The 40,822-nt window shown below is 71.5% G+C and carries 30 protein-coding genes; 18 read left to right on the top strand and 12 right to left on the bottom strand.

The window, feature by feature from the left end; genetic code table 11:
* Window positions 1-299 precede the first annotated feature (299 nt).
* Both ABZU25_RS30720 and ABZU25_RS30715 read left to right on the top strand, forming a co-directional pair.
* The gene (locus ABZU25_RS30720; protein WP_355032839.1) at window positions 300-1,184 is read left to right on the top strand and encodes an aminoglycoside phosphotransferase family protein; all 885 of its coding nucleotides are present in this window, start codon (window positions 300-302) and stop codon (window positions 1,182-1,184) included.
* 23 nt (window positions 1,185-1,207) lie between these two features.
* Window positions 1,208-1,675 carry a hypothetical protein gene (locus ABZU25_RS30715; protein ID WP_355032838.1) on the top strand — a complete coding sequence of 156 codons (468 nt, stop codon included), beginning with the start codon at window positions 1,208-1,210 and terminating at the stop codon, window positions 1,673-1,675.
* Here the strand turns inward: ABZU25_RS30715 and ABZU25_RS30710 are convergent.
* The gene (locus ABZU25_RS30710; RefSeq protein WP_355032837.1) at window positions 1,605-2,552 is read right to left on the bottom strand and encodes a DUF389 domain-containing protein; all 948 of its coding nucleotides are present in this window, start codon (window positions 2,550-2,552) and stop codon (window positions 1,605-1,607) included. The two genes, ABZU25_RS30715 and ABZU25_RS30710, sit on opposite strands and share 71 nt — an antisense overlap.
* Window positions 2,553-2,762: 210 nt before the next feature.
* Here ABZU25_RS30710 and ABZU25_RS30705 point away from each other — a divergent pair, with 210 nt between their 5' ends.
* From ABZU25_RS30705 to ABZU25_RS30690, 4 genes are read left to right on the top strand one after another with little or no spacing between them, the layout of a single operon-like run.
* Window positions 2,763-3,920 (top strand): DegT/DnrJ/EryC1/StrS family aminotransferase, encoded by a 1,158-nt coding sequence (locus ABZU25_RS30705; RefSeq protein ID WP_355032836.1) that lies wholly within the window; start codon window positions 2,763-2,765, stop codon window positions 3,918-3,920.
* A complete protein-coding gene (locus ABZU25_RS30700; protein ID WP_355032835.1) occupies window positions 3,917-4,570 on the top strand; it encodes a sugar transferase in 654 nt (217 codons plus the stop codon). Before ABZU25_RS30705 ends, ABZU25_RS30700 begins: the two co-directional genes overlap by 4 nt.
* A complete protein-coding gene (locus ABZU25_RS30695; protein WP_355032834.1) occupies window positions 4,567-5,214 on the top strand; it encodes a NeuD/PglB/VioB family sugar acetyltransferase in 648 nt (215 codons plus the stop codon). Before ABZU25_RS30700 ends, ABZU25_RS30695 begins: the two co-directional genes overlap by 4 nt.
* A complete protein-coding gene (locus ABZU25_RS30690; protein ID WP_355032833.1) occupies window positions 5,211-6,416 on the top strand; it encodes a glycosyltransferase family 4 protein in 1,206 nt (401 codons plus the stop codon). The genes ABZU25_RS30695 and ABZU25_RS30690 overlap by 4 nt, the downstream gene beginning before the upstream one ends.
* A gap of 61 nt (window positions 6,417-6,477) precedes the next feature.
* Here ABZU25_RS30690 and wecB (ABZU25_RS30685) read toward each other — a convergent pair whose 3' ends face one another.
* From wecB (ABZU25_RS30685) to ABZU25_RS30670, 4 genes are all read right to left on the bottom strand, one after another.
* Window positions 6,478-7,602, bottom strand: coding sequence for a UDP-N-acetylglucosamine 2-epimerase (non-hydrolyzing) (gene wecB, locus ABZU25_RS30685; RefSeq protein ID WP_355032832.1), 1,125 nt, complete (start codon window positions 7,600-7,602; stop codon window positions 6,478-6,480).
* Window positions 7,603-7,624: 22 nt separating this feature from the next.
* The gene (locus tag ABZU25_RS30680) at window positions 7,625-8,749 is read right to left on the bottom strand and encodes an NAD-dependent epimerase/dehydratase family protein (RefSeq protein WP_355032831.1); all 1,125 of its coding nucleotides are present in this window, start codon (window positions 8,747-8,749) and stop codon (window positions 7,625-7,627) included.
* Window positions 8,743-9,783: a polysaccharide biosynthesis protein gene (locus tag ABZU25_RS30675; RefSeq protein WP_355032830.1), complete on the bottom strand. Its 1,041-nt coding sequence runs from the start codon at window positions 9,781-9,783 to the stop codon at window positions 8,743-8,745. Before ABZU25_RS30675 ends, ABZU25_RS30680 begins: the two co-directional genes overlap by 7 nt.
* A 143-nt stretch (window positions 9,784-9,926) precedes the next feature.
* Window positions 9,927-10,892: an NAD-dependent epimerase/dehydratase family protein gene (locus ABZU25_RS30670; RefSeq protein WP_355032829.1), complete on the bottom strand. Its 966-nt coding sequence runs from the start codon at window positions 10,890-10,892 to the stop codon at window positions 9,927-9,929.
* 161 nt (window positions 10,893-11,053) lie between these two features.
* On the opposite strand from ABZU25_RS30670, the gene ABZU25_RS30665 reads away from it, so the two are divergent.
* The gene (locus ABZU25_RS30665; RefSeq protein ID WP_355032828.1) at window positions 11,054-12,289 is read left to right on the top strand and encodes a glycosyltransferase family 4 protein; all 1,236 of its coding nucleotides are present in this window, start codon (window positions 11,054-11,056) and stop codon (window positions 12,287-12,289) included.
* On the opposite strand, the gene ABZU25_RS30660 is transcribed toward ABZU25_RS30665, so the two are convergent.
* Window positions 12,205-13,503, bottom strand: coding sequence for a glycosyltransferase (locus ABZU25_RS30660; RefSeq protein WP_355032827.1), 1,299 nt, complete (start codon window positions 13,501-13,503; stop codon window positions 12,205-12,207). The genes ABZU25_RS30665 and ABZU25_RS30660 overlap by 85 nt on opposite strands.
* A gap of 2 nt (window positions 13,504-13,505) precedes the next feature.
* Entirely contained in the window at window positions 13,506-14,639 is a 1,134-nt protein-coding gene (locus ABZU25_RS30655; RefSeq protein ID WP_355032826.1) for a glycosyltransferase family 4 protein, read from the bottom strand.
* Between the two features lie 422 nt (window positions 14,640-15,061).
* On the opposite strand from ABZU25_RS30655, the gene ABZU25_RS30650 reads away from it, so the two are divergent.
* The 5 genes from ABZU25_RS30650 (at window position 15,062) to ABZU25_RS30630 (ending at window position 22,369) form a co-directional block, all read left to right on the top strand.
* Window positions 15,062-16,210: an aminotransferase class I/II-fold pyridoxal phosphate-dependent enzyme gene (locus ABZU25_RS30650; RefSeq protein ID WP_355032825.1), complete on the top strand. Its 1,149-nt coding sequence runs from the start codon at window positions 15,062-15,064 to the stop codon at window positions 16,208-16,210.
* A 147-nt stretch (window positions 16,211-16,357) separates the two neighbouring features.
* Window positions 16,358-18,232, top strand: coding sequence for a polysaccharide biosynthesis protein (locus ABZU25_RS30645; RefSeq protein WP_355032824.1), 1,875 nt, complete (start codon window positions 16,358-16,360; stop codon window positions 18,230-18,232).
* A 137-nt stretch (window positions 18,233-18,369) separates the two neighbouring features.
* Window positions 18,370-19,788 carry an oligosaccharide flippase family protein gene (locus ABZU25_RS30640; protein ID WP_355032823.1) on the top strand — a complete coding sequence of 473 codons (1,419 nt, stop codon included), beginning with the start codon at window positions 18,370-18,372 and terminating at the stop codon, window positions 19,786-19,788.
* Window positions 19,789-19,805: 17 nt separating this feature from the next.
* On the top strand, window positions 19,806-21,155 hold the full coding sequence (locus ABZU25_RS30635) for a glycosyl transferase family 1 (protein ID WP_355032822.1): 1,350 nt from the start codon (window positions 19,806-19,808) through the stop codon (window positions 21,153-21,155).
* Between the two features lie 20 nt (window positions 21,156-21,175).
* Window positions 21,176-22,369: a glycosyltransferase gene (locus ABZU25_RS30630; RefSeq protein WP_355032821.1), complete on the top strand. Its 1,194-nt coding sequence runs from the start codon at window positions 21,176-21,178 to the stop codon at window positions 22,367-22,369.
* 26 nt (window positions 22,370-22,395) lie between these two features.
* Here the strand turns inward: ABZU25_RS30630 and ABZU25_RS30625 are convergent, their stop codons facing one another.
* Together ABZU25_RS30625 and ABZU25_RS30620 are read right to left on the bottom strand one after the other, a co-directional pair.
* On the bottom strand, window positions 22,396-23,853 hold the full coding sequence (locus ABZU25_RS30625) for a hypothetical protein (protein WP_355032820.1): 1,458 nt from the start codon (window positions 23,851-23,853) through the stop codon (window positions 22,396-22,398).
* A 232-nt stretch (window positions 23,854-24,085) separates the two neighbouring features.
* Complete coding sequence (locus tag ABZU25_RS30620) at window positions 24,086-25,309, bottom strand: O-antigen ligase family protein (protein WP_355032819.1); 1,224 nt, start codon at window positions 25,307-25,309, stop codon at window positions 24,086-24,088.
* 387 nt (window positions 25,310-25,696) lie between these two features.
* Between ABZU25_RS30620 and ABZU25_RS30615 the strand changes: the two genes are divergently transcribed.
* Together ABZU25_RS30615 and ABZU25_RS30610 are read left to right on the top strand one after the other, a co-directional pair.
* A complete protein-coding gene (locus tag ABZU25_RS30615) occupies window positions 25,697-27,700 on the top strand; it encodes a heparinase II/III family protein (RefSeq protein ID WP_355032818.1) in 2,004 nt (667 codons plus the stop codon).
* A complete protein-coding gene (locus ABZU25_RS30610; protein WP_355032817.1) occupies window positions 27,697-28,878 on the top strand; it encodes a glycosyltransferase family 4 protein in 1,182 nt (393 codons plus the stop codon). The genes ABZU25_RS30615 and ABZU25_RS30610 overlap by 4 nt, the downstream gene beginning before the upstream one ends.
* Before the next feature lie 29 nt (window positions 28,879-28,907).
* On the opposite strand, the gene ABZU25_RS30605 is transcribed toward ABZU25_RS30610, so the two are convergent.
* On the bottom strand, window positions 28,908-31,073 hold the full coding sequence (locus ABZU25_RS30605; protein WP_355032816.1) for a bi-domain-containing oxidoreductase: 2,166 nt from the start codon (window positions 31,071-31,073) through the stop codon (window positions 28,908-28,910).
* Window positions 31,074-31,252: 179 nt separating this feature from the next.
* On the opposite strand from ABZU25_RS30605, the gene wecB (ABZU25_RS30600) reads away from it, so the two are divergent.
* The 3 genes from wecB (ABZU25_RS30600) to ABZU25_RS30590 all read left to right on the top strand — a co-directional run bounded on the left by wecB (ABZU25_RS30600) (window position 31,253) and on the right by ABZU25_RS30590 (window position 36,583).
* Window positions 31,253-32,335, top strand: a complete 1,083-nt coding sequence (gene wecB / locus ABZU25_RS30600; RefSeq protein WP_355032815.1) for a UDP-N-acetylglucosamine 2-epimerase (non-hydrolyzing) — start codon at window positions 31,253-31,255, stop codon at window positions 32,333-32,335.
* A 131-nt stretch (window positions 32,336-32,466) separates the two neighbouring features.
* Window positions 32,467-35,571, top strand: a complete 3,105-nt coding sequence (locus ABZU25_RS30595; protein WP_355032814.1) for a M14 family zinc carboxypeptidase — start codon at window positions 32,467-32,469, stop codon at window positions 35,569-35,571.
* A gap of 91 nt (window positions 35,572-35,662) precedes the next feature.
* On the top strand, window positions 35,663-36,583 hold the full coding sequence (locus ABZU25_RS30590; protein ID WP_355032813.1) for an NAD(+)/NADH kinase: 921 nt from the start codon (window positions 35,663-35,665) through the stop codon (window positions 36,581-36,583).
* A 9-nt stretch (window positions 36,584-36,592) separates the two neighbouring features.
* Here ABZU25_RS30590 and pgm read toward each other — a convergent pair whose 3' ends face one another.
* Window positions 36,593-38,233: a phosphoglucomutase (alpha-D-glucose-1,6-bisphosphate-dependent) gene (gene pgm, locus ABZU25_RS30585; RefSeq protein ID WP_355032812.1), complete on the bottom strand. Its 1,641-nt coding sequence runs from the start codon at window positions 38,231-38,233 to the stop codon at window positions 36,593-36,595.
* Window positions 38,234-38,264: 31 nt separating this feature from the next.
* Window positions 38,265-39,497, bottom strand: a complete 1,233-nt coding sequence (glgC, locus tag ABZU25_RS30580; protein ID WP_355032811.1) for a glucose-1-phosphate adenylyltransferase — start codon at window positions 39,495-39,497, stop codon at window positions 38,265-38,267.
* Window positions 39,498-39,569: 72 nt separating this feature from the next.
* Between glgC and glgA the strand changes: the two genes are divergently transcribed.
* On the top strand, window positions 39,570-40,822 hold a 1,253-nt coding region (gene glgA / locus ABZU25_RS30575; RefSeq protein ID WP_355032810.1), incomplete at its 3' end, for a glycogen synthase.

The following is a 40,822-nucleotide window of genomic DNA, read 5'->3' as shown; positions in this document are numbered from 1 at the left end:
ATCTCTTCACGTTCTGCCGCTGACAACCGTCCAGCCACCACAACCACCTCCATCACCATCAACGAAGGTGTTGCAACCAGCGGTTGACCCCAAGGCGCGAACGGATATTGTCCAAGATCTGGAGTTGTCGGCCGTTCCAGGCGAGCCCGCCCCAGATCTGGGGCAGCTCGACAGGGGGCGTTCGGAGGTTGGGGTTCGGAGCGCGGTCATCCGTGACTGTGTCAGCCAGCGGCGGCGGGCGGCGGGCGGGAAACGGGTCGCGTGTGCGCGGGGTTCTGGGTGATGATCTCGCGGTGCGGATGCATGCCGACCAGGTGGACGTGAGCGCGGACGTGGTTGCCGCGCTGGTGGCCGAACAGTTTCCGCGCTGGCGAGGGCTGCCGGTGCGCCCCCTCCCTTCGGCCGGCACCGTGAACGCCCTGTTCCGGCTCGGCACGGAATTCGTGCTGCGGTTTCCGCTGCGACCCTCCGCCGATCCCGCGCTGCGCGACACGCTGCGGCGGGAGCAGGAACACGCCGTGCTGCTCGCGGCACACCTGCCGGTCGCGGTGCCCGAACCGCTCGCCCTCGGTGCGCCGGGCGACGGGTACCCCGGGTCGTGGACGGCGTACCGGTTCATCCCCGGGGAGACGGCCCAGCCCGACCGGATCGACGACCCGGACGTCTTCGCCCGTGACCTGGCCGCTGTCGTGGTCGCCCTGCACGGCATCGACACCGGCGGACGGTCGTGGCCGGGGTTCGGCCGGGGCGGGCCGCTGGCGGACCAGGATGCCGACGTACGGGCCGCCCTCGCCGTCAGCGGCGAACTCACCGACACCGCCGCGCTCGCCGAGGTGTGGGACCGGTGCCGCAACGCGCGCCGGGACGACCCGGCCGACGTGTGGATCCACGCCGACCTGATGCCGGGCAACCTGCTGGTCCGCGACGGGCGGCTGGCCGCGGTCATCGACCTGGAGTCGGTCAAGGTGGGCGACCCCGCGGTGGATCTGATGCCGGCGTGGAACCTGTTGGACCCCGGGTCGCGGGAAACGTACCGGCGGGCGTTGGGCGTGGACGACGCCACCTGGGAGCGGGGGCGCGGCTGGGCCCTGGAGCAGGCGATCAACGCGCTGCCGTACTACGTCGACACCAACCCGGTGATGGCCGGCATCGCCCGGCACACCCTGCTGGCCGTACTCGACTGAGTCGGTTCGCGTACCGTCGGCTCGTGGGTGAGGGCGACGACAGCGAGTGGCGGGAGCGGCAGCGGCAGGCGGTGCGGGCACACGCCGACGCGGACGCGCGGCGACGGGCCGCCGAGCAGGCGGAGGCGGCGGAGTTGGTGGCCTGGTTCGTGGCCGAGGCGACCCTTCGAGGGCTGCCCACCACCCGGCTGGTGGCCCGGGGCTACGACGGGCGCGGACGGTACCGGACCAGGCTGACCGGCTGGTACGTCGACCGGGCCGGCACCCGGGCGGTGGACGTGGCCGGCCGGTTCCATCTGTTGACGGTGCCCGGCGGCGTGCGGGCCTGGCTGTTCGGTGTCGACCCGCAGCCCAGCCCGGCGCCGTTGGTCGTCGGAGCGGGAGGCCGCGACGGCGAGTCGATCTCGTTGCGGACGCTGCTCACCCGGCTGCTGGACGGCGGGACCGGCGGGCCAGCTGCCACCACCAGGCCTGCTGCACCACGAGGGTGAGCAGCCCGGCCAGGACGATCGCGCACAGGTTGATCACCAGTTGGAGTGCCGAGCCGCCCGCCTCGTCCCACGCCCCGTAGGCGGCGGCCACCGCCACGTTCGCCGCGGCCGGCACGGTGGTCACCGAGATCAGCACCCCGACCAGGCTGCCGGATTTCTTCGACGTCAACGACAGCATGCCGGCCACACCGGCGAGCAGGCCGACCACCCAGGACAACGCGTCCGGCCGCCAGATGAAGTCGGTGAGCGGACGCTCGGCGAGCAGCATCTCCCGGCTGACCAGGCCAGCGGCGTTCAGCGCCCACGTGCTGAGCACTGTCGCCACCATGGCTGCCAGGAAGCCGACCGAGAGCGCCTGCACCGAGCGGCCGATCACCCCGAGCCGGCGGCGCAGCAGTGCCACGCAGAGCGCGGCGAGGGGGCCGAACTCCGGACCGACCACCATCGCCCCGACGATGAGGATCGGCTGGTCCAGCAGCACACCGATGCCAGCGATCATGGTCGCCACCACGATCAGGACGAGGTAGGTGCCGGACAGTTCGGTCTGCTCGCCGGTCTTCGCGGCGACCTCGTCCCAGACCACCGCGTCCGCGCCGCTGCCGGGGGCCTGGCGGGCTGCCCGCTCGGCCGCGCGCGAGAGGGTCAGCTCCACGTCGTCGGCCGCGATGCCGCCGCTGGTGTCCACACCGATGCGCTGCAGACCCTGCAACACCTGGTCGGCGCTCTCCCGTACGACGTCGCAGAGGATGAGATCGCCTTTCGGCTGCCGGGCGGCACCGGGCAGCACGGCCAGGTGCGTCACCCCCACCGCCGCGGTGAGCAGGTCGACGACCTCGGCCGACCGGTCGGCCGGGGCAATCACCCTCAGGTGCAGCACTCGTTCTCCCTGGTGTGGACGTATGGCCAACGGCCGGCAGCACTTTACCGGCCCGGCGGACGGCCCAACGTGAAGCCCGAACGGGTTGATTCATCGCATTGTTGGCGAAACCACGCCGTCGGGCCGATACCGGCCGTTACAACAGTTGTGGTCTTCCCTACCGTCCGATCGGAGGCGCCATCCGTGGATCTGATCCACCACCGTCCGCCCGTGGCGCGCAGCGGCGGCCCAGGCGTGACCGACCCGGTCTTCCTCTCCCCACCCGACGTCGGCGAGTTGGAGGAGTCCTACCTCCTGCGAGCCATCCGGGCCGGGCGCTTCGACCCGGACGGACCGGAGCTGGACGCGTTCGAGCGGGAAATCGCGGCACGGGTCGGCGTCGGCCACGCGCTGGGGCTCTCCTCCGGCACCGCCGCCCTGCACCTGGCGCTGCTCGCCGTCGGCGCGGGGCCGGAGACGGTGGTGGTGGTGCCCACGCTCACGTTCGCCGCCACCGCCAACGCGGTCACCTACACCGGCGCCGAACCGGTCTTCGTGGACTGCGACGCGTCCACCGGCAATCTCGACGTCGACCTCCTCGCCGACCTGCTCGGCCGTCTCGTCGACGCGGGCCGACGGGTCGCCGCCGTGCTGAGCGTGGACCTCAACGGCCGGTGCGCCGACTACGACCGCTTGCTGCCGCTCTGCGCGGCCACCGGCGTCCCGGTGGTGGAGGACGCGGCGCAGGCGCTCGGCTCGACCTATCGGGGGCGGTGTGCCGGCACGTTCGGCCGGGTGGGGGTCTACTCGTTCAGCCACAACAAGGTGCTGACCACCACGGGCGGCGGGATGCTGGTCTCCGACGACCTCGCGCTGGTCACCCGAGCCCGTCACCTGGCCACCCAGGCCCGCGAGCCGGTGTCGCACTACGAGCACCGCGACGTGGGCTACAACTACCGGCTCAGCACGTTGCTGGCCGCGCTCGGCCGCGCCCAGCTCACCCGCCTGGACAGCATGATCGCCCGGCGGCGGGCTCTGCATGACCGGTACGCCCGGCTCTTCACCGGCGTGCCCGGCACCCGGATCCTCGGCGCCGGCGACCCCGGCTCGAACTGCTGGCTGACCTCCGTGGTGGTCGAACCCGAGCGGACCGGCTGGCAGCCCGGCCAACTCGCCACGCACCTGGCCCGCCACGGCGTGGAGTGCCGCTCGATGTGGAAACCGATGCACCGCCAACCGGTGTACGCCGACCGGCAGGTCGCCCACACCGGTGCCGCCGACCGTCTCTTCGCCACCAGCCTGGCCCTGCCCAGCGGCTCCGCGCTCACCGACGACCAGGTGGAGCGCGTCATCGCCGCGATCACCGAGTTCCTGGACGGAAACCGATGAAGCGGCCCTACGACACCGTCAAACGGATGCTGGACGTGGTCCTGGCCGCCACCGGCCTGCTGCTCGCGACGCCGGTGCTCGCCGCCGTGGCGCTGGCCGTGCTTGTCACAATGGGTCGGCCCGTGCTGTTCCGGCAGGCCCGCCCGGGTCGGCACGGCCGACTGTTCCACCTGGTCAAGTTCCGTTCGATGACCGTCGGCGGTGCGGACGAGGCGCTGGCCAACGACGCCGTCCGACTCACCTCGTTCGGCCGCTGGCTGCGTACGACAAGCCTCGACGAGCTGCCCCAACTGTGGAACGTGCTGCGCGGCGAGATGAGCCTGGTCGGGCCGCGCCCCCTGCTGCCGGTGTACCTGACCCGCTACAGCCCGGAGCAGCTCCGCCGACACGAGGTTCGCCCCGGCATCACCGGTCTCCAGCAGGTGTACGGGCGCAACACGCTGAGCTGGGACGAGCGTTTCGCCCTCGACGTGCACTACGTGCGGCACCGCTCGCTCGTCCTGGACCTGCGGATCCTGCTGCGCACGGTACGCACCGTCGTGCGCCGGGAGGGGATCACCGCCTCCGGCGCGGCCACCGCCCACGAGTTCCTCGGCCCGGCCGAGCTGGCCACGGCCGGCGGTCACGGGCCGGCAGAGGGCCGCCGGTGAGCCTGGACATCGTCATCGTCGGGTGCGGCGGGCACGGCCGGGAGGTGCTCGGCATCGTCCGGGCCGTCAACGCCGCCGCCCTCGGCGGCCCGGTGTGGCGGGTACGGGGCTTCGTCGACGACCAGCCCAGCGAGGTCAACCTGAAGCGGGTGCAGCGGCTGGAGGTGCCCTACCTCGGCGGCACCCCCCGCCTGGGCGAGCAGCCCGCCGGCACACACCTGGCGCTGGGCATCGGGGATCCGGCTGCCCGGCGGTCGGTGGACCAGCGGCTGAGCGCGTACCGGCTGCCGGCGGCGGTGCTCGTGCACCCGGACGCCACCGTCGGCCCGGACACCGTCTACGGCGAAGGCCTTATCGTGTTTCCCGGCGCCCGGGTCACCACGAACGTCACTGTCGGTCGGCACGTGCACCTCAACCAGAACAGCGCGGTGGCGCACGACTGCACGGTCGGTGACCACGTGTCGGTCAACCCGTTGGGGGCGGTTTCCGGCGACTGTCACCTGGGCGACGGGGTGCTGATCGGGGCCGGTGCCGTGGTGTTGCAGAGGCTGCGGGTCGGCGCGGGCGCCACCGTCGGCGCCGGGGCCTGCGTGGTCCGCGACGTACCCGCCGGCGCGGTGGTCAAGGGAGTTCCGGCCCGGTGAGCGTGGGTCCCCGCGCGAGCCGGCCGCTCGGCGTCCGCCAGCTTCGGATCGCGGTGCTGGTCAGGAGCAATGCCGGCGGGATGTGGCTGCTGCCGCAGGTCGAGGAGTTGCGGCACCGGGGGCATGAGGTGACAGTCGTGCTGCCGCGGGGCGCCGGCCGGCTCACCGACGAGTTGGAGCGCCGCGGCGTCGACGTGCTCAGCTCCCCCTACGACTTCACGATGGGCCGGTACGCGCCCATCGGGCTGCTGTTGCTGCGCGCGCTGCTCCGCCGGCTGCGCCCGGACGTGGTGCAGTACCACCTGATCGCCTCGGCGTACGCGGTGCGACTGGCCACGCTGGGCCTGCCGGTACGCCGGGTGCACATGGTGGCCAACCCGGCGTACCTGGAATCCCGGTTGGTCCGCTCGGTGGAGCGGTTGCTGTGGCGGCTGGACGACGTGCTGGTCTGCGGCTGCCGGTACGCCTCGGCCCGGTACGGCGAGTTGGGGTGTCCGCCGCAGCGTCGCCCGGTCGCGGTGTACGGGGTGGACACCGACGCGTTCAGCCCGGACGCCGCCGGCCCGGACCAGCGGGCCAAGATCCGCGCCGAGTTGGGCATCGACCAGGGCGTGTTCCTGGCGGTGATGGTCGCGCACGTCCAGGCACCGAAGTGGTTCATCCACTCGGGTCGGGGGGTCAAGGGGCACGAGGTGCTGCTGGCCGCCTGGCGGACGTTTCGCCGCCGGCACCCGGACGCGCACCTGCTGCTTGTCGGTGGCGGCCGGACGGCTGCCGGTGCGGACTACCGGCGGCAGCTCGGTGCGCGCTTCGGCGTCGCCGACGACCCCGGGATCACCTGGGTGGAGTCGGTCCCGGACGTGCGGCCCTGTTACGCCGCCGCGGATGTCAGCGTCTCCCCGTCCCTCGGCGACGGCCCCGGCGCGGCGGTACAGGCTGGCGCGATGGGTGTGCCGAGCATCGTCAGCGCGGCCGGTGGTCTGCCCGAGGCGGTGACCGAGCGCTCCGGCTGGGTCGTCCCGCCGGGTGATCCGATGGCTCTGGTGGAGGCGCTCGACTCGGCGTACCAGGGTTGGGTCGCGGGCCGGCTCAGCCTGTGCGGCCGGTTGGCCCGCCGGCACATCCTGACGTCCTTCGACGACCTGCGGGCGGCGGCCGAGGTGGCGGACATCGTCGAGGACGTGGCGGGCCGGCGGCGGTGAGCGCGCCGCCGGGCGGCCGGTGGCCGGTCCCGCCGGACCACCGACCGCCCACTGTGGCGGCTCAGTGCCGGATGCCGGCCCAGTCGTGGTGCCGGCGCACCGTGGAGAGGATGAAGTCGACCACCCGCCGGGAGGTGTCCGGCACCTGGTAGTCGGCCGGGCAGGGCACACCCTCGGCGGCGACCTGCGCCACCGTCACCTCGACCGCCTCGACCACCCCCTGCGGGTCGAGACCGGTCATGATGATCCCGCCCGCGTCGAGCGCCTCGGGGCGTTCGATGGACTCGCGCAGGGTCACCGCGGGGAAGCCGAGGATGGCGGCCTCCTCACTTATCGTCCCGCTGTCGGACAGGGTGCAGAACGCCTTCGTCTGCAGGTGCACGTAGTCGAGCAGACCGAACGGGTCGTGGAAGGCGATGCCGTCCAGCGCGGTGGCGTCCGGGGCGAGTGCCTCCAGGCGCTTGCGGGTACGCGGGTGGGTGGAGACCAGCACCGGGTGGCCCCAGCGGTCGCGGACCGCGACCAGGCAGTCAAGCAGCCGCCGCAGCCGGTCGGGCCGGTCCACGTTCTCCTCCCGGTGCGCGCTGACCAGGAAGTACCGGCCTTCGTCCAGCTCCAGTTGCCGAAGGATGGTCGAGCTGGCGATCGGGGTCCGGTAGTGCTCCAGCACCTCCCGCATCGGCGAGCCGGTGTGCAGGATCCGGCGCGGGTGCAGGCCCTCGGCGAGCAGGTTACGCCGGGCGTGTTCGGTGTAGACCAGGTTGAAGTCGGCGACGTGGTCGACAAGTCGCCGGTTCGTCTCCTCCGGCACGTTGAGGTCGAAGCAGCGGTTGCCGGCCTCCATGTGGTAGACCGGCACCCGCATCCGCCGGGCCATCAGAGCCGCGATGCAGCTGTTGGTGTCGCCGAGCACGAGCAGCGCGTCGGGCCGCAGCTCGGCGATCGCCGCCTCCATGCCGACCAGGACACCGCCGAGCACCCGGCCCAACGAGGTGGTGTCCACGCGCAGGAACCGGTCCGGCTCGCGGAGTCGCAGCTCGCTGAAGAACACGTCGGAGAGGGCGCTGTCCCAGTTCTGCCCGGTGTGCACAAGGACGTGGTCGACGGTCTCGTCCAACCGGCTGAGCACCCGGGACAGTCGGATGATCTCGGGACGGGTGCCGACGACCGTCATCACCCGGGTCATGTGGTCTCCCTCCGCAGGTCACTCACCGGGCGCCCACCGGCACCCGGTGTTCGTCGCCGACCGGCTCCGGCCACGTGTCGGGCCGTTCCGGGTCGAACAGCTCGTTGGTCCAGAAGAGGGTGAGCAGCTCGTCCGGGCCGGTGTTTGTGATGTTGTGCGCCCACATGGTCGGCATGTCGACGACCACGGGTTGGTCGCCGCTGACCGGAAACCGGACGACGTCGGTGTCGCCGACGCGGCGCAGGCTGATCTCGGCGGTGCCGCGCAGCACCACGAACCGCTCCACCTTGGCCAGGTGGAAGTGCTCACCCCTGGTGATCCCGGGCCGGGTGGTGGAGCAGAAGGTCTGCCCCGCTCCCCCGTGCGCCTTGACCGTCTCGACCAGCGCCCCCCGGGCGTCGGCCCGACTGGGCAGGGCCAACGGGTAGTGCGCCGGGAAGCAGTGCGACCGGTAGGTGTTGAACAGCCGTACGTCGTGCCGGTCGCGCAGCGGCGGGATCTCGCCGGTGCGGTAGATGCCGGCGTACGAGGCGAGCTGGTCGGCGAGGTCGCGGACCCCGATCCGCAGTGCCGGCAGCGCCGGGTCCCAGGAGCCGCCCGCGGCCACGCCGGCCAGCCGGGCGGCGGCGTCGGTGACGTGCACCAGGTCCAGCTGTCGGTCGGCGTGCACCTCCGGCTGGCCGCCCTCGGCGAGGACCCGGCAGAAGGTGGCGACAGCCGAGTTGTACCAGGGTCGGCCGTGCTCGCCGTACAGGTTGGGCAGCAACACGTCGTCCAGTGGCACACCGGTCTCGGCGAGGATGCCGGCTGCGGTGGCCTTGGCGTCGCCGTAGGGGGTGCCGTTACCGGCCTGCACCGAGTTGGCGAAGACCACCTGAGCGGGCGGGTCCGGGCAGGCCCGCAGGCCGTTGGCGAGCTGGGCGGCGAGCTGGACGTTGCCGGCGGCCACGTCGGCGGGCTCACCCCGGTTGACCCCGGCCAGGTGCAGCACCCGGTCCACCCCGGCGATCTTGCGGGCGACCACCGCCGGGTCGGCCAGGTCGGTACGGGTCAGCACGGCCGGCTCGGGCCAGCCGAGCGCGCGCAGCAGAACCCGCACGTGCCAGCCGAGGAAACCGCCGGCGCCGGTGACGGCGAGGCTCAGCACGCCAGCACCGGGTCCCGCAGCGCCAGCTCCGCCCGGATCTCCGGCAGCGACCTGAGCAGCCGCACCACATCGGGTACGCCGAGTCGGGTGGCGTTCGCCGAGTTGAAGTCCTCGCCGGGCCGTTCGCCCAGCTCGCCCTCGGAGATGTAGAGCGCGTAGTTGAGGTCCCGCCCGTCCAACGGCACCCGGTAGAAGTCACCGAAGTCCTCGGCCTGGGCCAACTCCTCCCGGCTCGCGAGGGTCTCGTGCGACTTCTCGCTGTGCCGTACGCCGATGATGTCCAGCTTGAACGGCACGTCGAACAGCTGGCAGACGGCTTCGGCGAGGTCGCCGATCGTGCAGGCGGCGGCCTTTCGGATGAACACGTCGCCGGGGCGGGCGTGGTGGAAGGCGTGCTCGACCAGGTCGACCGAGTCGGCAAGCGACATCAGGAAGCGGGTCATGGCCGGGTCGGTGACGGTGGGCGCGCGGCCGGCCTTGATCTGCTCGATGAAGAGCGGGATCACCGAGCCGCGCGAGTACATCACGTTGCCGTATCGGACGCAGGACACGGTGGTGGCGCTGTTCGGGTTGTTCCGGGCGTACGCCTGGGCGACCTTCTCCATCAGCGCCTTGCTCATGCCCATCGCGTTGACCGGGTGGACGGCCTTGTCGGTGCTGAGCACGACGACCGAGCTGACGCCGTTGTGCGCGGCGGCCTCGACCACGTTGCCGCTGCCGAGGATGTTGGTGCGCACGGCTTCCAGGGGAAAGAACTCGCAGGACGGCACCTGCTTGAGCGCCGCCGCGTGGAAGACGAAGTCGACGCCCCGCGTGGCCCGCAGCACCGTGTCGACGTCGCGCACGTCGCCGACGTGGTAGCGCATCCGCTCGTCACCGATGGAACGCCGCATGGCGTCCTGCTTGGCCTCGTCCCGGCTGAGGATCCGCACCTCGGCGACGTCCCGGTCGAGCAGTCGTCGCGCCATGGTCTGTCCAAAGGATCCGGTCCCACCGGTGATCAGCACCCGGCGGCCCGCGGTCATCACGCTCATTGGTTCTCCCGTTCGTCACCCGGCGGGCGGGTCTCACCCGTCGACCCGGCGCGGCACATTGCTGCGCGCTGCGGCGCGGGCGCCGGTCTCCGGCGGTCAGGCGAAAGCCCCGCCGGATGCGGCACCCGGGTCAACGAGAGGCCCTAGCAGCAGATACGCGTTTGGGCCGCAAACGGACCAAACGAGGCGGCCATCCAGGACACCGTGCGCTCCAGGCCGGTGCGCAGTGGCACCGGCCGCACCGCGGGGAACAGCTCCCGCAGGCGGGTGCAGTCGGCCTGCGAGTCCCGCACGTCACCCGGGCGCGGCGCCTCGTGCGCCACGGGCAGCGGACGGCCCAGGATGTCCTCCAGCTCGGCGATCATGTCGAGCAGGGAGATCCGCGCGCCGAAGGCCAGGTTCACCACGTCGGTGGTGGACACCCGACGGACCACGGCGTCGACGATCACCGAGGTGACGCTGCCGACGAAGGTGAAGTCGCGGGTCTGCCGGCCGTCGCCGTGCACGCGCAGCGGCTCGCCGGTGAGCGCGGCGGTGACGAAGCGGGGCAGCACCGCGGCGTACGCGTGGTGCGTCGCCTGCCGCGGGCCGTAGACGTTGAAGAGGCGGAACGGGAGCACGCCCAGGCCGTAGCAGGTGGCGTAGGCGAGGGCGTACGCCTCGGCGGCCAGCTTGGAGACCGCGTACGGGGAGACCGGGATGGGACGCAGCCCCTCCTCGCGGGGCAGCACCGGGTTCACGCCGTAGACCGACGACGAGGACGAGAGGATCACCTGCTGGACGTGGTGCCGGCGGGCGGCCTCCAGCACCATCAACGTCCCGGTGGCGTTGACGTGGTGGCTGGGCAGCGGCCGGTCGATGGAGCGCGGCACCGAGCCGAGAGCGCCCAGGTGCACGACGCTGGCCGCGCCGTCGAACGTCTCGTCCAGCAGGTCCGGGTCGAGCACGGTGCCCAGGCGCAGCCGGACGGGCTGGTCGTGCAGGTTGTCCAACCGGCCGGTGGAGAGGTCGTCGACGACCACGACGTCGGTCACCTGGGGTGCCTCGTCGAGCGCCCGTACCAGGTTGGCGCCGATGAACCCGGCGCCACCGGTCACGACTACCTTCAACGCGTCTCCCGTCGGACTCGGCCCCAGGCGGCCACCAGTGTGACAACGAGTGCCCTTCGCGCACGTCACGCGAAGCGGACACCGCACGCGTGTCCTTCGATCCCTTCCGTCAGTTGTCTGCCCCAGGTGGGCGAATTGCCGTCGACGGGAGTGCCGGGCGCATGCGAATCGGACTGATCAGCCAGTGGTACCCGCCGGAGAGCGCCTTCGTGCCGGGTCAACTGGCCACGGAGTTGGCCCGCCGCGGCCACGAGGTGCGGGTGCTGACCACCTTTCCGAGCCTGCCCCTCGGGCGGACCTACCCGGGTTGGCGGCAGCGCTGGCACCACCGGGCCACCGATCGCGGGGTGACCGTCCGCCGGGTGCCCGCGTATCCGAGTCACGACCGTTCCGGCCTGCGCCGGGCGGCGAGCTATCTCTCCTTCGCCACCACCAGCACCCTGGCCGCCCCACGCCACCTGCGCGGCGTCGACGCCCTCTACGTCTACCATCCGCCGCCCACCGCGTACGCCGCCGCCGGTCTGCTGCGGTTGCTGCGCGGCGTCCCGGCGGTGCTGCACGTGCAGGACCTGTGGCCGGAGTCGGTGGCGGCGTCCGGGATGGCCCCACCGGGGCTGGCCGGGCGGGCGATGGACCGGGTGCTGACCGGCACGATGCGCCGGATCTACCGGGCCTGCGCCGGCATCGCGGTGATCGCGCCCGCCATGGCGGAACAGCTGATCGAACGGGGTGTCGACCCGGGTCTGGTGCGTACCGTGTTCAACTGGACCGACGAGGCGATGTTCCGGCCGGTGGACGGCACCGACGCGGCCCGAGCGACGATCGGTCACCGGGGTCGGACGACTGTGATGTTCGCCGGCAACCTGGGTTTGTTGCAGGGCGTCGACGTTGCCATCCGAGCCGCCGCCGCGGTGCCGGACGCGGTGGACCTGGTCTTCGTCGGCACCGGGTTGGGAGCGGAACAGGCCCGGCGTCTCGCCGACGAGCTGGGTGCGGACAACGTGCGGTTCGTCGGTCGCCGTTCGGCCGTCGAGATGGCCGAGCTGTACGCCGCCGCCGACTACCAGCTGGTCATGCTCCGCGACCTGCCCTGGCTACGCGGGACGGTTCCGTCGAAGTTGCAGGCCGCGCTGGCCTGCGGCGCCCCGGTGCTGATGTCTGCCGACGGCGACGCCGCCCGGTTGGTGAGCACCGGCGGGGCGGGTCTGGTCTGCCCGCCGGACGACTGGCGGGCGTTGGCCGACCAGTTCGCCGCCGCCGCCCGGGTGCCGGCCGAGCAGCGGATCGCGATGGGCCGTCGGGGTCGTCAGCTCTACCTGGACCGGATGTCGTTGCGGGTCGGCGTCGACCAGATCGAGGACCTGCTCAGCAAGGCCGCGACGGGCGGCCGGGGCTGAGCGCCGCGCCGCTCGGGCAGCCCGGCGAGGAAGTCGCTCATGCGGCGACCCTGGGCGGCCGGGTTGCGCGTCTCCCGCACGAAGCGGGCCCCGCCCGTCCCCAGCGCTCGGGCCTCCTCCGCCGGCAGCTCCAACACCCGGCCGACGGCTGTCTGCAGCCCGGCGGCGGTGTCCGGCTCGGCAAAGGACAGCCACGGCGCATATTCCTCGGGGATGCCGGGCAGCCGGGTGCTCACCACCGGCACCCCGGCGGCGAGATACTCGATGATCTTCGAGGGGAAGGACCAGCGGACGAAGTCCTGGTCCACCGGGCGCGGATTCACAAGCACTGTCGCCCGGGCCAGCCGGGGCAGCAACTCCGGCCGGGGCAGCAGCGCGGGGGGCACGATGCGCCGATCCGCGGCGGCCTGGTCCCGCAGCCAACCCGCCAGCTCGCCCCGGCCGTACACGCACAGCCGCAGGTCGTCCCCGGGAAGACCGCGGAACGCCTCGACCAGCCGGTCGACGCCGTAGGCGCGGCTCAGGCCCCCCGCGTACACGATGTCCCTGGTCATCCCGGGCGGCACCGGCGGGCCCGCCGGATCGGCGGAACAGATTCCCTCCAGCACCAGCCGGGGCCGGCCGGGCGCGAAGTCCTCGGCGAGCGCGGCGGTCAGCGCGATCACCCCGGAGCAGCGGGCGAGGGCGGCCCGGACCAGCGCGACGTCGAGCCCGCGCAGCAGCCGGACCAGCCGACCGTCGGTGGGCAACGCGACACCCGGCGGGTCGGTGAGCACCGGCACCACGCGGACGCCGCGGCTGCGGGCCCGCAGCACACCGAACCAGAGGAACGGCGAGTGCACGCCGTGCACCAGCAGCACGTCGGCGTCCCGCTCACGCAGTGCCCGGCCTCCGGTACGCCAGGCGGCGACGAACCGGGTGAGGTGTTTGAGGCCGAGCAGGTTCACGAACGCCAGCAGGTGACCGTCCACGTCGTCCTGGCGGAACCGACCCGCCCGGAACCGGATCTGCCCGTTGCCCGGCCAGGTGGACACCGGCGCCGCGGAGAGCAGGTACAGCGGACAGTCGGCGGCCCGCAGGCTCCGCACCAGGCCCCAGGCGAAGGTGTGCGTCTGGGTGGGCAGGCCGGTGTCCCGGGCGATGATCTCGGCGAGCAGGTCGTCCGGCACCGTGAAGCCCAGCAGGGTGACCCGTGGGCCGCGTCGCCGCGCCACCGTCACTCCCCGAGGATCTGCTGGTAGACCCGGTCGAGGCGACCGAGCATGACGTCGAGGTGGTAGTCCTCGGCCACCACCGTGCGACCCAACTCCCCCAGCCGGCGCCGCTCGGCGGGGTCGTCCAGCAGCGGCGTCAGCGCCGCGGCCAGGGCATCCGGGTCGCCGGCCGGCACCAGCCGGCCGCCGCCGGAGCGCAGCACCTCGACGTTGCCGCCCACCGCCGACGCGACCACCGGCAGCCCGTACGCCATCGCCTCGAGCAGCGCGTTGGAGAGGTTCTCGTGCAGGGTCGGGAAGACGAAGAGGTCCGCCGCGGCGAGCAGGTCCGGTACGTCGAGACGGTTGCCGAGCAGGCGTACCTCGACCCGGCCGGCTTCGGCAAGCGCGGCCCCGATCCCGTCCCGGTCGGGCCCGTCGCCGGCGACCAGCAACACCCGGCGGGTGGCGGACGGCGGCAACCGGCGTACCGCGTCGGCGAGGACGCCGTACCCCTTCTCCCAGGTCAGCCGGGACACCACGATCATCGTCACGTCGTCGGGGCGCAGGCCCAGCTCGGCGCGGACCCGGTCCCGGGCCGCGCGTGGCCGTGCCGGCAGTGGTACGCCGTTGGGGATCACCCCGACGAACTTCCCGCCCAGGTCGCGCAGGAAGTCCCGGCCGGCGGCGTGCGCACAGACGGTGCCGACATGGGTGGCCAGCCGCAGCGTCACGGGCTCGGCCCCGTGCACGAGCAGTCGACGCCGCCAGGCGCGACCCGGTTGACACAGGTCACGGACGGTGCCGTGCACGGTGACCAGGATCCGCGGGCAGCCGGCGAGGCGGGCGGCGAGCACGCCGTGGAAGCCCTCGTTCTGCAGACCCCGCACGTGCACCAGATCCGGGCGGACCCGTCGGAGCAGCCGCACCCACTCGCGTAGCAGCGGCACGTTCAGGCTGCCGTTGCCGGCGTGCTGGTGCATCCGGACGAACTCGTAGCGGTCGGCCAGGGGCGAGGCGAGCACCCTCTGCACGGCGGTCAGCGGGCCGTTGGCGCCGGGGGTGCCGGCCGAGTGCTGCACCAGCACCGGTCGGCCCGGCACGGGGCTCGGACCAACGCCGGGGCGACGCGAGGTGTCGCGCACGGCACGCTGCATGTCTCCCCATCCCGACGGCCGCTCGGCCACGAGCTGATCCCGGCCGCACCATCACGGCAACTGCGGCACCGGTCGCGAGGTGACGGCACACCCGGGGGCGTCGCCGGTCACCGGTGAGCGGGAGCCGGCCGTTCCACCTGCCCGCCGGGGTCCCCTCGCCCGACCGGTCAGTTTTCCCCTCGCCCGACCAGTCGTCGCGACGCTCACGAGCGGTCGGGTGACCTGCCGCCCGCAGAAGGCTGCCGAGCTGGCCGTGTCCCTCTGCGAGTTTCGGGGTTGATCGGGGGAATGCTGGCCGACTGTCGCCTATTGGCGCGGTCATCCGGTTTCTACCGGGTCAGGACGCATACCGAGCGTCACCCCGACGCCGTTGGAGGTGGGATCGTGCCGATGCCTGGTGGTCTCGTGACCGGCGGTGCCCGATGAGCGGCACCGTGTACCTGTCGCCACCCGACATCGGGCCACTCGAGGAGTCGTACCTGATCGCCGCCCTGCGCTCGGGCTGGGTCGCACCGGTCGGCCCGGACCTCCAGGCGTTCGAGCAGGAAGTCGCGGCCCGGGTTGGCACCGGCGGCGCGGTGGCCGTCAACTCCGGGACGGCGGCGCTGCACCTCGCCCTGCTCGGTGTCGGTGTCGGCCCCGGCGACGTGGTCATCGTGCCCACGCTCACCTTCGTCGCCACCGCGAACGCGGCCCGCTACATCGGGGCGCGGCCGGTCTTCGTCGACTGCGACCCCCGGACCGGCAACGTGGACGTCGCTCTCGTCGACGAGGCGCTGCGACGGCTGCGGTCGCGCGGTGAGCGGATCGGCGCTGTCGTTCCCGTCGACATGTTCGGCAGCTGCGCCGACTACCGGGCTCTGATCCCGGTCTGCGCCGACGCCGACGTCCCGGTGGTGGAGGACGCCGCGGAGGCCCTCGGCGCCCGTCACGGGGGTCGGGCCGCCGGCTCGTTCGGGCGCGTCGGCGTGCTCTCCTTCAACGGCAACAAGATCATGACCACCTCCGGCGGCGGGATGCTGGTGTCCGACGACGCCGCGCTCCTCAGCCGGGCCCGTCACCTCGCCACCCAGGCCCGCGAGCCCGCCCGGCACTACGAGCACCGCGAGACGGGGTACAACTACCGGCTCAGCAACCTGCTCGCGGCGCTCGGTCGAGCCCAGTTGCTCCGGCTGGACGCGATGATCGCCCGCCGCCGACACCTGCGCGATCACTACGCCAAGCTCTTCGCCCCGGTGCCGGGCGTCCGGCTGCTCGGCGCGGAGGACAGCGAGTCCAACTGCTGGCTCACCGTCATCACCGTCGAGCCGCAGCGGTGCGGCTGGCGGGCCGACGACCTGGCGGCCCACCTGGCCGAGCGGGACATCGAAACCCGGCCGGTGTGGAAACCCATGCACCTGCAGCCCATGCACGACGGCGCGGAGGCGCTGCTCACCGGCGCCGCGGAGCGACTGTTCACCGATGGGCTCACGCTGCCCAGCGGAAGCGCTCTCACCGAGCCGCAGATCGCCCGGGTGTCGGCCGCGATCGAGGAGTTCCTGAGCCGCCGGACGGGAGCCGGCGCGGTGTGACGACCGGAGGGTGCGGGAGATGGCCGGTGTGCTGTTCGCCGGAAATCGCCCAAAAACACGAAACTGCCTGTAACAAGGACAAAGGGCTTTTAGTCCCTTCTGTCGTACGCGGCGGAAGCGGTCGGAGACGGGTCAGGGAGCCAGCACATGTCGCAGGAGACTGAGCACACCGAGCACGCGGACCGCTCGACACGGCGAGCCCGGGCCCGCCGCCGCACCGCGGGCTTCCTCGCCACCGACACCACCGCCTGGGTCAGCGGCTTCGCCGCGGCGGTGTGGACCCGGTTCGAGTTCGATCTCCCGGCGGGCCAACTGGGCCGGGCCGCGGCGATCGGCCTGCTCGCGGCAGTCGTGCACGTGGCCGTGGCGGCGGTACGCCGGCTCTACTCCGGGCGACACCCGCTGGGCAGCCTGCAGGAGGTCCAGGGCGTCGCCGGCACCGCCATCCTGACGGCGGCCATCGTGCTGCTCGGCCTGCTGTCGTCCGGTGAGCGGCCGGTACCGGCGAGCACCCCGCTGGTCGGCGGCGCCCTCGCCCTGCTCCTGATGCTCGGCGCCCGGTTCGCGTACCGGCACCGCCGCGACCTCTCCATGCGTCCCGACGTCCGGTCGTCGACAGCGGTGCTGCTGTTCGGGATGGGCAACGCCGGGCAGGAGCTGCTGCGGGCGATGCTCGGCGACCCGCGCGGCCGATACCTGCCGGTGGGGGCCCTCGACGACGATCCGGACAAGCGCGACCTACGCATCCGGCGGGTGCGGGTGCTCGGCGGGCGGCACGACATCGATGCCGCGGTCCGCCGTACCGGCGCGAAGGCGGTGATCTTCTCGGTGGCCAACGCCGACGCGGCGCTGATCCGCCAGATCCGCGAGGCCACGCTCGGCGCGGGGGCGGTGTTCAAGGTGTTGCCCCCCGTGCGGGACCTGGTCGACCACCGGATCACCGTCACCGACGTCCGGGACGTGCAGATCGGCGATCTGCTCGGCCGCCGGCAGGTGATCGGTGACCTTCCGCTGAACACGAACAGCCTGACCGGGCGGCGGGTCCTGGTCACCGGCGCCGGTGGGTCGATCGGCTCGGAGCTGTGCCGTCAGGTGATGAAGGCCAACCCGGGTGAGCTGATGATGCTGGACCGGGACGAGTCGGCACTGCACGGCCTGCAGATGTCGCTCGCCGGCCGAGCCCTGCTGGACAGTCCTGAGCTGATCCTCGCCGACCTGCGCGACGACGAGGGCCTTCGCCGGATCATTCGGGAGCGCCGCCCTGAGGTCATCCTGCACGCGGCGGCGCTCAAGCACCTGACCCTGTTGCAGCGGCACCCCGGCGAGGCGGTCAAGACGAACATCTGGGGCACCCTGTCGGTGCTGGACGCCTGCCAGGACGTCGCCAGGTTCGTCAACATCTCCACCGACAAGGCGGCCGACCCGATCAGCGTGCTCGGGTACTCCAAGCGGATCACCGAGCGACTGACCGCGCACGCCGCGTCCCGGTTCCCGGGGACGTTCCTCAGCGTCCGGTTCGGCAACGTGCTCAGCAGCCGCGGCTCGGTGGTGACGGCCTTCCAGCGACAGATCGAGGACGCCAAGCCGCTGACCGTCACCCACCCGGACGTCACCCGCTACCTGATGACCGTCCAGGAGGCGGTCCACCTGGTGCTCCAGGCCGCCGAGATCGGCCGGGACGGGGAGGCGTTGGTGCTGGACATGGGCGAGCCGGTCCGCATCGCCGACCTGGCCCGGCAGATGGCCGAGCAGGCGTCCAGCAGGGTGCCGATCGTCTACACCGGCCTTCGTCCCGGAGAGAAGCTGCACGAGGACCTGTTCGGCACCGGCGAGGTCGACACCCGGCCGTTCCACCCGCTGGTGTCCCACGTGGCCGTGCCGGCGCTCGACCCGATGGAGGTGAGCGGGCTCGACCCGTACGACGACGCGGCGAAGGTCGCCGAGCACCTGGCGCTGCTCTGCGCCCAGCCGATCGACCCGACGGTGGACGGTCCGGTGGGCGTACCCCTGCAGTCCCGGTGACCGGCGCGGCGGACGGTGCCGAGAGCCGCACCCAAATCCCCTCACCGGCAGTTATGACCGTGAGGAACCCCAACGCGAGGCCGCGTCGCGGCAGCCGCGTCCCTCCGGCGTTCGCCGCAGATCGATAGGACCGAGAGATGCGGGCCCCATCCGGCAGCTTTGAGCGGCCCGAGCCGCCGGACGTCGCAGCACCCGCCGCGGGGCGGGGCGTCCAGACCGTCGCGCCACCCGCGCCGGCGGCCCCCACTCCCCCGGCCCCGAGTCGCGCTCGTCGGCTGCTGTCCTGGATCGCCACCGCTGCGTTGAGTCGGGCGGTCAGCGCTCTCGTACCACTCGTCCTCCTCCCCGTGACCCTGTCCTACCTGGGCACCGACCTGTACGGGCTGTGGGCCGCGGTGCTCGCCGTCACCGGGATGGTCGCCTTCGCGGACCTGGGCGTCGGCCTCGGGCTCATGACGAGGCTCGCGCCGTGTCGGGTGGACGGCGACTCGGACACGGCCCGGCGGTACGTCTCCAGCGCCTACGCGGCGGTCTGCGGGGTGGCGCTCCCGACGTGTGGCCTGCTCTGGTTGTTCGGTGGGTTCATCCCGTGGCCGCTGCTCTTCAACGCGACCGGGACGGCGGCACGGGACGCCCACCTCGTCGCCCTGGTGTGCCTGACCGCGTTCCTGCTCAACATTCCGCTGTCGCTTGTCGCCCGCGTCCAGTACGCGTATCAGCAGGTGGCGGCCAGCAATGTCTGGCAGGCGACGGCGAGCGCGCTCTCGCTACCACTCGCGCTCGGCGCGGTGTACGCGAAGCTGCCCCCGATAGCGGTGATCGCCAGCATCGCCATCGGCCCGTTACTTGTCAACATCGCCAACACGGTCTGGACGTTCGGTTGGCGGCTGCCGCACCTGGCGCCCCGGCCGAGATTCGTCGACAGTCGGGGGGTCCGGGAGCTGTTCGGCCTGGGCGGCCTCTTCTTCATGGTCACGCTGACAATGGTCCTGGCGGACAATGCCGACCCATTGATCATCGCGCACGCGTTGGGCCTCGCCAGCGTCACCGCGTACGCGGTGCCGGCCAGATTGTTCAACCAGCTCGGCGCACTCGTGACACTTGTCAACCAACCACTGTGGCCGATGCACGGTGAGGCCCTGGCGCGTGGCGACCTGGACTGGATACGCCGCACCGTGCGCCGGATGACGATCGTGTCGACGCTTATCGCCGTCCTGCCATCGACCGTCCTGGTGTTGTTCGGCGAGCAACTCCTCGCCGCCTGGCTTCCGATTTCCATCGGAAACCGGTCACTGCTGCTGGGCCTCGCCTGCTGGTGGATCGTGCTGGCCGCGATCTCGCCACGGTTCATGGTGCAGAACGCGGCCGGAGTCGTCCGCCCCCAACTGTGGGGCTATCTGTTGTACCTACCGCTGTCCATTGTCGGAAAAATGCTCGGAGTGCACTGGTGGGGGGTGGCCGCGGCTCCGTACGTCGCCGTTGTCATCTACACCGGGACGGTTGTCCCGGCGGCCATCTTCGGCTACCGGCGGGCGCTGAGAATACGGACCACTTGAGAGAGGTGGATGCACCGATGGTGTTGGACGAGGAATTCCCGCGGGTGCTGGTGGTGAGCCACACGCCCTTCAGCCGCGTCAGTGGCACCGCAATGACCCTGTCGAATCTCTTCTCCGGCTGGCCCAAGGACCGTCTCGCCCAGGTGCACACCGGAAACATCACGCCGACCACGGAAGTGTGCGAGAACTTCTTCCACTTCCCGCCGCGGGACCACTACCTGCCCATCCAGTACTACGCCATGCGGATGTCGGGCTGGAACGGTCGCACGCCGCTGCAACAGAGCCGGCCGATCGCTGCCGTACACGCCGCGGCGGAGAACCGTCCCACCATGGCCAAGATCTACGCGCAACTGCGCGCGACAGCCGATCTCAGCCCGATCCGCGTCCCCCCGGCGCTGATCGAGTGGATGCGCGACTTCCGGCCCGACGTCGTCTACTCGATGCTCGGCAGCGTGCGGCTGACGAGGATCACGGCGCTCGCGGCGCGTACCTGCGGCGTCCCGGTCGTGCCGCACTTCACCGACGACTGGCCGGCAACCCTGTACGACAACGGTGAACTCTTCGGTCGGGCCGACCGATCCGTCCAGGAGACGATCGCGAGACTCATCCGCCTGGCTCCGCTCGGCATGGTCATCAGTCAGCCGATGGCCCAGGAGTACGCCCGGCGATACCGCATTCCGTTCAGCGCGTTCGCGAACTGCGTCGACGAGACCTTCTTCGCCCCGCCCCGCCCCCAGGCGGAGCAGCGGGAAACGACAGAGCTGGCCTATGTCGGCGCTCTGCACCTCAACCGCTGGCAACCGCTGCGCGACATCGGCGCCGCACTGGACGGCCTGGCCGCTGCCGGTCTGCCCGTCCGGCTGACCATCCACGCTCCGGAGCAGGACCTCACCCGGTACGCGCGACACTTCGCCCCCCTGGCCCGGGTGCGGCTGGGGCCGTCGCTGACCAGCGACGAGGTGCCCGCCGCGCTGCGCGGCGCGGACGTCCTCGTCCATATCGAGTCCTTCGACGACGAGATCCGCCGCTACACCCGCTACTCGGTCTCGACGAAGATCCCCCAGTACCTCGCCTCGGGCCGTCCGATCCTCGGCTACGGGCCGGCCGAGGTGGCGTCGATGAACCACCTCCAGGTGGCCGACGCGGGCGTCATCGTCGGCACCGACGACAGCGCGGCGCTGGTCCGCGGCCTGACCGACCTCTGCCGGGACGCGGCCCTGCGGGAGCGGCTCGCCCGCAACGGGACCGCCTTCGCCCGGCAGGAGCACGCCAAGGAGAACGTGGCCGCGCGGTTCGCCGCGACGCTGGGCGCGGCGGCGCGAACCGGATCCGCCACCGCCGGGGCCGCCGGCCGGCAACTGACCTAGAAGCAAGTCGAGGTGCTGCGATGAGACGTACTGGATGGGTCGCCTGTGTGGGTCCGTTCCTCTTCCCGTGGGGTGAGGCGGGGTCCCGGCGGGTCTACGGCCTGGTGGCGTCGTTGGCCGCCGCCGGCTACGACGTGGTGGTTGCCAGCGGTGGGCCGGAGCCGCTGACCAGCACGGCGTTGCCGGGCGTCGACGGACCGGGCTCGGTCTCCCACCTCGGTCTCGCGGAGCGGCCGTCGCCGGAGGCGGGGCCGCTCGGCAGCTCCGTTCAGACGCTGGTGCGCTGGGGTCAGCGGACGGCTCGATGGCTCGACGCCCAGCCGACCAAGCCGTCCCACGTGCTGGTGCACGGCGGTCAGGCCCAGTACATGTTCCACCTCCAGCGCTGGTGTCGTCGCCACCGGGTGCCGCTGATCGTCGACGTCGTCGACTGGTTCAACGGACGCTACGTGCGTGGCGGCTACCTCGGCCCGCTGCACGTCAGCATGAAGCTGGCCCTGCGCCACTACTACCCGCGGTGCGACGGCATCATCGCGATCAGCTCCTACCTGGAAGACCACTACCGCCGTAGCGGTAGACCCGTCCTGCGGGTGCCACCCACCCTCGACGTCAAGAGCCTGACGTTGGAGGCCCGGCAGACGGCTGGCGACTCGCCGCCGCTCACGCTCGCCTACGCGGGGAATCCACACGGAAACAAGAAGGATCTCCTGGGCACCGTCATCGAGGCGGTGGGCAACGTCCAGCGCGACGGCGCGAGTGTCGAGCTGCGCGTCTACGGCCCGACGCTGGACGAGGTGCGCAGCCTCTTCGGCGGTCGGACGCTGCCCGACGGTGTGCGGTGCCTGGGTCGGCTACCGCAGGTCGAGGTGTCGAACGCCCTGCAGGGAGCGGATTTCACAGTCCTCGTCCGCCGGCCCGAGCGGGCGGCGGACGCGGGCTTCTCGACGAAGTTCTGCGAGAGTCTCGCCAGCGGCACACCGGTGATCGCCAACCTCACCAGCGACATGGGGAGATACCTGCGCCCCAACCTTGAGGGCCTGGTCTGTCGGGACCACACGGTTGCCGAGGTCACCGGGGCGTTCCGCGCGGCGGCGGGGCTGAGTTCGGCGCAGCGCAGCGTCATGCGCCAGGCCGCGCGGAGCCAGGCCCTCGAATCGTTCGACTACCGGGCGTACGCGGAGCCTCTCGGCAGGTTCTTCCGGCAGTGGGGCTGAGACGGCACGCACGTGCCGCCCGGCGCCTACCTGCCGGCAGCCCGCGCGGCGAAGGTCGGGCCCGCGGTGGGCGGCCGGCGTTCGCGGAAGAGCGACCGCATGACGTGTAGGGCCAGTAGCGTGGCCATCCCGATGATGGATTCCGGCGCCATCCCGAGCTGGTTGTTCGCCGGCACGTAGACGATGAGAATGCAGAGCTGCGCGAAGATCAACGACGGGATCACCCGGCGGGACGACACCGCCGCGCGCCACGAGCCGGCGAGGAGCCACCCGACCAACCCCATGAACAGCGCCGCGCCGGGGAAGGTGAGGTCCGAGGCGAGCCAGGGGTAGATGGTGGCCCAGTACATGCGCGCCGGCCACCCCATCTCGTTCTCCGTCCGGTCGGGGAAGCTCGGATGTTCGGTGAGGTCCACGTCGAAGGTCTGCTCGGCGAAGATCGCCGCGGACGGCGCGCTGCCGAGACCACGGGACCACTCGAAGGGCACCTGCAGGTTGTAGGACAACCCGAGGTAGCCGTGCGTCGGATAGCCCACCATCGCGGCGATGCCCTCGGCCATCGACCTACCCACGACACGTTCCACAGCGGGGTTCACGTGCACCACGGCACCCGTGGTGCCGAACTCGGCCGCCCGCGTCGCATGATTGTGGATCATGTAGGTGGCCAGGAGCACGAACGCCCCGACGACCAGCATGAGCGCCCGACGCCGGCGGGAGTAGGCCCGCGGCCGGTGCCGGACCGACGCCCACGCGACCAACATCCCGGCCGCGAGCATGATGACGACGTCGCCGAGCCCCTTCATCGTGCCGATGAAGAGGTAGAACGCGATGTGCGTCCCCGTCGCGACCACACCGGCGAGTCGCAGCCAGCCGGGGAGACTGCGCCAGTGCAGCACCAGCAGCGGTACGAGGGCCACGCTGAGGACGCCCAGCGGGAACAGGACGTTCATCCACGGGCTCGTGTTGCTGAACCCCTGCTGATAGACGTCGAACTTGTTGACGTAGCCGGCGGCGGGCGCCTGGATGTTCGCCCACACACTGCTGGGGCCGGTGGCGCCGAACTGGGTCAGCCGGGTCAGGCTCACGACGACGTAGTAGACCGCGCTGGCCAGGACCAGTTGACGCACCAGCCGGACGCGGCTGATGGAGTGTGACGCGGCGGCTATCGCGGGTGGACGACGGGACATCTGCGCCACGTATCCGCCGGCGAACAGCGCTGTCGCCACCAGCACGAAGGCGGAGAGCTGGTAGGGGTTCGTGACATCGCGGGCCAGTCTCGTCATCCAGAACGCGCCGAACGTGCCGAGCATCCACAACAGCGCCAGCGCCAACGGCAGCCAGGTGACAGTTCGACCCGCCGGTGCCGCGCGGAGCGCCGCCACCGTCGGAGGTACGCGGTGCTCAGGTCGCGGCGCGGCCCGGAGCTGCAGGTCGCCGACCGGCGAGCGGTGCCGGCCACGACTGATTTCGTCGACGGCGGTCACCGCAGACCACTCCACTCCCGGCCGAGCGGCCAGCCCTGGACGGTCGCGAGTCGCCCCGGCCTCGATTCCGAGCTTGCCACTAGCCGACCCTCCACACTGTTGAGCATCCGACGACCCGGCACGGTCCGCCGTCGTACCAAGCCAGGTTCCGGCGGCGCGGACGGCGATCCGACACGGTGCCGGCCAATCGGTTGACTGTCAGTAGTCACTGAACGAGCCAACGATCGGGTAGTCACCGGGTGATGGCCCCAGGCCAGTCCAGAACGCTCGCACCGGTCGGGCACGCGGTGGCGCGGGCCCCGACCGAACCTGGCCGGCGGTTCGCTCGCCGTCCCGGGTCGTCCGCGGTCCGACGGTTGGCGGCCTGGACCGGCAGCATCGACAGCAGGGCGAGTGCCAGCCACGACCCCCGCTCGAACTCCCACACTCCGGTCAGCCAGAGCGGAAATCCCCCTACCAGGAAGAGCCCGGCGACCCGGAGGCCGACCGGGCACTGCGCCGCCCGCCGGGCGAGCACCACCCCGAACAGGGCGGCAAGGCCCAACAGGCCCACCAGACCCAGGTCCACGGCGACGGCGAGCACGGCGTTGTGCGGGCGGATGCCCAACGGATTCCAGAGCTCGAAGGTTCCCGCGCCGCCGCCCACCCAGAGGGCGTCCCACCAGTAGGAGGACGCGTACCGCCACAACTGGATACGGCTCAGCACGTCGCCGGTCGCCGCCGAGCCGACGACGTCGTCCGCCCACACCAACGCGCTCTGTCCCAGACCGAGCGGCACCGTCACCAGCAGCGTCGGCACCACGGCCACCGCCGCTCCCCAGGTCACCCGGGGACTGACCTCGCTGAGCAGCGCGTACACCACCACGAGCAGCAGGGCGACCAGGGCGCCCTTGGTCCGGTTCAGGAAGATCCCGGACGCCAGCACCGGCAACGCGGTGATCAGGCCGATGGTGACGAGCCGCCGTTGGCCGCGGATCTTCAACAGGCCCAGCGCCAGTACGAACGCCGTGACGCTGGAGTAGGCCGTGAAGTTGATGTTGGTGCCCTCGATGCCGAAGCGCACCGCCATGTCCATCGCGCTGGCCTGTCCGCCGGCCCCGCGCGCCTCGATGATCAGGTGCCACGCGGCGATGGCGCATCCGACGATGTACGAACCCCCGACCGCGAGCAGGTGCCTCGGCGACGTGGCGACGTGGCGGACCGCGACAAAGAGGAGAGCGGCCGAGGTGTACGCGAGGGCCACGCTCCGCGTCTGCGCGACGTCGCTGGACCAGGCGACAGTGAGCTGCGCCCAGGCCGCGACCGCGACCGCCAGCACATCGGGCAGTCGGGGGCGCGGAAGGCGGCAACTGAGCAGGATCGCCGCGGCGGAGGCCTGCGCGACGGTCAGCCAGGCGTTCGCCGACGACGCCTGGAAGGCCGCGACGCACAGCAGGGCGACGGCGAGAGTCGTCATCCTCGTGCGCCACCCGCCTGGTCCGGCGCCGGCCACGGCCGCACCTCCGGGACCGGATCCGACACCGGCCGGAGGCGGCATCGGCGAGCGGGATCCGAGCCGCGCCCGGGTTTGCACTGTCACGACCACTCCTTCTCGTCCCTGCGGCGGCACCCGCGATGTCGTCCGTGCGGCGGCACTAGCGACGTCGTCACTGAAGCGGCACCGGCGGCGTTGGACAGACGACAGACCGACGACCCGCCCCGACCGGCGCGTGCCAGCACAACCCCGCGTACCACCGAAGACCGTCCTAAATGCCCGATTTGATCCGCGCTTGCAGCTTCCTACACAGGCGGTTCCGGTCGGGACGAAACGACAGAATCGCCATTGCCCAAGGGGACGTTGAAGGTGAAACCCGATCTCCGCGCGATCGCCGTGGACATGCGCGCGCTGGGCCTGTCGGCACCGCTGCGCGCGGCGTACGAGGCATCCAAGCGCACCGGATTCCACGCCGTCCTGTTCCGCGGGGAGGCGCACCGGCACCATGCGGCCGCGGTGGTGCCGCTGACCAGCATGCTGCCAATCGGCGACGGTGCGCGGCGGCGGTGCCTGGACGACGCCGGCCACGTGCTGAACGACGGGCTCCGGGTCTTCGGGGCCCGGGTGGCGACGGGCGTGTCGGCACCGTGGGGCACCGACCCGCTGACCGGGCGGCAGTGGCCGGCGGGCGACCCGTGGTGGCGCATCGACATCCGCTCCGAGGCTCGCCTGTCGGACGTGAAGCACACCTGGGAGGCGGCACGCCACCGCGACCTGGTCGTCCTGGCCCGCGCGGCCCGCCTCGACCCGACCGGCCCGTGGCAGGGCCGCCTCGACGAGTTGCTGCGGGCCTGGTGTACGCAGTCCCCGCCGGAGCGGGGCGTCAACTGGTACTCCAGCCTCGAACTCGCCCTGCGCGCCATCGCCTGGAACCAGATCCTCGCGCTGGTCGGCGACCGACTACCCGGCGACGTCGGGACCGCCATGGAGCGGCTGCTGCTGTCCAGCGCCCGCCACCTGATGGTCGAGCTGCCCTACACGTTGAGCAGCATGCGCAACAACCACCTGCTCGGCGACGCGCTCGGGCTGATGCTGCTCGCCCGGATGTTCCCCACGGCTCGGCGCGCACGCTGGTGGGCGCGTACCGGCGAGAGGATGTTCGCGGCTCAGCAACGCCGACACTTCGGAGCCGACGGCCGGATGATCGAGGACTCGGTGTCGTACCACCGCTTCGTCCTGGAAATGCTCATCGTGCGGGTGCTGCTCGGCGGCGCGCCGTCCAGCGTCCACCGTGACCTGCACGCCGCCAGCCTGCACCTGGCCCGGCTCGGAGTGTTCGACGGGGACATCCCGCAGTACGGCGACTGGGACGAGGGGCGGGTGCTCACGTCCTCCGGCGACCCGCTCGACGTGGCCGGCTCCGCCGCGCTCGGGCTCGCGCTGTGCGGCGAACGGCTGCCGGCGCAGTGGTACGCCGACTTCGACGAACTGGCGTGGTACGCGCCCCCGCCTGACCCCGAGGCCACCTCCGCGGAGTTTCCCGCGGCGCTGCGCGCCCGGTCGACCGCGACGACCTCGGGTGGCATCGCGCTTGTCGACCGGGGGCCGTGGCGCGTGTGGTTCAAGGTGGACGGCGGTCCCTCGCACGGCCACGCCGACCTGACCTCGGTCTGGATCAAGCACGACGACCGGTGGCTTGTCGCCGACCCGGGCACTGGCACCTACAACGGCCCGCTGGAGGTACGCAACGGCTTGCGCACCTCCGCCGCCCACCCGGTACGCCGGCCGGACGGGCAGGACCAGCTCGTCCCGCACCGGGCGTTCCGCTGGCTCAACACCGGCAGTGGCTACCTGGGCGCACCGCTGGTCCTGCCGGATCGCACAGTCGTCTTCGGGTGGCACGACGCGTACGCGCGCGGCGAGCACCCGGTGCGCGTCGGCCGCGCGGTCGTGGTGGCCGAGCAGTACGTGGCGATCGTCGAGTTCGCCGACCCGCCGGCGGCCGGGCGGTCCTGGTCGCTCACCGTTCCGCTGCACCCCGACGTCGTCGTGGACAACGACGCGCTCATCGCCGGCGGGACCAAGCTCGGCCTCATCGGACTGGACGGACACCAGGCGGTACGCGGACGGTCGACGCCCTTCGCGGGCTGGCACAGCCGGACGTACGGACGCTGGGAGCCGGCGACGTGGATCACGGCCGAGAGTCGGGACGACACAGTGCTGTGGGGGCTTGGCGCGATCCCCGGGCCGCCACCCGACCCGGACGCGCTCGACGGCTTCCGGTATCAGGTGACCTGGTACGACTCGGGCGCCGCCCTCACCGTCACCGACCTCGGATCAGGGGATGTCCACCACGTGCGAGCACCACGATGACGGCACGCAGAGTCCTCGTCCTCAACCACTTCGCCGTGCCCCCGGGCCATCCGGGCGGCACCCGGCACGTCGAGCTGTTCAGCCGGCTGCCCGGCTGGACGCATGTGATCATCGCGAGCCGCCGCAACATGATCACCGGCCGACCGCAACGTGCGGAGCCGGGATTTCACCTGGTCGCCGTGACGCCGTACCGGGGCAACGGCCTGGGCCGGGTGGTCAACTGGGCCAGCTACGCGGTGACGGCCACGGTGGCCAGCCTGCGGCAGCCCCGACCCGACGTGGTCTACGCCTCGTCGCCACACCTCCTGGCCGGCCTCTCCGGCTGCGTCGTGGCGACACTCCGGCGCACGCCGTTCGTCCTGGAGGTCCGGGACCTGTGGCCACGCGTGCTCGTCGAGATGGGCACCCTGTCGGAGACGTCGGTGGCGTACCGGGCGTTGGAGCGCCTCGAACGGTTCCTGTACCAGCGCGCCGACCGAGTGGTGATCATGGCGCCCGGCGTACGGGCGGCGATCGAGGGCAAGGGCGTGGCGCCCGAGAAGATCGCCTTCATTCCCAACGCGGCGGACCCCGAGGACTTCGTACCCAGCCGGCCTCGCCCGGAGCTGCGGCGACGATACCGGTTCACCCGCCGTACCGCCGTCTACGCCGGCGCACACGGCCCGGCCAACGGGCTCGACCTGCTGCTGGCCGCCGCCGAGGCGGTACCGGAGATCGACGTTGTGCTGGTGGGCGCGGGGATGGAGAAGGCACGCCTACAGGCGAAGGCCCTCGGCATCCCCAACGTTCGCTTCCTCGACCCGGTGCCGAAGTCGGAGATCCCCGACCTCCTGCACGCCGCGGACGTCGGCGTGCACGTGCTCGCCGACGTCGAGTTGTTCCGGGCCGGGGTCAGCCCCAACAAGGTGTTCGACTACATGGCCGCCGGGCTGCCGATCGTCACAAACAGTCCGGGGACCGTCGGCGACCTCGTGTTGGGCGCGGACTCCGGATACGTGACCCCGCCGGGCCACCTCGCCCACGGTCTTGCTCAGCTCACCCAGGCGAGCCCGGACGAGCTGGCCAAGATGGGTGCCGCCGGCCGGAGTTGGATACGGGCGAACCAGTCGCGTACGGCGATGGCGCACGCCCTCGGGCGGCTGCTCGCTCCGCTGGTCGACGGCGACGCACCGCGCTGACCCGGTACCTCCGGCGCCGGGTCAGCGGGTCACGAGGTGGAGCCGGCCCGCACGCTCTCCACGTCGGCCTGGGTGGGCAGCCGCGACGGGTGTTCCTGGATGCCCGCCAGGGCGGCGATCGCGGACAGCGCGGCCCTCGTCGTGCCGAAGGACGTGTCGAGCTCCCGGTCGTCGGGCGCGTTCCCGGTGAGCACCGCTCGCGTGCGGGCGAGCAGCTCCTGGTGTCCCTTGCCGCCGGGCACGCGCTTCACCTCCCGACCGTCGATCTCCAGGCGCCGGAAGTCGTCGATCACCACGGTGTGCCCGCGTCCGAGGACCTCCAGGCGCTCCTTGGGCGTACGCCGGTGCCCGCGGGTGGAGTACGTGATCGTCGCCGTGGATCCGTCCGGGTATCCGAGCAGGACACTCACGTCCTCCTCCAGGCCCGGTTCGCCGCGGCCACTGCCGTACGCGTGCACGACCCGTGGCTGCTCGCCCACCAGCCACGACGCGAGGTCCATGAAGTGGCACACCTCGCCTCGGATGCGGCCACCCTGGCGTCGGTCGTGGTACCAGTGGGCCGCGGGCAACTGCCCGGCGTTGACCCGGTAGGCGACGGTTATCGGCCCGGAGCCGGCGGCCAGGGCCGACCTGGCGTGCCCGACCATTGGCGCGTGCCGACGGTTGAACCCGACGAACAGGTGACCGGAGTTGCGGTCGTAGGCGGCCCTCACCTCGTCGAGTTCGTCCTGGGTCAGCGCGAGCGGCTTCTCCACGAAGACGTGTTTGCCGGCGTCGAGCGCCTGCACCACCAGGCGGGCGTGCGAGTCGTGGCGGCTGAGGATGAACACCACGTCGATGTCGTCGCGGACCAGCAGATCCTCGACGGTCGGTGCCACCACGGCGATGCCGTTGCGCTCGGCCGCGTGCCGCGCTGACAGACCCTTGGCCGACGTGATGGCGACGAGGTCGTCTCCCCAGCCCGCCGCTTTGAGCGCGGGCAGGAACGTCGCCTTGGCGTAGTTGCCGGCCCCGATCAGGCCGGCCCGCGGCGACGTCGAGTTGCGGCGCGGCCGCACCGTGATCGTCTGCCGGAACGGCTGCGCGGGAGCCGAGTAGCTGAGCTGCACCGCGAGCGACCGCGGATCGGAGGCCAGCACCTCGTAGGCCGCCGTCGCGCGCTCCACCTCGAAGACATGCGTGACCAGGTCGTCGACAGCAACCCGGCCACTGGCCACCAGATCGAGGTAGGCCTCGACGTTGCGCCGTGCCGTCCAGCGCACGTGGCCGATCGGATAGTCGATGCCCCACTCCTCGTAGGCCCGATCGTGTCGGCCGGGACCGTAGCTGCGCGCGAACCGGAGATCCAGCTCACGCTCGTAGAACCGTCGACGGTCGAGGTCCAGACCAACGTCACCGACCACGACCAGTCGGGCGCGGTCGCGGGCGATCTCGGTGCTGCGCGCGACCGGCTCCGACGAGGCCGTCGCCGCCGTGATCAGGACCGCGTCGACGCCTCGGCCACGGGTCAGTTCCATGATCTGCTCGGTGGTCGCCGCACCCGCCTCGACCAGGCCGACAGCACCGCACTCGCCGGCCAACTGAGCGGTCCAGTCGCGCAGGTCGATGCCGATGACGTGCAGCCCCGAGGCGAGCGCCAGTCGTACCGTCAGTTGCCCGACCAGGCCGAGACCGACGACCGCGACCGAGCCGCCGAGACCCACCTCGGCCTGCCGCAGGCCCTGCATGGCGATCGCCGCCACCGCGCCGAAGGCGGCCGCCTGGTCGGACACCGACTCCGGTACGGGTACCGCGAGCAGACCCGGCACCGCCTGGTACTCGGCGTGCCCCACCGACGCCGTGGCCACGCGCATCCCGGGTCGGATGCCGTCGGTAGCGGCACCGGCGGTGACGACGACACCCGCGGCGCTGTAGCCCAGCGGCATGTCCTCGTCGAGCCGGCTGCGCACCGCGGCGAGCGTCGAGCGGACTCCCCCGGTGCGGGCCCGGTTGACGACCTGGCGGACCAGGTCCGGCCGGGCCCGCGCCTTGCGCAGCAGGCTCGCCGATGCCAGCTCGCGCACGGCGCGCTCGGTTCCCGCGGAGAGCAGGGACCTGCGCGTGGCGACGAGGACCTCGGTGGCACCAGGCTCCGGCTGGGGAACGTCGACGACTCGCAACTCTCCGCCGGACACCGATTGGACGATCTGCTTCACGCGGGTCTGCCTGCCTTCGGGAAGTAGGAACATCGTGCACGGCAGGTCGCCGTTTCCGGCGACGCACACCGCAACGCATCCGTCATTCGGCATTCTATGACGATTAGATGCCTTAAACTGGATAACTTGTACTATTGGCGTGCCGCCGTTGATTCGTACCGAATATTCCGAGGAGATTCATGCCGACCGACGCCGTTCTGCACGTCGCGGGTGCACGTCCCAACTTCCCCAAGGCAGCACCCGTGATCCGCGCGCTGGAGCGGCACGGCGTGGCGCAGCGCCTCGTCCACACCGGACAGCACTACGACGAGCGGATGTCCGAGGTCTTCTTCCGGCAACTGGGCCTACCCGAGCCAGATATCAACCTGGGGGTCGGCTCGGGGAGCCACGCGAGCCAGACCGCGAGCGTCATGACCGGCCTGGAAGAGCTGATGATCGCCGACCGCCCGGCCCTCACCGTCGTCTACGGCGACGTCAACTCCGCACTCGCCGCCGCCCTCGTCGCGTCGAAGCTGGGCATCCCGGTCGCGCATGTGGAGGCAGGGCTGCGCAGCTTCGACCGGTCCATGCCCGAAGAGATCAACCGGATCGTCGTCGACCACGTGTCCGACCTGTTGTTCGCCACCAGCCCCGACGCCGTGTCGCACCTCGGGACCGAAGGCGTCGCGGCAGAGAAGATCCATCTGGTCGGCAACCCGATGATCGACACTTTGCTGACCAACCTCGACCGCTTCGACGTCGCCGGCATCCGGGCGGCGCTCTCGCTCCCCGACCGCTACGTGGTGGCCACGCTGCACCGACCGGGCAATGTCGACGATGCGACAGACGCCGTCGACCTGGTCAAGGCGATGCACGCGGTCGCCGACCAACTCCCCGTCGTCCTGCCGCTGCACCCCCGCGGCCGGCGTCACCTCGAAAGCGCGGGCCTGCTCTCGCATCGCGCGCTGCGGGTCATCCCCCCACTGGGTTACCTGGAGTTCGTCAGCCTGGTACGCGGCGCGGCGGTCGTCGTCACCGACTCCGGCGGGGTGCAGGAGGAGACGACGATGCTCGGCGTGCCCTGCCTGACGCTGCGGCCCAACACCGAGCGCCCGATCACGATCACGCACGGCACCAACCGGCTCGTCACCCGCTCGACGCTCGCCGAGACCGTGGCGAGCACGGTGGCGGCGCAACGGCCCGCCAGCTGGCCCACGCCACCGATGTGGGACGGCGCGGCGGGCGAGCGCATCGCGGACATCATCGCGGCGACGCTCCGGTAGCCAGTCCACCACATGATCACAGGCGGCACCGACACCAACACGGTCAGCCACCTCGCGCCCATCGAACTATTGACATCGATCACGCCGCACCGAAGGCTCGCGCCTACAGGTCCTTCACCCAAGGAGGCGCGATGAGACCGAGACGACTGGCGATCGCCGGCGTGCTCACCCTGCTCGGCGCACTGGCACTGACCCCACCCGCCAGCGCGCGGCCGTCGTCCGATCCGGACACCAGGGACGGCCTGGAGGTGTACGTCGGCACTGTCGACGCGAAACAGCGGGACCAGCTGCGCGCGGCGGGGGTCGACCTCGGCCACGACGCGAAGACCGACTCGGCCGGACAGACCACCGTCGAGACGGTGCTCAGCCGCCGGCAGGCCAAACGGCTCACCGACCAGGGCGTCCCCCTGTCGGTGAAGAAGGTTCGCGGCAAGGACGCCTCGCAGGCGCTGCGGGAGCAGGCCGCGGCCGGCTGGACGGCGTTCCGCCCCTACGGGAAGCCGGGCGGCCTCCGGGACGAGCTGAACGCCACCGCCGCCCGTTTCCCCGCGCTGACCAAGGTGGAGACGCTCGGCCGCAGCCAGCAGGGCCAGCCGATTCTCGCCCTCAAGGTCACCAGGAACGCGCGGACCGTCCCGGACGGCCGGCGACCGGCGGTGCTCTACGCCGGTGCGCAGCACGCCCGCGAATGGATCACGCCGGAGATGACCCGCCGGCTGATGCACCACGTGCTGGACAGCTACGGCACCGACCGGGAGATCACCCGCCTGTTGGACACCACCGAGCTGTGGTTCCTGCCTGTCGCCAACCCGGACGGCTACGACCACACCTTCACCACCGGTAACCGGCTGTGGCGCAAGAACCTGCGGGACAACAACGGCGACGGGCAGATCACCTCGGGCGACGGCGTCGACCTCAACCGCAACTTCAGCTACAAGTGGGGGTACGACAACGAGGGCTCGTCGCCGGAGCCGAACAGCGAGACCTACCGGGGCCCGAGCCCCAACTCCGAGCCGGAGACCAAGGCCCTGGATCGGCTCTTCAAGCGGGTCGGGTTCGAGTTCTTCGTCAACTACCACTCGGCGGCCGAGCTGCTGCTCTACGGCGTCGGCTGGCAGGTGAGCACCCCCACCCCGGACGACGTGATCTACGAGGCGATGGCCGGTGACGACGCGCACCCGGCGGTGCCCGGCTACGACCCGGACATCTCCGCCGAGCTGTACACCACAAACGGTGACACCGACAGCCACGCCACCGTCAAGTACGGCACGTTGGGTTTCACCCCGGAGATGTCCACCTGCGAGGCCGCCTCGGCGGTCGACCCGGACGACCAGTGGCGTCCGGAGGACTGCGCGAGCGGCTTCATCTTCCCCGACGACGAGGCCCTCATCGCCGGTGAGGTGCAGAAGAACCTGCCGTTCGCGCTGGCCGTGGCCCGATCCGCGGCGGACCCGGACGACCCGGTGTCGGTGGTCGGCCGCAGCACCCCGGACTTCGTGGTGGACGCGTTCGACACCTCGTACGGGCGAACCCAGCAGGTCGCCTCGATCACCCGTCGGGCGCTGAAGAACGTCCGGATGCACTACACGGTCAACGGCGGACGACCGAAGACGGTGGCGGTCCGCGAGTGGCGCGGCGGCGAGCGGTACGGCGACACGAACGACGACTACTACGCCGAGCTGCGTGGCACTGTCACCGGTGCGAAGCCGGGTGACCGGGTCGAGGTCTGGTTCACCGGGAACAAACCGCGTGCCGGGGTGATCGCCAGTCAACACTTCACCTACCAGGTGCACCGCGACATCGGCGGCGACGTGCTGGTCCTCGCGATGGAGGACGTCACCGGTCTCAGCCCGGCGCAGACCGGCACCACCGCGAAGTACGCCGACGAGGTCGCGGCGTCGCTGAGCGCCGCCGGGCGCAGCAGCGACGTGTACGACTTCGACGCGATGGGACGTGAAGCACCTCACCCGCTGGGCGTGCTGTCGCACTACAAGGCGGTGGTCTGGGAGACCGGAGACGACGTCATCCTGCGCTCCCCCGGCCAGGTGCCCGGCACCACGGCCAAGGCGGCGCTCAACACCGAGCTGGCCGTCCGGGACTACCTCAACGAGGGCGGCAAGCTCCTGATCAGCGGCCAGTACGCGCTGTACGCCCAGGGCGCCAACGGGTCGTACGTCTATCACCCGGACGCGCCGCCCGAGTGCACCGACGCCGACTCCGCCAGCTGCCTGCCGTTGCTCAACGACTTCCAGCAGTACTGGCTGGGCGCGCACACCTACGTCAGCGACGGCGGCACCTCCCCGGAGGGGGGACCGTACCCGGTCGCCGGGATCGACGGGGCGTTCGCCGGGTTCGGCGGGCAGCTCAACGCGCCCGGGTCGGCGGAGAACCAGGAGCACAGCGCGTCGTTCCTGACCACGTCGAGCTTCCTGCCGCCGGACCAGTTCCCACAGTTCGCCAGCTCCGCGCCGGTGGGCTGGACCCGGCCGGGCAGCGCGCCGTTCGATCCGCGCACCGGTGAGTGGTACCTGCACAGCGGGCAGAGCGACGAGTCGTACAAGCGGCTCACCCGCAATGTGGACCTCACCGGGGCGAGCGCCGCCGAGTTGCGCTTCTTCACCTCCTACGACGTCGAGCAGGACTGGGACTTCCTCTTCGTCGAGGCGCACGAGGTGGGCAGCGACAACTGGACGACACTGCCGGACGCCAACGGCAAGACCAGCACTGCCACCGGGGAGAGCTGCCTCAGCGACTGGGACGAGCTGCACCCGTTCCTCGCGCACTACCAGGGTGCGGACTGCTCGCCCACCGGGAGCACCGGCAGCTGGAACGCGGCGACCGGCGCCTCCGGCGGCTGGAAGGAGTTCGTGGCGGACCTGTCCGGTTACGCCGGCAAGCAGGTCGAGGTGTCGATCACGTACGCCTCGGACTGGTCCACCCAGGGGCTCGGCGTCTTCCTGGACGACGCCCGGGTGCTTGTCGACTCCTCGACAGTGGCGGAGACCTCGTTCGAGTCGGCCGACCTGGGGGGCTGGACGGTGGCCGGGCCACCGGCCGGGTCCGGTGGCAACGCCACCGACTGGTCGCGCAGCCAGCGGGCGTTCGAGGAGGGCTCGGTGGTGGTCACCGGCGACACCGTCTATCTGGGCTTCGGGCTGGAGGGTCTGCCCCCGGCGGCCCGCGACGACCTGGTCGCCCGCTCGCTGAGGCACCTCACCGGTCGACCCCGACCCTGACGGCGGCGAGGTGCGCCGGCGGTCGGGGGACCGTCGGCGCACCTTCGGTGTACGCCGGGTGCGGCCACCACGGATGTGGTGAGCTGTACGGGTGTCGGGGCTGGGACTTGTGCTGCACCCCACCCGGGATGTCACCGAGGTGGTCGGGATCATCGAACGGTGGGCGACGCGCCACCACAAGACGCTGATGGTGCGCGAGGAGGACCAGCACCGCGTACCGTCCTGCGTCGAACCGGTGCCGGCCGAGGAGGTCGCCACCCGCTCCAACGCGTTGATCAGCATCGGCGGCGACGGCACCATGCTGGGTGCGCTGCGCTCCGCCATCCGTGACCCCAAGCCGGTGCTCGGCGTACACCTGGGTCACCTGGGGTTTCTCGTCGAGATCGAGCCGCCGGAGCTGCCCGACGCGCTGAGTCGGCTGCTGTCGAAGGACTTCACCGTCGAGTCGCACGCCTGCCTCGCCTGCAACGTGTGCGGTGACGACGTCGTGGCGTTCAACGACATCGCGTTGGTCCGCCAGCCCGGCTCCGGCTTCGTCAGCGTCACCCTCGGCATCGACGGCCAGCAGTACGGCTACTACCGCAGCGACGCCGTGGTGGTGAGCACCCCGATCGGCTCGACGGCGTACAGCTACGCGGCCGGCGGCCCACTGATCTCCCCCGCGGCGGACTCGGTGGTGATCACGCCGTCGGCGCCGATGGCAGGTATCTCCCGGTCGGTGGTGCTGTCGCCGGATGAGAAGATCCGGTTGGAGCTCCGGCCCGACTCGTCGCCGGTCGTGGTGGAGATGGACGGGCTGGTGTTCCGCGACGCGGCCACGGAGGGGACCGTGGACATCACGTACCGCCGCAACGCCGGCCTGGTGGTCCGCTTCGACCCGCTGCGCTACCAGGAACGCAACCAGTTGAAGATGACTCTGCTCGACCTGCCGTTCCTGCCGGAGCAGCTCCGCGAGCTACTCCCCGAAGAACTACGACGACACGCCCAACAGGAGATACCCCCACCCTGCTGACCCAGGAGGTCAGGAGGTCAGGACCTGGTCGACAAGGTTCTTGGCCTCCTCCTGGATCTGCGTGAGGTGGTCGGGGCCCTGGAAGGACTCGGCGTAGATCTTGTAGACGTCCTCGGTGCCGGACGGGCGCGCGGCGAACCAGCCGGACTCGGTGCTGACCTTGAGGCCGCCGATCGGTGCGCCGTTGCCGGGCGCGGTGGTCAACGTCGCGGTGATCGGCTCACCGGCAAGCTCGGTGGCGGTCACCTGCTCCGGGGAGAGCTTGGCGAGCACTGCCTTCTGCTCCCGGGTGGCCGGGGCGTCGATCCGGGCGTACGCGGGCGCGCCGAAGCGCTCGGCCAACTCCGCCCAGTGCTCACTCGGGCTGCGCCCGGTGGTGGCCAGGATCTCGGCGGCGAGCAGGCACAGCAGCAGGCCGTCCTTGTCGGTGGTCCAGGTGGAGCCGTCGCGGCGCAGGAACGACGCCCCGGCGCTCTCCTCACCGCCGAAGCCGACCGCCCCGTCGAGCAGGCCGGGCACGAACCACTTGAAGCCGACAGGCACCTCCAGCAGCGGCCGACCCAGGTCCGCGGCGACCCGGTCGATCATCGACGAGGAGACGAGCGTCTTGCCCACCGCGGCGGCCGGACCCCATTCGGTACGGGTCCGGAACAGGTGACCGATCGCCACCGCCAGGTAGTGGTTGGGGTTCATCAGGCCGGCGTCCGGGGTGACGATGCCGTGCCGGTCGGCGTCCGCGTCGTTGCCCGTGGAGATCTGGTAGTCGGCGCGGGCGGCGATCAGCGACGCCATCGCGTTGGGCGAGGAGCAGTCCATCCGGATCTTGCCGTCGCCGTCCAGGGTCATGAACCGCCAGGTCGGGTCGACCGTCGGGTTGACCACTGTCAGGTCCAGTCGGTGCCGCTCGGCGATCTCACCCCAGTACGCCACGCTCGCCCCACCCAGCGGGTCCGCGCCGATCCGGATCCCGGCGTCGCGGATGGCGTCGATGTCGATCGCCGCCGGCAGGTCGTCGACGTAGTGGGCGAGGAAGTCGTACTCCCCGGTGGTGTCGGCGGCCCGCGCCCGCGCGTAGGTGATCCGGCGGACCTCCTTGAGCCCGGCGGCGAGGATCGCGTTGGCGCGGTCCTGGATCCACCGGGTCACGTCGGTGTCGGCCGGCCCGCCGTTTGTGGGGTTGTACTTGAAGCCGCCGTCGTCCGGCGGGTTGTGCGACGGGGTGATGACGATGCCGTCGGCGAGCCCGCTGGTGCGCCCTCGGTTGTGGGTGAGGATCGCGTGCGACAGCGCCGGGGTGGGGGTGTAGCCGTCGCGGCTGTCGACAAGCACTGTGACCCCGTTGGCGGCGAGCACCTCCAGAGCGTCCACGGCGGCCGGCGCGGACAGCGCGTGGGTGTCCCGGGCGAGGAAGAGCGGCCCGTCCAGCCCCTGCTCCCGCCGGTAGTCGCAGAGCGCCTGGGTGACGGCCAGGATGTGGTCGGAGTTGAACGCGTTGCGCAGGCTGGACCCGCGGTGGCCGGAGGTGCCGAAGGAGACCTGCTGGGCCGGGTCCGCGGGGTCCGGATGCTCGGCGTAGTAGGCGGTCACCAGGCGCGGCACGTCGACCAGGTCGGCGGGCTCGGCGGGCTGGCCGGCACGGGGGTGGGTCACTGCGGGATCCTCCTCGGGGAGTGCCTGTCGCTCACGGCTCGACCTTCTGGCCCTTGCCGATCACCACGATGCCATTGTCGGAGACGGTGTAGCGCTGCCGGTCCTTCTCCAGGTCGACGCCGATCTCGGCGCCCTCCGGGACGAACACGTTCTTGTCCAGGATGGCCCGCCGGATCACCGCGTGCCGGCCGATCTCCACACCCTCCATCAGCACCGAGCCCTCGACGTGCGCCCAGGAGTGCACCCGCACCTTCGGCGAGACGATCGAGTTCTCCACCAGCGAGCCGGAGATCACCACCCCGGGCGAGACCATCGAGCCGACCGCCCGGCCGACCCGCTCACCCCACTGGTGGACGAACTTCGCCGGCGGCCACGGCGGCTGCTCGGTGTAGATCGGCCAGTCGAAGTTGTACATGTTGAACACGGGGTGCACGTTGATCAGATCCATGTGCGCGTCGTAGAACGAGTCGAGCGTCCCCACGTCCCGCCAGTACCCGCGGTCCCGGTCGGTGCTGCCCGGTACCTCGTTGTCGCGGAAGTCGTAGACGTTGGCCTCGCCGCGCTCGACGAGCATCGGGATGATGCTGCCGCCCATGTCGTGCTTGCTGGTCTTGTCTTCCGCGTCGCGCTCGACCGCCTCGCAGAGCGCCCGGGTGGTGAAGACGTAGTTGCCCATCGAGGCGTAGATCTCGTCCGGCGCGTCGGGCAGGCCGACCGCGTCGGTGGGCTTCTCGCGGAACGCCCGGATCCGCTTGCCGTCCTCGCCGACCTCGATGACGCCGAACTGGTCGGCCGACGACAGCGGTTGGCGGATGCCGGCGACGGTGACCGCGGCGCCGGAGGCGATGTGGTCCTCCACCATCTGCCGCGGGTCCATCCGGTAGATGTGGTCGGCGCCGAAGACGATCACGTAGTCGGGCTGCTCGTCGTTGATGAGGTTGAAGCTCTGGTAGATGGCGTCGGCCGAGCCGGCGAACCACCAGGGGCCACGACGCTGCTGCGCGGGCACCGGGGTGACGTAGTTGCCGAGCAGCGTGGACATCCGCCAGGTCTTGGTGATGTGGCGGTCGAGGGAATGGGACTTGTACTGGGTCAGCACGACAATCTTGAGATAGCCGGCGTTGGCCAGGTTGGAGAGGACGAAGTCGACCATGCGGTACATCCCGCCGAACGGGACGGCCGGCTTGGCCCGGTCCGTGGTGAGTGGCATCAGGCGCTTGCCCTCACCACCCGCCAGGACGATCGCGAGCACCTTGGCAGCCATGCCCCGACGCTATCCACCCGCGTCGGACTTCACCACTCGTACGGGGAGTCTTCTGCATTAGGGTGCGGGGTCATGACGGAACCCACCCCGCTGCGCGTCGATCTGCTCACCCGCGAGTACCCGCCGGAGGTCTACGGCGGCGCCGGGGTGCACGTCGAGTACCTGGCCCGGGAGTTGCGCGGGCGCGCCGACGTCCGGGTGCACTGCTTCGGTCTGCCGCGCACCGAGCCGGGCGTCACCGCGTACCCCGAACCGCCCGGCCTGACCGGCGCGAACGCCGCGCTGCGCACGATGGGCGTGGACCTGGAGATGGCCGCCGGCGCGGCCGGCGCCGACGTGGTGCACAGCCACACCTGGTACGCGAACCTGGCCGGCCACACCGCGAAGCTGCTGCACGGGGTGCCGCACGTGGTGACCGCGCACAGCCTGGAGCCGCTGCGGCCGTGGAAGGCCGAGCAGCTCGGCGGCGGCTACGCGCTCTCCTCCTGGATCGAGCGCACCGCGATGGAGGCCGCCGACGCGGTGATCGCGGTCAGCGGTGGGATGCGCAACGACGTGCTCACCGCCTACCCGCAGATCGACCCGGACCGGGTCCGGGTGGTCTACAACGGCATCGACACCATTCAGTACGCGCCGGATCAGAACACCGACGTGCTCGACCGGCTCGGCATCGACCCGTCCCGCCCCAGCGTGGCCTACGTGGGAAGGATCACCCGGCAGAAGGGACTGCCCTACCTGTTGCGGGCCGCCCGGGAGCTGCCGGCGGACACCCAGCTCGTGCTGCTCGCCGGAGCACCGGACACCGCCGAGATCGCCGCCGAGGTGGAGGAGCTGGTCGCCGAGTTGCGGGCCAACCGTTCCGGCGTGGTGTGGGTCGCCGAGATGCTGCCCAAGCCCGAGGTGATCCAGGTGCTCACCCACGCCACCGTCTTCGCCTGCCCGTCGGTGTACGAGCCGATGGGCATCGTCAACCTGGAGGCGATGGCCTGCGAGACGGCCGTGGTGGCGACCGCGACCGGCGGCATCCCCGAGGTCGTGACCGATGACGAGACGGGCCTGCTGGTGCCCATCGAGCAGGCCACCGACGGCTCCGGCCGACCGCTGGCCCCGGAGAAGTTCGTCGCCGACCTGGCGGCGGCGATCAACACGCTGCTCGCCGATCCGGCGCGTACCGAGCGGTTCGGCCTGGCCGGTCGCCGGCGCGCGGTGGAGCACTTCTCCTGGGACTCCATCGCCGGCCAGACCCTCGACGTCTACCGCTCCGTCGGCGCGGGCCGCGACGCGGGTCTCGGCACGGGCCGCGACGCGGGTCTCGGCACGGGCCG

This window comes from Micromonospora sp. NPDC005215 (assembly GCF_040607915.1).
Taxonomy (GTDB): Bacteria; Actinomycetota; Actinomycetes; order Mycobacteriales; family Micromonosporaceae; genus Micromonospora.
Note: the sequence above shows the minus strand (reverse complement) of the source record. Positions and strands in the feature narration are given on the sequence as shown.

Excerpts from the sequence above, each read along its gene's own strand:
- ABZU25_RS30655 (WP_355032826.1), bottom strand. The coding sequence starts at position 14,639 with ATGCAGCGTGCCGTGCGCGACACCTCGCGTCGCCCCGGCGTTGGTCCG.
- ABZU25_RS30720 (WP_355032839.1), top strand. The coding sequence starts at position 300 with ATGCATGCCGACCAGGTGGACGTGAGCGCGGACGTGGTTGCCGCGCTG.
- ABZU25_RS30595 (WP_355032814.1), top strand. The coding sequence starts at position 32,467 with ATGAGACCGAGACGACTGGCGATCGCCGGCGTGCTCACCCTGCTCGGC.
- glgC (WP_355032811.1), bottom strand. The coding sequence starts at position 39,497 with ATGGCTGCCAAGGTGCTCGCGATCGTCCTGGCGGGTGGTGAGGGCAAG.
- ABZU25_RS30610 (WP_355032817.1), top strand. The coding sequence starts at position 27,697 with ATGACGGCACGCAGAGTCCTCGTCCTCAACCACTTCGCCGTGCCCCCG.
- ABZU25_RS30665 (WP_355032828.1), top strand. The coding sequence starts at position 11,054 with ATGCGAATCGGACTGATCAGCCAGTGGTACCCGCCGGAGAGCGCCTTC.
- ABZU25_RS30620 (WP_355032819.1), bottom strand. The coding sequence starts at position 25,309 with ATGACGACTCTCGCCGTCGCCCTGCTGTGCGTCGCGGCCTTCCAGGCG.
- ABZU25_RS30630 (WP_355032821.1), top strand. The coding sequence starts at position 21,176 with ATGAGACGTACTGGATGGGTCGCCTGTGTGGGTCCGTTCCTCTTCCCG.
- ABZU25_RS30645 (WP_355032824.1), top strand. The coding sequence starts at position 16,358 with ATGTCGCAGGAGACTGAGCACACCGAGCACGCGGACCGCTCGACACGG.
- wecB (WP_355032815.1), top strand. The coding sequence starts at position 31,253 with ATGCCGACCGACGCCGTTCTGCACGTCGCGGGTGCACGTCCCAACTTC.
- ABZU25_RS30675 (WP_355032830.1), bottom strand. The coding sequence starts at position 9,783 with ATGAGCGTGATGACCGCGGGCCGCCGGGTGCTGATCACCGGTGGGACC.
- ABZU25_RS30700 (WP_355032835.1), top strand. The coding sequence starts at position 3,917 with ATGAAGCGGCCCTACGACACCGTCAAACGGATGCTGGACGTGGTCCTG.
- wecB (WP_355032832.1), bottom strand. The coding sequence starts at position 7,602 with ATGACCCGGGTGATGACGGTCGTCGGCACCCGTCCCGAGATCATCCGA.
- ABZU25_RS30635 (WP_355032822.1), top strand. The coding sequence starts at position 19,806 with ATGGTGTTGGACGAGGAATTCCCGCGGGTGCTGGTGGTGAGCCACACG.
- ABZU25_RS30640 (WP_355032823.1), top strand. The coding sequence starts at position 18,370 with ATGCGGGCCCCATCCGGCAGCTTTGAGCGGCCCGAGCCGCCGGACGTC.
- ABZU25_RS30650 (WP_355032825.1), top strand. The coding sequence starts at position 15,062 with ATGAGCGGCACCGTGTACCTGTCGCCACCCGACATCGGGCCACTCGAG.